This window comes from Baekduia sp., from assembly GCF_035996765.1.
GTDB lineage: Bacteria > Actinomycetota > Thermoleophilia > Solirubrobacterales > Solirubrobacteraceae > Baekduia.
The window spans coordinates 54597-110392 of the sequence record NZ_DASYJG010000066.1 but is presented as its reverse complement, the minus strand read 5'-3'; the positions used below and the strand labels follow the sequence as shown (position 1 = coordinate 110392).

Sequence of the window (55796 nt, the reverse complement as noted above, 5' to 3'; positions counted from 1 at the left end):
GTGATGGGTGTAGGCGAGGACCGTGCTGAGCAGACCGGCGGCGATGACGGTCAGCGTGAGGACGACCAGGCGGCCGCGATGGATGCCGAGCCGCAGCGCGAGCAGGCCGGCGAGCGGCAGCGTCGCGTAGAACGACACCTCGATCGCCAGCGTCCACATCGGTGGATCGAGGTGCTTGATCGTCTCCTCGAAGTGGTTCTGGGCGAAGAGCAGGAAGACCGGCAGCTGGGCGGGATCGATCTGCATCGGGTGATCGAGATGACGCAGCAGCAGGAACGACGCGGCGAGCGCGAGCCAGTAGCCGGGCAGGATGCGCGCGGCGCGGCGGATCACGTAGCGCGCGAGGCTCGGGCCCCGACGCGCACCGTCCAGCGCCGCGCCGACGAACGGCCGGAAGAGCAGGAAGCCCGAGAGCACGAAGAACAGCTGGACGCCAAGGCGCAGCTCACCGAGCGTGAAGTCAAGGAAGCCCTTCGGCGGGCGATGGCTGTCGCCGTAGCTGAACATCCACACGTGCAGGACCAGGACGCCGGTGGCGGCGAGCCCGCGCAGGCCGTCGAGCGCGTCGAGGCGACCGCGCGGGGCGCGGGCTGGTGGCGGCTCGGCCGTGGGCATGTGCAGACGGTCGGTCACGAAGCTGAGAGGCGGCGAAGAACGCTGCGGGCAGACGCCAAGCGTCGGTCGGGCTCCTGCGCCGCTGGTGGTACCCCTACCCAGCGGCGCCTCGGGTACACCCTAGCCGCCGGCCTAAAGGCCAGATACAGCGGCGTGTCGGACGCGCGCGGCGCCGCAGCGCGCGACTAGTGATATTGCCAGGCGATCCCTGCCGTATCGACGACACCATCGTTCGCGGTGGCGGTGACCGTCACCCCCGCGGTGACGTAGCCGTCCTTTTTTAGGGCGGTGTGCATCGCCTTTACGGCGGCGGCCGAGGCCTTCAGCGTTATCGTCGTACCCGTGATCGTCACGTCGAGCGAAAAGCTCTTGATCTGACCGCCGACGATGACACCGGCGTTAGCGACGGTGGTGGCCAAGGTGCAGGTGCGGCGGCAGGTCGCGGTGATGGCGCCGAGGCGGGCGCCGGGGCGCTTGGCGCGGTCCTTGGTCTTGACGTGGAGGCCGACGGGCGCGGGCGGCCGACCGGCCGCGGTCGGCGTCGTGGTCGCCGCGCAGCCGCGCGCGGGCGCGACGCCGGCGAAGCGCTCGATGCGGTTGTTGCCGCTGTCGGCGACCAGCAGGCCGCCATCACAGTCGAGCTCCAGGCCGCGTGGAACGGCGAGCTGCCCGGCCCCGGTGCCGGGCGTGCCGAGCGTCTGGGTGATCGTGCCGTCGGCAGCCAGCCGCAGCAGGCGGCCGTTGTTGGCGTCGGCGACCCAGACGCCGCCGTCGCTCGTGGCCGCCAGGCCGGCCGGGATGGATGGCTCGCCGCCTGCGGGCCGCGGAATCGGCCAGGTCGCCAGCAGCTTGCCGGTCGCGTCGTAATGCGCGACGGTGCCGTCGGCCGGGCGGGTCTGGTTGGGCGAGGTGCCCTCGGCGATCGCGAGCGTGCCGTCGATCAGCTCAGCAATGGCGGTCGTGCTGCGGCCGGGCTTTTGGCGGGTGCCGAGCCAGGTCGGCTTGGCGTCTGCGGTGTCGCCGATGCGGGCGAACTCGCCGGTGCCGGCCACGACCCACGCGGTGCCCGTCGGCCCCACGTCGAGGCCGGACGCCGCAGGACCGCGATCGACGAAGGTGAGCAGACCCGTGACCGTCTGGTCGGCGAAGGCGCGCACGGAGCCGTTGTCGGCCGCGAGCACCGAGCGGTCGGTAGCGAAGCCGATCCCCTGCGGCTGGGCCACGACGGCCGTCGAGTTCTGGAAGGACTTGCTCTGGGCCCAGGCGCCAGCGGCGTGGCCGGCGAGATCGAACCACGAGATTCGCCCGTTGCCGTCGGCGACCGCGACCTCGCCGAACGCGTTGGCGGCGACGTCCGCGGGCGCCGTGATGTGCGGTCGCGCGCGCCCGTTAATCCCGATGCTGCGGACAAAGCCGCCGGACTTGGTGAACTCCTGGACTCGATCGTTGCCGGCGTCGGCGACCAACACATGGCCATTGGGTTGGATCGCGAGCGCACGCGGGAAGACGAACTTGCCGTTGCCGTGGCCCTGTGAGCCCCAGGTGCGGACGCGGCGCAGGTGGCGGTCGAGCTGGACGATGCGATGGAGGTTGTTATCGGCGACATAGGCGCCCCCGTTGTCGCCGAAGGCGACGTCGTAGGGGAAGCGCAGGCGGACGCCCGTCTTGGCCGATGTCGCCTTGACGAAGCGCCCCGAGGTCGTCAGCTCGACGACGCGGTGGTCGGCGTCATCGGCCACAAGGATCCGCGAGCCCTTGACCGCGAGCCCCTGCGGCATCTTCAGCTTGCCCTTGCCGAGGATCTTGGGGTTCTTGCCGGAGAGCGTGAAACGCTGCACGCGGTTGTTGGAGGCATCGGCGACATAGACGTACTTGCCCGCGACCGCGATTCCGCCGCTGGCCGACGACGCGGCATAGCTCCCCGAGCTCGTGTGGAGCTTGCCGAGCCCGGGGCCGCGACCACCGAAGCAGCGGACGGAGGCACCGCCCGCATCGAAGACCTGCACCAACTGCTGGTTGGTGTCCAACACATAGCTGTTGCCTTTGGCGTCCACCGCGATCCCACCGATCGCCCCAAGCCGTCCGCAGCCCTGGCCGCTCAGGCCGAACGACGAGACGTACTTGCCGTCGTGAAAGCGCTGTACGCGGCCGCTGAAGTGGTCGCCAACCAACAAGTCGCCAGCGGGCGTGATCGCCAGCGCCTCCGGCAACCGCAATGCGCCGGGCTCATCGCCGAAGCTGATCGTCTGCACCGAGCCGGGCTCCTGCGCAGAGGCACCTCCCACCCCCAGCGCGAGGACGGCAGTCAGCGTTCCGGTCAGCAGTCGGCCAATCATGCGGCGCACCGTATCTGCAACGCCTATGTGCCACATCAGGGAGTTCCCTGGGCATAGGAACTGGGCGATAGCCAAGCTCTAATGGCTGCTCTAACGCTCGTCGCAAGAGTCGTTCGCGTAGAGCGTCCCGTCGTCATGCGACAAGCCGGACCTTGAGGCCGGTGGCGAGTGCGGCCGGGTCGCCGGTGCCGCCGAGGAGGCCGAGGATGGTGGCGACGTAGGTGATGGTCTCGGGGATCTGGGGGATGCAGCCGCAGGCGGCGACCGGTTGTGGTCCGGCGTTATAGGCGGCTAGCGCGAGTGGGACGGAGCCGAATTGGGCGAGGAGATCGTGCATGAGGTGGGCCTGGGCGAGGATCGCCGCTTCGCCGTCGAAGGGGTCGACGAGGTTGTAGGCCTTGGCGGTGCCGGGCATGAACTGTGCGATGCCCTGGGCGCCGGCGCTTGATTGGGCGAATGGGTTGAAGTGCGACTCCTGCCAGAGCTGGGCGGCGAGCAGAGCGGCGCCGACGTTCCAGTGCTGTGCCGCGCGGGAGATCGCCGGCGCCCAGCGCTCCGGAACGAAGGACGGCAGGCCGCTGCGGCCGTCGCCCGGACCGAAGCCGACGCTGCGGGTGCCGGCCGCTCGAACGAACCCGAAATGCCAGTCCTCCCACGAGTAGCGCTGGACGAAGCCGAAGCGCTTGGCGTTGGCCGCCAGCCAGGCGTATGCCGACGGAGGACCAAGGTCGAGCTCGGTGCCGAGGCGGTGCAGCGATTGGCTCGGCGGCGCAACCCACTTCGGATCGGGATGGGCGGCGAAGAGCGCGGCCTGCTCGGCGTTGGTGCGAAAGGCACTGGTGATGATCAGCGCGACGCCGTCCGCACGTGCCGCAGCGGTCATGCGATCGAAGGCGAGCGCGACGTCCGGGCGCATGCGCTTGCCTTGGCGCTGTGCGAGCGGGCCGCGGTACTCGCCGGACAGGTCGCCGCCGGACGACGGCAACGCGAACGGCGCCACCTCGGCGACCGCACGCCCCGCGCCGTCCACCTTGCGCCCCGCGACGGACACCGGGTCGGTGATGGTCACCGCGATCCGCGTCGGCGCCAGCGCGGCTGCGTCGGGAAACGCGATGGCGATGTGGTGCGCGCCGTTGCGCTGCGCGGTGGCCATCGCCGACCGGCGCGCCAGCGCGAGATAGGCCTCGCGCTCGAGATGGCGCGGGTTCGCCATGCCGTGATCCAACTGCGCGGGCTCGAAGAGCCGCGGCTGCGCGACACGCATCGTCTCGGCGCCCGCCAGCGCGGCAAGGTCGGCGGCACCGCGATGCTCCTGCTGGGCGCCCAGGCCAGCGGCGATCGCGCCGAGCAGCGCCGCCCCGGCGACGACCGCGAGCATCACGCCGAGCATGAGCATCAGCGCCTGCCCGCGTTCGTCGGCGGCGCCCGCAGCCGTACGCGAGCAGATGCGTGAGGCGCCGGTCCATGGGGTGCAGCCGCTCGCCGCAGACCATCCACGACGCCATGACTCAGTCATCGTCGCCTCGCAGAGCCGCTGCCGCGACCTTCCGCCAGGCTGGAGAGACCGGGAGGCCCGTCGCAGCGAGGAGGCGGCCGGTCGCCGCACCGGTCGTTGGCGGGCGAAGGAGGCCGGCACCACGCCCGAGCCGGGCAGCGGTGTCGATCGCCAGGCGCTCCAGCCCCTCAGCGGCGTCGGACGGCGGCACGACGATCAGGCGGTCGAGACCGGCCAGCAGCGGATCGAATGCTGGTGATCGCGCGCCGGCGATCACGAGGATGAACGGGATGTCGCCGGCGGCGGCCAGCGCGCGCTCGGTGGCGGCGCGAGCCTCGGTATCGGAGGCCGGAAGCGCCACGGTCACGACGCGGCCGCACGCCCCGGCAGCCAGACCACGCGCGCCAAGCCGCTGGGCGAGCTTGCGCGCGGCGCCGCCGGCGAGACCGGAGCGTGGTGGCTCGACGGACTCGGCGCCTGTCCACCGACAGACGACGGCGCAGGGAACGCGACGGGCAGCCGCCGCCGCGAGGCCCAACGCCGCGCCGACCGCCGACGCATCGCCTGGCGAGACCAGAACACCGAGCGTCGCTGGCAAGGTGCGCTCGGCAACTTGGCGCACGGGTCGTGCAGTGGGCGCCGCGTCGCCGAGCAGGAACAGATCGCGCAGCCGTCTCAGCACGATCGCGCTCACGACGCCTGCTCCGGCGCAGGCCCGGCGTCAGCCTTCGCGGTCGTCGACAGCAGGTTCGACAGCCCCGGCACGAGGCTCGGTGGCGACAGACGCACGCGCGCATGACGCCCGGACACGTGCACGGTGATGTGCGAATGTGTCCAGTCCGGCGCCGCCGAGCGGGCGGCAGCAGCGGGATCGCCACCTTGAAGCAACGCCATCGCTGCGGCGTCGGCGGCAGACGACGCCGAGACACGCGCCGCGCCGGCGGCGAGCAGCTCGGCTGCCGCTAGGACCACGACCACGAGGAGCGGCAGCGCGCCGACGATTTCGACGGTCGACTGTCCGTCGCACAGAGAAAGGAAGCGACGCGGAGGCCGCCCACTCGCGGCCGTGCGACAGCCCGACAGCTCGGCGCAGCGGCGGACGGGCCGGCACGTCCAACCGCTCACGACTGCGGCTCCATCCGGGCGCGCACCGTGACCGAGCCGAAGCGCAAGCCGGCAAACACTGACGGCACCTCCGCGCGGACGCGCACGCCGCCGGCCGGGCCGCCCACCAGCCGCGCCCCCGGCAAGACTTGCCGCGCCGCGCCACCCGCATCACCACCAACCGCAGACGCCCGCGCCCCGGCCCGCGCCGCCGCACCCGCCAGCCACCACGTCTGCCCCGCGACCACCGCCTGCCACGCAAGCAGCGCCACCAGGCCGAGCACCGGCAACACAGCCACCAGCTCGACGGTTGCCTGCCCGTCCTCCCCGCTCCCCGCGCGCAACTTCCACATGGCGGCCAGATTGCCGCCGCACCGGTGACGGCTCTACGCGGGAATGTGACGAATCAGCGAAGGCTCAGTAGCCGTACTCGCGGTAGTGCTTGAAGACCGCGTAGGCCGCGCCCAACGCGCCCGCGATCAGCACCACCAAGACCAGCGAGCCCAAACCCGTCTGGGTCAGCTTCACCCGACCCGCGAGGACCACGACGATCGCCGCGATCGACCCATAGGCCAGCGCCCGATGCTGATCGCCCAGCGAGAAGATCGCCACGCGGTTCTCGCGGTAGAAGCGCACGCCGAGCAACACGAACGTCACCGACAGCGCAATCCCGAGCAGCGCCCAGATCAGGCCGGCCGTCGCTCCCCCACCCGGGAGGAACGCGACAGCGGCGGCAACCGCCACCACGATCAGGACGTTACGAGCGGTCTTGTTCAAGGCCCCGCCAAGGGTACTACCGGCACCACCAGCACGCCGGGGCGGGCCCTGGCCGACGTCCGCGCGCTAAGAGCTCAGCGCGCGCAGCTCGGCGGCGAGGTCCATGTCGGCCTCGTCCCCCTGACGCAAGGTCGCCGGCGCCGGCCCATCGGCCGGCTCAGCCACCGCAGCCTCAGCCAGGCGCTCGGCCGGCTCGCTGCCGTCAACCGGCTCGGCCGCGAAGCGGTACCCGACGCCGAAGTGCGTGTGGATGTAGCGCCAGTCCGGCGACGCCTTCTCCAGCTTCTGGCGCAGCTTGCGCACGAAGACGTCCACGGAGCGGTCGCCGCGCGCCATCGCGTAGCCCCACACCCGCTGGTAGATCTCCTCGCGCTCCAGGACGCGGCCTTCAGATCCGGCAAGCAGCTCGATCAACTCGAACTCCCGACGGGTCAGATCGACCGAGCGCCGATCGACAAACGCCTGGAAGCGATCCGACCGGATCTCCAGGTCACCCGCGGCGACCGGACCGCGCTCGGCGCGCGCGTCAGACCGGCGGCGGCGACGCACGACGGCCTCGACGCGAGCGATGAGCTCCTCGGGGTGACACGGCTTGGTCAGCCAGTCGTCGGCGCCCAACCGCAGCCCGCGCACGCGCTGGGCCACGGTCGACTGGCCAGTGCAGACCACGACGCCAAGGCCCGGCAGCTCCGAGCAGACGCGATGCAGGTAGTCCCAGCCCGACGGGCCGAGAATCGCCAGGTCAACGACCAAGGCGCTCAGCCGCATGGCGACGATCGTCTCGACCGGCACCGCGGACGCCAAGGTCCGGTGCTCCCAACCGAGCCGCTCCAGACGCTTGTCCAGCACCTGGAGGAACCCCGAATCAGTGTCGATCACGGCGAGCCGCAAGGGCTGCGCCGACGTACCGCGTTCCGTGGTCATCTCGAAACGGCAGTCTACGCAGACTGCTCGACGTAAGACCCAGAAAACCCGTCGACGGTCACCACATCTTTACAACTGGAAATCCGCACAGAGCGGGTCAAATGCGCGGCACGGGGTGCGACGAGTCCGAAAACTCGCGAAACAGCCCCGTGACGACGAACGCCGTCTGCTCGCCGACGTCGACCGCGTTGTCGCCGATGCGCTCGATCGCCCGCGACACCATGACCATGTGCATGGCCCACTCGCGCGTGTCGGGATCGGTCCCGACGTCGATCGCCAGCTGGAAGATCTCGCGGTTGAGCAGGTTGATGCACTGGTCTTGACGCACCAGGTCCTCAGCCAGCGCAACGTCGCGCGTCGCGAACGCCGTCTTGGCCTGCGTGACCTCGGTCCGCGCCGCGCGCCCCATGCGCAGGATGCGCTCCAGGACCTCCTCGCGGACCGGCGGCTCATGGCCCGTCAGTGGGATCGTCTTGGCGATGTTCACGCACTGGTCGCCCATGCGCTCGATGTTCTTCATCACGTGCAACATGGCCGCGACGATCCGCAGGTCACCGGCCACCGGCGCCTGCAGCGCGAACAACGACAACAACCCTTGATGCACCTCGAGATACCGCCCGTCGATGAGGTCGTCGTTGCCGATGACCATCGCCGCCAGCTCGACGTCCTGGTGCTCAAGCGCCTCCATCACGCGATCGAGTTGCGTGACGACGAGGTCGAGGCCACCGAGGCCCTGCTCCTCGACGCGCCGCAGCTCCTCGGAGAAGTGGGCCCGCGTACGTTCGGCCATCAGCCGAACTTCCCGGTGACGTACTCCTCCGTACGGCTGTCGGAAGGGTTGGTGAAGACGTCGGAGGTCGGCGCGTGCTCGATCAGCTCGCCGGCGAGGAAGAACGCCGTCGTGTCGGCCACGCGCGCGGCCTGCTGCATGTTGTGCGTGACGATGACGATCGTGAAGCGTTGCTTGAGATCGGAGATCAGCTCCTCGATCTTCAGCGTGGCGATCGGGTCCAGCGCCGAGCACGGCTCGTCCATCAGGATCACCTGCGGCTCGACCGCGATCGTGCGTGCGATGCAGAGCCGCTGCTGCTGACCACCGCTCAAGCCGATGCCGGGCTGGTTCAAGCGATCCTTGACCTCTTCCCACAGCGAGGCGCCACGCAGCGACTGCTCCACGCGCTCCTTCAAGTCAATGCCCTTGATGCCGTTGAGCTTCAACCCCGCCGCCACGTTGTCGAAGATCGACATGGTGGGGAACGGGTTGGGCTTCTGGAAGACCATGCCGATCGCACGGCGCACCGCGACGACGTCGACCGACGAGCCGTAGATGTCGTCGCTGTCGAGCAGGACCGAGCCGGTCGCCCGCGCGCCCGGGATCTCCTCGTGCATGCGGTTGAGACAGCGCAACACGGTGGACTTGCCCGAGCCCGACGGCCCGATCATCGCCGTGACCTTGTTGGGGACGTAGTCGATGGACACGTCCTTGATCGCGTGGCCGCCGCCGTAGAAGGCGTCCAAGGCCGTCACCGAGATGCCGGGTGCGGCCTGCAGCACCTCGCGCTCGTCGGCCGCGCCGGCGCCCGAGACCGCGGAGCGGGTGGGCAGCGGAGCACGTGGAGCGGGTGCATTCGCATCGCCGGAGTTCGGGGTCGTGCGCGGATCGTCCGTCATGGTCTTGGTGTCCGGGTCGGTCACGAGAGTCGGCTCCTGCGCGAGGCGAGTCGCGCGACGAGTGTGGTGAGGAGGATGAGGGTCACGAGCGCGAGCGCGGAACCCCAGGCGCGTTGCACGAGGGCGTCGTTGGGCGACCCGACGTCCGTGTAGATCTGCACGGGCAGCGAGTTCATCCGCTCCCCGAGGTTGAAGGTGGTGCCGTTGACGATCGTCGCGGTGAAGAGCAGCGGTGCGGTCTCGCCGGCGGCGCGGGCGACGGCCAGCAGCGAGCCGGTGATCAGCCCCGGCAGCGCCGTCGGCAGCACGACGCGCATCGTCACGCGCCAGCGCGGGGTGCCCAGCGCCAGCGCCGCCTCGCGCAGGCCGTCGGGCACCAACAGCAGCACAACCTCGGCCGAGCGCGTCACGACCGGGAGCATCAGCAGCCCGAGGGCGACCGAGCCCTTCCAACCGGCAAACGAGCTTCCGCCCCAGCCACCGAGCACCAGCGTCACGTAAATGAAGAGGCCGAACACGATCGACGGCACGCCGGTCATCACGTCGACGAAGTAGCGGACCGTCGAGGCGAAGCGGCCGGCGCGACCGTACTCCACCAGGTAGAGCGCGACGCCCCAGCCGAACGGGATCGCGATCGCCGAGGCCAAGGCCACCATCTCGATCGTGCCCAGCAGCGCGCTCTTGACGCCGCCCTGGTCGCCAAGGAAGTTGCCGGTCGGGTCCTTGGTGAAGAAGTCGAACGACCACGCGCCGAGCCCCTTGCTCAGCAGGTAGTAGATGACGGCGACGAGCGGGATCAAGGCGATGAGGGTGCCGAGCGCGAGCACGCCGCGCATCACCTGATCGGTAGCACGGCGGCGCGGGGTCAGCTGGCCGAGCGCGGTCATGCGACACCACCAGGAACTGCCTTCACCTTGGTCCCCTTGTTTTCAGCCCTGCGGACGAGGCCGCGCGCCAACGCGTTGATGAGCAACGTGAGGATGAACAGCACCAGGCCCGCGGCGATCAGCGCGCCGGCGTGGACCTTGTCGTTGGCCGCCTCGCCGAACTCGTTGGCGATCACCGCGGCCAGCGTGTAGCCCTGGTCGAAGATCTGCTTGCCGATCGTGGGCGAGTTGCCGATGACCAGCGTCACCGCGATCGTCTCGCCGATCGCACGGCCGAGGCCGAGCATCGCGGCGCCGGTGATGCCCGAGCGCGAGTACGGCAGCACGGCCATCCTGATCATCTCCCAGCGCGTCGCGCCGAGCGCGAGCGACGCCTCCTTCAGGTCCGGCGGGACCGTGGAGATGACCTCGCGGGAGATCGCCGAGACGATCGGCAGGATCATGATCGCCAGGATCAGCCCGGCGATGAAGTAGTTGGGGCCCGCGACGTTGCCGCCGACGAACGGCAGGAAGGCGAACGTGTCGGAGAACCACTGCTCGGCCGGCCGGAGCTTGGGGATCAGCACGAAGATGCCCCACAGGCCGTAGACGACCGACGGGACCGCGGCGAGCAGCTCGACGAGGATCACGAGCGGGCCGCGCACGCGGCGCGGGGCGAGCTCGGTGATGTAGAGCGCGGTGGCGACCGCGACCGGCACGCCGATGACCAGCGCGATGGCGGCGGTGATGAGCGTCCCGACGACGAGCGGCCAGGCGCCGTAGATCGCCTTGGACGGGTTCCAGTCGTTGGTGAACAGGAACGAGAAGACGCCCTGGTGGCTGAGCGCCGGCTGCGCCTTGTTGATGAGGAAGACGAAGAAGAACGCGATCAGCGCCAGGATGAGCCCGGCGAGGCCGATCAGGATCGCGCGGAAGAGCGGGTCCGCGCGACGCGCCGACGGCGACCGCTCCAAGATGGAGCGGCCGCCGCGGCGGACGTCAGGTGACGTGGTGGCCATCAGCTCCCGATCGCAACGCCATTGCACTGCATCGCGTCGACCACGGCCTGGTCCTTGGCCTTCAGGGCATCGGGGATCGGGGCGTAGGACAGCTTCTTGATGGTGTCCTGGCCCGCACCGAGCAGGTAGGCGAAGAACGTCTTCAGGCCGGTGGCCTTGTTCTTGTCCATGCCGGCCTTGCACGGGTCGGCGTAGGTGATGGCGAACGTCTGGGAGACGATCGGGTAGGCGGCGGCATTGGCCGCGTCGATCGTCGAGACGCCGAGGTCAGCCGGGACGGTGAGACCCTCGGCGGCGGCCGAGGTCGACTCCAGCGTCGGGGCGATGTACTTGCCGCTCTTGTTCTTGACGTCGGCGAACGTGAAGCCGTTCTGCAGCGCGTAGGCCTGCTCGACGTAGCCGATCGCGCCGTCGGTCTGCTTGACCGCGGCGGCGACGCCGTCGTTGCCCTTGGCGCCGGTGCCGACCGGCCACTTGATGTCCTTGTCGACGCCCGGGCCGCTCTTCCACTCCGGCGAGTAGTTGGCCAGGAACTGCGTGAAGCCCTTGGTCGTGCCCGACGAGTCGGAGCGGTGGACGACCGTGATCTTCGTCGACGGGATCGTCAGCCCGGGGTTCTGCGCCTTGATCGCCGCGTCGTCCCAGGAGGTGATCTTGCCGAGGTAGATCTTGGCCAGCGTCGCGCCGTCGAGCTTGAGGCCCGACTTGACGCCGCTCAGGTTGTAGGAGGCCGTGATCGCGCCGAGCGCGAACGGGATCTGGATCGGATCGCCCTTCTTGATCGTCGCCTTGTCCTCGTCGGCCAGCGCGGGGTCCGAGCCGGCGAAGTCGACGGTGCCAGCAGCGAACTGCGAGACGCCGGCACCCGAGCCGACGCCCTGGTAGTTGATCGTCAGGCCCTTGCCCTTGAGGTCGGCGCCGACCTGCTGGTAGATGGGGGCCGCGAAGGTCGAGCCCGCGCCGTTGAGCGTGGCCGTGACCGAGGAGCCACCGCCCGCGGCGGAGGAGTTGGTCGCGGCGTCCGAGCTGTTGTCATCGCTGCCACAGGCGGCGACGCCACTGGCCAGGACACAGGCCGCGAGGGCGGCGAGGGGGATTCGGGGATTCACGTGCACTCCTTGATCTTGTTGTCGCGCGGCAGGCTGACGCGGCAACGACCACATCCTGTTATCGCGATGTGGTCGAGTTGTGAAAGACGTGTGAAGCCTCGGGAGAGAATCGATAGCCGAAGCCCACATGGGTGTGGATGAACGCCCACGCCGGAAGCGCGGTCTCGAGCTTCACGCGCAGCTTGTGCACGTAGACGTCGATCGAGCGATCGCCGTCTCGCAGCTCGCTCCCCCACACCAACGTGTACAGCTCGCCACGGGAGACGATCCTGCCGGCGCGTTGCACCAGGGCGACGAGGAGTCCGAACTCCCGGACCGACAACGTCAGGGCGCGACCGGCAGCGAGCACCAGCCCGTCGCCGGGGCGGATCTCCAACTCGCCCGCGTACAGCACGTCGCTTGTCTGCGCAGCCTCCATCCCGGGCAGACTCCCGCGCGACGCGACGCGTACCGTGACCGTCCGGTGAACCCCTTGTGAACGACCTGTGAAAGTCCGCGAGGCCGGGCCCGAACGGAGTTAAGGTCAGGTGGGGATGGCGCTGTTTCGATCGACTGACACCGGGGTCCTCGACCTGTTCGAGGAGTCCGGCCGCAACGTGCAGCGCGCGACGCTGCTGCTGCGCGACCTGATCGCCGAGTATCCCGAGCGCGCCGATCTGTCTCGCGACCTGCTCCTCAGCGAGCAGGAGGGCGACCGCATTACCCACGACATCATCCATCGCCTAAATCGGGCCCGCCCACCCCGGAATGGTCGACCGCCGATGGATCCGGCCGACGGCCATGTCCTGGCGACGACGCTGGACGACATCGTCGACTACGCCGAGCAGGCCGCCGACGAGTTGGCGCTCTACGCCGTCGAGGCGCCGATGGAGCAGGCGACGCTGATCGCCGACGTGCTCGTCGGGGCCGGCGAGCAGGTCGCCCAGGCGCTGCGCTGCCTGCGCTCGGGCGCCGAGCTCGCGCCCCACCTCGTAGAGATCCACCGGCTGGAGAACGAGGGCGACCGGCTGAGCCGCGACGCGGTCGCCTCGCTCTTTGCCAACGGCATCGACCCGATGGTCGTGATCCGCTGGAAGGACATCTTCGAGACGCTCGAGCAGAGCGTCGACGCGTGCGAGAAGGTCGCCCACGTGCTCGAGGGCATCTCGCTCAAGCGGCGCAACAAGCGCCGGTAGGAGAGACTGCGTCGCATGGCGCAGGAGATTGAACGCAAGCTCCTGGTGGATGAGCTGCCGGACGATCTCGACGCGTGGCGCGCGCGGCGCCTGGAGCAGGGCTACCTCGCGATCACCGACGAGGCTGAGATCCGGATCCGGCGCGCGGACGACAACGACGCTTGGCTAACCGTGAAGTCGGCGCCGAGCCTGTCGCGGGTGGAAGAGGAGCTGGTGCTGGACGCCGATGCGTTCGAGCGGCTCTGGCCGCTGACCGAGGGCCGACGCGTGGTCAAGGTCCGCCACACGCGCGAGGACGCGCCGGGTATGACCTTCGAGCTGGACGTCTACGAGGGCGCGCTCGCGGGGCTCGTGACGCTGGAGGTCGAGTTCGCGTCCGAAGAGGACGCGCGCGCCTGGACGCCCCCACCGTGGGCAGGCCGCGACGTCACCGGCGACAAGGCCTACGCCAACCAGACGCTCGCGGTCCACGGCGCGCCGCGGAGCGCGTCGAGGGACGACTGATGGTCGCTGGGCGACCATCAGTCGTCCCTCGATGGCCCCGGCAGGGTTACGACGAGAGGTCGTGTGGGACGGTGGTCTGGTCGCTCAGCGCGCGCGTGGGCGGCGGTGTGCTGACCGCCGGCTCTGCCGGCGGGACGACGACGGCGGCACCGACGAGCGTCGACTGCGCTTGGAGCATCAGCGGCTGGCCGCAGCGCCAGCAGTAGGCGGCGCCGCGGCTGTGCGGTGCGCCGCAGGCACGGCACTGGCCGCCGACGCCGTCCTTCGCATCGGCGACGAGGCGCTCGACCTCGCCCAGCTCGGCGTCGGCGTCCTGCAGCTCGGCGGCCTTGCGCACGAGGACGTCGAGGCGGAAGTGGTCGCGGATCGCCATCTCATAGGTCAACCCGCCGAGATCCCAGTGCAGGGTCGCGACCTTCTCGGCCAGCTCGTCGCGCCGGCGCAGCAGCTCGGCGTGGATGTCGGGTGTGGTGCTCATGTCGTCCTATCCGATGCTTTCCACGTCGCTGCCGCCGCCGGCGGGGGTGCTCTTGTCGACCGGCGGCGCCTTGCCGCCGGTGCCGAGGGTCTTGGGCAGCTTCTCCGACTTCTTGGAGTAGTCGCCGCCGGCGCTGCTGTCGAGCTTCTTGACCGTGTTGTTGGTGGCCTTCGAGCTGCTCGACGATGACGACGTGTCCTTCTTGGAGGACTTGGACTTGGTGATGTCCTTGGTCGTCGTCGTGACGCCGTCTGTCGTCTCGGTGGCGGCCGGAGCGGCGGTGCTCGCCACGGCAGCCGCAGGCGCCGGTGCGGCGCTGCCGACGCTGATGACCTGCGGCGTCGCGTTGGCAGATGAGTCGTTCTGGCCGAGGCCGCCGATCAGCACGCCGACGCCGAGCGCCAGCAGCAGGCAGGCCACGCCGGCCACCGCGGCGGCGTTCGTACTCATGCGGCCGAACCAGATACCCGGAGGCGGTGCGGCCGCCGGGCCGGTCGCGACGGCCGCGCCGGCGCCCTGCGGGACCTGCCGGGCCAAGATGTCCAAGAACGGCAGGCGCGCCTCGGCGCGGCGCGCCCCGCACTGCAGGCAGTAGCGCTGGTCGGCGGCCAGCGGTGAGCCGCAGGTGCGGCACGGCGCGTTGGGCTCGCCCAGCAGCGGGCGGTTGATGTCGGTCACTTCGTCCCTCCTGAGAGGACGGTCGGGGGTGCCGTGCAGGCAAGCTGCGCCTGTTTCGGATCGCCGATGAAGAACACGGTGAAGGTGGTGGGCTTCTTGGAGTCGGCAGCCGGCGCGAGGCGATCGACGACCGCGCGGCCGGCGGCCAGGACCTTGGCGCCGTCGCGCGCAACGCACGAGACGACCAGGCGCTTCTGCGCGATGGCGGACTCGTTGGCGACGATGCCCTTGGCGTAGTTGCCGTCCTCGTCGCGGCCGGCCTTGATGTTGGACAACACGATCTTCGGCAGCGCACCGGCACCCGCCTTGCCCTTGGCAGCGCCGATCTGGGCGGCGACCTTGCTCGCCTTCCCGGCCACCAAGATCTGATTGTTGACCCAGTCGGCCTCCTGGCCGGCGCCGAGCACCGGCAGCGAGGTCAGCGACGCGTCCAGGCCGGGCGTGTCGTTGGCGTACAGCTTCTTGCCCTTGGCGTCGGAGACCGTGATCGCCACGGGCAGCGCCACCTGCGTCGACCCGATGTTCTTGACCCGCACGACCGCGGCGACGCCGTTGGCGTCCTGCACGATCGTCGCGTCCTCCACCTTGATCGCGGCGTTGAGCTTGCCGATCGTCAGGCCCTTCTGGTTGGCGATGCCGTTGGTCGCCGTCTTGGCCTTCGCGGCGCTCTTCTCGGGCGTCGTCTCGACGCCGAGGCAGCCACCGAGGAATACGGACCCACCCACACCCGCGGCCAGGGCGACGAGACCGGGCTTCGGTCTCACCCGAACGCCCCGCGCACGTAATCGCGCGTGCGCTGCGCTTGCGGCGCGTCGAAGATCTGCTCAGGCGGGCCGTACTCGACCAGGTCGCCCAGGTACATGAACGCGACCTTGTCGCCGACGCGACGGGCCTGCTGCATGTTGTGGGTGACGATCACGATCGCGAGGTCGGTGCGCAGCTCGCCGATGAGCTGCTCGATGACCGACGTCGAGCGCGGGTCCAGCGCCGAGCACGGCTCGTCCATCAGCAGGACCTCGGGGCGCGTCGCAATCGCGCGGGCGATGCAGAGCCGCTGCTGCTGGCCGCCGGACAGGCGCAGCGCGGGTGCGTCGAGCTTGTCCTTGACCTCGTCCCACAGCCCTGCGCGCAGCAGCGCGTCCTGCACCAGCGGCTCGACGACCGACCGGCCCGGCCGCTTGCGCGACTGCTCGCGCAGCGCGTAGGCCACGTTGTCGAAGATCGACATCGGGAACGGGTTGGGCTGCTGGAAGACCATCGACACGCGGCGGCGCAGCGTCGTGACCTCGAGGTCGTCGACGTCGGCGCCGTCGAGCAGGATCGTGCCGGCGCGCGATGCCCCGGGCGTCAGCTCGGTGAGGCGGTTCAACGTCCGCAACAGCGTGGTCTTGCCGCAACCCGACGGGCCGATGAGCGCGAGTACTTCGCCGAGGCGGATCGACAGCGAGACCTGCTTGACGGCCTCGTTGTCGCCGTAGAACACCGACAACGCCTGGAGTGACATGCGCTCCGGCCCGGCCTCACCACGCTGGTGGCGCGCAGCGCCGCTGGTGGCGGCGTGGCCAGCGGCCGGCACGACGGCCGCGGGCGCGACGGTCGGCGGCGCATCCAGCATGATCTTGCGGATCGGCGGCGGCGGACCCGCCGCGTCGTCGGGCCGGGTGCTGGTGGGGGTCGACACGTCCGTGGTCTCCTGATCGGTGATCATCGTCCTGCTCCTAGGCGGGTGCCCTCAAGCCCGGTCTTCGCGCCGCGACTGGCGATGAGGTCGACGGCGAAGTTGAGCGCCACGACCAGCAGCAGCAGGACGAACGCCGCGGCATAGGCCTTCTCCGGCGCGTTGCCCTCGCCGGCCGGCGAGTTGTTGTACACGTAGCTGGTCAGCGTCGAGCCCGTGCCCTTGAGCACGTCGACGCCGGGGATCGCGCCCTCCTTCTCCAGGCGCAAGGTCGCGCCGAGCAGGATGACCACGATGGCCGTGTCACCGGCGATGCGGCCCATGCCGAGCGCCGCGCCGGTCGAGATGTTCGGGCGCACGGCCGGCAGGAGCACGCGACGGATCGTCGCGATCTTGGTCTTGCCCAGGCCGTAGGAGGCCTCGCGCACGTGGCGGGGGATCGACTGCAGGCCCTCGCGCGTGGCGCCGAAGACCATGGGCAGCGCGATCAGCGACATCATCGCGCCGGCCGTCAGGAACGAGCGGCCGAAGACCGCGCCGCCCTCGGCGGTGAACGACATCCAGCCGAACAGGCCGTGCTGGAAGAGCGCGAGGCCGAAGATCGCCAGCACGATGTCGGGCGTGCCGGCGACGACTTCGATGCCGGACTCCACCATCCGCGCGAGGCCGCTCGGGCGGCCGTACTCCACGACCCAGATCGCGGCGGCGACGGCGATCGGCGTGGCGATCGCGATGCCGATGATCGTCAGCAGGATCGTGCCGATGATCGGATCCAGGAAGCCGCCCGAGGCGGACTGATCGACCTCGCCGCTGGGCTGCGACCAGAGCAGGCTCGGCTTGAGGTACTGCACGCCGCGCACCGCCATGTACCCCATGATCAGCGCGGCGATGACGCACAGCGCCAGGCCGGCGGCCCAGCACATGACGTAGGCGATGCGGTCGCTCCAGCGCCAGGTGGCCATCGACTGCGCCTTGGGCCGCTTGCGCGGCCGGCCGCCGGCGCCGGAGCCCGACCCGCTCGTGCCGACGCCAAAGCCGCCGTGCGGCAGGTCGTCGAGCGTGCGGGGGTTGGTGACGGCCATCAGATGCGGACCCCGTGCTTCTTCATGGGCTGCTTGGCCAGGAAGCCGGCCAGCGAGAGGAAGAGGCTCGAGAAGAGCAACAACAAGGCGAAGGCGTACACCGTGGAGCGGACCGCGGGCGCCTGCAGCGACTCCGAGTCCTCCACGATCGTGGAGGCGAGCGGCCGCAACGGCTCCAGCAGGAAGAGGCGCGGGCCGTCGAACGGGTTCGGGGCAAAGCCCACCGAGCCCGAGACCATCGACAACATGATGGCCTCGCCCAGCGCACGGGCGCAGGCCAGCACCGCGGCGGCGATGATCGCCGGCCGCGCGGCACGGACGCTGACCGTCCACATCGCGCGCCAGCGGTTGACGCCGAGAGCGACGGCGCCCTCCTTCCACCCGCGCGGGACGGCGTAGAGCGCGTCGACGCAGATGGCGATCATGATCGGGACGATCATCACGGTGAGGATCACGACCGCGACCAGCAGGCTCGCGCCGCTGAGCTGGACGATGAACTCGACGGACTTCTTGTCGTGCGCCGAGATGATGTGGTTGCCCACGAAGGGCACCAACACGAGGATCCCGATCAGACCGTAGATCACCGACGGCACCGCGGCGAGCAGCCGGACGACCGGGACGATGATCGCGCGCAGCCGGTCGGGCGCGAACTCGACGATGAAGATGGAGGCCAGCAGCGCGAAGATCAGGCCGAAGAAGACGGCCAGGCCGGTCGTCAGGATCGTTCCCCAGACCAGCGGCCACGCGCGCAGGTGGTAATCGGCGGCGGGCGGCTTGGCACCGGCGTTGACCATCGTGCCAATCTGCTCATCGACGTTGCCGCCGGGAAACAGCCAGCGAAGGCCATTATGTTGGAACGTGGGCCACGCCTCGTTGGCGACGAAGATGACCATGAGGACGATGACCAGCAGCACGGCACAAGCCAGCGCGCCGAGCGTGAGCTCGGCGCGCTGGTCCGACCACGGCTGTCGCAGCCGTTGGAGCATTACTTCAGCGGCACCCAGTGCTTGCCGACGATCGCCTGGGCCTTGGCGTTGTTCTGCACCCAGGAGATGAAGGCCGAGACGACGCCAGTGGCGCGCCCGCGGGTGACCATCCAGAAGTTGCGGACGCCGCCGTACTCACCGGACTTGGCGTTGCGCAGGTTGCAGGCGACGCCGTTGTAGCCGGCAGCGTTGGTGCCGGCGACGAAGTCCAGCGACACGTAGCCGATGGCGTTCGGGTCAGACTGGACCGCCTGCTGGACGAGGCCGTTGGAGGCCTTGGCCGCGATCGACGAGGTCACCGTCTTGGTGCCCATGAAGATCTTCTGGAACGCATCCTGCGTACCGGAGGCAGCGGTGCGGCCGACGAGGTCGATCGTGCCTGTCGCGGTGGCGCCGGGGACCTGGCTCCAGTCGCGGATGTCGCCGGAGAAGATCGCCTGGATCGTGTCCTGCGACAGGTTCGCCAGCGGGTTCTTGGGGTTGGTGGCGAGGCAGATCGCGTCACGCGCGATCTTGTTGAAGAAGATGCCGCCCGGATCACTGGACTTGGGATCGCGGGACGAGTTGCCGATGGTCACACGACCGGCGGCGACGTCGGCCACGCCCACATCCGAGCCACCCTGGGCGAGCTTGAACTTCACCTTGCCGGGATGGGACTTCACGTAGGCCTTGGCCAGCAGCGTGGCAAGCGGGGCGACGGACGTCGAGCCGCTCATCGTGATCACGGGCGTGGCCTGAGCCGCGGCGGGGACGACGGCGGCGAGGACGCCGACCGATGCCGCGCATACGCCGAGTCGGCGGAGGCGGGTCGTCATGTTCGGGAAACTCCTTTTCGAGATGTGGCCCGCAGCCGGTCCGTGGCGGAAACAGAGGCCGGGCGAGGAATGCGGACGGCAGCCTGACCGGCCGTGACACAGGACGTGTGAAGCGCTGGTGCCTTTCTCGTGAACGACCTGTGAACGCCGGATCTGCCGGGTTGGCAGCGTCACAAGGCGTTCACATGGGGCCCGCGCGCGAGGGCGAGACTGGCGCCCTCGATGCCGTGCCGCACCTGTGGATCCCCCCTGGCCGCCGACCAGCGCTACTGCCTGGAGTGCGGCGAGCGCAACGGCGCGCCGCGGCTTGACTGGAAGACCATGGTCGTCGGCTCCGCCGCCGGTGCGCCGGTGGCCGACAGCGCGCGCACCGAGCATGATGATGGGGTCGGCCCAGGGCTGCCGACGCCGCGGATCGCCGCCGCGCTGGTGCTTGGCGTGCTGGCCTTCGGCGTGGTCGTCGGCCACGCCGCCGGGCCGGGTGCCACAACGGCTGACGCAGGCGGGCGGGCGAACGTGGCGATCCTCGCGGCGGCGCCGGTTCTGCCGGCCGCGATTCCCGCGCCCCCTCCGGCGGTGACCACGCCGCAGCCGCCCGCTGACGAAGGCGACAGCACGGCGCTCGATGACACCTCCTCGAGCGTCGATCCCGGGCTCGACGACACGTCGACCGACACGAGCGATGACACATCATCGAACGACAGCGGCACGACCGACAGCTCGTCGACCGATGACAGCTCGAACGGCAGCGGCGCGACCGACGACACCTCGACCACCGGCGACGGCACGACCGACAGCTCAACGACCACGCCCGCCCCCAAGCTCCCGCCCGTCAAGCACGTTTGGGTCGTCGCGCTCACCGGCCACTCCTACGACGAGACGTTCGGCGCGACGGCCGGCGCCGCTCCGTACCTCTCCACCGAGCTGCGAGCCAAGGGCACGCTCCTGTCCTGGTACCACGCGGCCGGTCACGATCCGTCGGCCAGCGGCGTCGCGCTGCTGGGCGGCCAGAAGGACGCGCTCGGCCCGTTCGACGACAAGACCACGACGCTCGCCGACCAGCTCACGGGCGCCGGACGGACGTGGAAGGCCTACATCGAGGGCGCGACCGCGGGCCTCAACCCCGGCGAAAACCCCTGCCTGCGGCCGCCCGAGCAGCAGCCGCGCAACCCGTTCCTGCGCTTCGCCTCGATCACCGGCGCCGCCGAGTGCGGCAGCTCGATCGCCGAGCTGGACCGCATCGGCCCCGATGCCGCCGACCCCGACTCGGCACCGGCGTTCTCCTACATCCTGCCCGGGCCGGCGCACGACGGCTCGACCTCGCTGGCCGACGCCGACGCGTGGCTGCAGGCGACGCTCCCGGCGATCCTCAACTCCAAGGCCTATGCCGACGGCGGCCTGGTCGTCGTGACCTTCGACGCCGGCGCCCCCACCGATGTCGAAGCCGGCGGCGGCCGCGTCGGCGCGCTGCTGCTCTCCCCGTATGTCACCGCAGATGGCACGATCGGCGCACCGTATGACCCGTTCTCGCTGCTGGCCTCCATCGAGGGACTCTTCGGGCTGGACCCGATCGGCTACGCCAAGGACACCAAGCTGAAGCCCTTCGGTCCCAAGGTCTACGGCGCCTGGTCGCCGGCTTCAGACGCCGGTTGAACGGTCGTCGTTCACCAATCGTTCACGCCCGCGCAACCTCGCGGTCACACCGCGGACACCGGTGGACCCGAGGATGGCGCGCACTACCTCGGTCGCTCTGATTTCCCGGGCTGACCGCCCAACCTGTACACGGAGGTCTTGAAGTTGAACGTCGCCGTCTCGCGCCTGCGGTCGCGACTGGGCATCACGCTGGTGGTGCTCGCCGCCACCATCGCCGCCGCCGTCGCGCTGAATCACTCGGCACCGACCTCGGTCGCTGACCAGAACCCCAACAACACGCTCTGCAAGGGGCACATCGACAAGGGCAAGGCGGACCCGGACGATCCTGACTCGGGCGTCGTGTCCTACACGTTCGCGTGCTCGCAGCCAATCACCGGATACTCCGTGATGCCCGACAAGGCGGCGACCGGCTTCGAGACCGAGGTCTTCGGCACCGATCCGGCCACCAAGGAGGTCCTGGCGACCGACGCGTTCTCCTGCGCCGGCGAGCAGCCGGGCTGGGGCGTCAACTGCACCGGCGCCGACGTCGGCAGCTGGCATCCGATCACGTCAACGTTCACGATCGACGGCGACGTCTGCACGGAGCCCCGCGTCGACCCGCTGCTGCTCGTGACGTTCGCAACCGTCACCGCCGGCAAGGCCGCGCAGTACATCGCCGGCCCGTTTGACCTCGGCCGGCCGCGTGGCTGCCCGAAGTCCTCGCGCAACGGCAAGACCCGCATCCCGGCCGACACGACCGAGTCGACCACGGGCGACGTCGCGCCGATCAGTTAGACGTTCCTCCGCCGGCGGTACCACCGAGCGCCGGTCCTGGGACGCAAGTCCTGGGCCGGCGCTCGTCGTTGGGGCATGCGTCGAGGGACGATGCAATCTCGCTGTACGAGATTCAATCGTCCCTCGACGCCGTTGGCTCAGTGGGAAGTGGCGCCTGCGAGCTGGTCGTAGGTGACCGCGCTGCGATGGCGCGCGCCACGCAGGACGCTCTCGACCGCGCCGACACAGCGGGTGTGGTCGAGGTCGGCCGGATGGAGATCGAGCCGCAGGAGGTCGCCCGACATGCGGGCGCCGAGGCGGACGACGGCCGGCGAGGTCCAGCGCTTGACGGCGCTGGAGGTGCCGAGCGTCAGCGCGGGCGCGCGGGTCGAGGTGCGGTCGGCACGGTGCAGGCGCCCGATGCCGGCCCACCAGTCGAAGGTCGTGGCCAGCGTCTCGCGCAGCGCGTTGGTGTAGGCGTAGCCGGGCGCGACGAAGCCGCGGGGCTGCACGCCGGCGAGCTTGAGCACGCGACGGCCGGCGAGGACGGCGCGGCGGGTCTCGTCACCGTCGAGGCCGACGAACTCGCCGCGTCGGCGGCCACGGCCGCTGCGCAGCTGGCGATGCTGGAAGCCGTGCTGGGCGACGGCGTCGCCGGCGCGCGAGCGCTCCTCGAGCCATTCAGCGAGATCGGGCCGGCGGTCGTGGAACGGATGCAGGTCGGGTGCCGGGATGACCAGCAGCGTGACGCGGTCGACGCCGAGGTCGTCGAGCCAGTCGCGGATCAGCGCGCAGCGCTCGAAGGTCGCGGGCTCGACGTCGTGCAGCGACACGGCGATGATCCCGGCGCCGCGTCGCACCATGGCTCAGCCCACCAGATCCCGCAGCGAGGCGGTCTCGGCGCGCAAGACGCGCTGCCAGCCGTAGCGCCAGCCGATCATCGCGGCCTCCTGGATGTCCGGCACCGACGCACGAGCCGCGGCGATCGCGCGGTCCAGGTCGTCGGAGTCGCCCGGGACGAAGCCGTGGCCGAGCGCGCCGATCGCGTGCAGCGCCGGAGCCGTCGAGCATGCGGCGACCGGCGTGCCGCAGGCCGCGGCCTCCAGCGCCACGAGCCCGAAGGTCTCGTGCTCGCCGGGCATCAGCACGCAGCGGGCGCCGGCGTAGCGGTGGGCGAGCCGGACGCGATCACGCGCGTGCGGCCGGAAGCTCACGCGCGCCGACAACCCCAACCTGCGGGCGCGTGTGCGCAGTGTCTCCTCCAGCGGGCCGCTGCCGACGAACCGCAACGGCCACCGATCCTCGCTGCGCGCGGCGGCCTCCAAGAGCTCCAGGACACCCTTCTCCCGCGACAGTCGACCGACATACAGCACATGCTCGCCGCGGCGCACGTCGGGCCGCGGGCGGAACGTCTCGTGGACGCCGAGGCGCAGCGGCATCGTGGCCAGCCGGCCGAAGTCGGCCATCGTGTCGACGTTGGACATCACCGCGTCCACATGGCGGCCCGAGCGCCGCAGCCAGCGGCGCAGCAGCGGCGCGTAGACGCGCGACGGGCCGGGCAGCGCCGCGGCCTCCAGGTTGCTCGTGCCGTGGTGCACGGCGACGGTGCGGGCGCCGATCTCGCGCGCGCAGGCCATGACATCGACCGGCCACCAGAACGGGTCGTGGAGCAGGACGACGTCGGGGCGCAGCGCCCGCAGCGTCTCCTTCAACGCGCCGGCGCCGAGCGGGACGCGATAGCCGTTGGCCGCGACGACGCGCAGCGACGGCAGCTCGTGGCGGCCGTGCTCGTGGCGCTCCTTGGCACCGGGGATGAGCACGTGGTGCTCGATCTCCCCCGTGCGGACCGCGTGCTCGGCCTTGGCATCGAGATAGGTCCGGATGCCGCCGGAGCGCTCGCCATAGAAGAGCGCGATGTCGGCAACCCGCAGCGGGACGACGGGCACGGCGCGCAGCCGGGCGCGCTTGGCCGGGTGGGCGGGGACGGTCTTCAGCAGCGCCAGCTCAGGCGGCACGGCCGGCCTCCGCGGCAGTGCGACCGGTCCCAGAGGCAGCGCCGGCGGGCGCGGTTTCGCCGCTCGCCTCGGCCACCCCATCGCCCAAGGCGCGGCGGTAACCGTCAGCCAGCCGCTCCAGCGCCCGCTCCCATGTCCGGTCGGCCACCGCGTGGCGCGCCGCGCCCGCCAGCCGCGCCCGCTCGTCCGGATCGGCGGCCAGCGCGACGACCGCGTCGGCCAGCGCCGTCGCGTCGGCGGAGCACAGCAGCCCCGTGGCGCCGTCGGCGACGATCGAGCACGGGCCGCCTTCGGCGACCGCGACGACCGGCAGGCCGGACGCCTGCGCCTCGAGCAGCACCTGCCCGAAGGTGTCCGTCCGGCTGGCGAAGAGGAAGAGGTCGGCGCTCGCGTAGGCGTCGGCCAGCGCGTCACCTTCCAACCACCCCAAGAACGTCGCGTGCTCGCCGAGACGGTCGCGCAGCACCTCCTCCTCGGGACCGCCGCCGGCCAGGACGAGGTGCAGGCGCGGGTCGCGCTCGCGCGCCTCCAGGAAGGCGTCGGCCAGCAGGTCGGCGCCCTTCTCCCGCGTCAGCCGCCCGGCGTAGAGCACGTTGATGCCGTCGCCGAACATGCCGGGCACGCGACGGTTCGGTGAGAAACGCGCGAGATCGACGCCGCGGTCCCAGCGCCCGACGCGGTCGGCGGGGATGCCCAGCGTGCCGAGCACCGTGTCGCTCGCGTCGCTCGGCGAGAGCACGACCGAGCACTGCGAGTAGAACATCGCCATCGCGCCCTGGGCGACGGCCTCGAGCGTGGGGTCGGCCGAGCGCAGCCCCGCGTAGGCGGCCAGCTCGGTGTGGTAGCTGCCGAGCACCGGCAGGTCCATGACCCGCGCGGTCAGCAGCGCAGCCACGCCGGCGGGCCCGGGCGTGCAGAGGTGGACGAGGTCGTAACGGCCCTCGGCCAGCGCCTCGACGATCGTCGGCAGCGACGGCACGCCGATCTTCAACCCTGCGTAGAACGGGATCTCGACCTCGGCGACCGCGCCCAGGCGACGGTCGGCGATCAGGTCGGTCGAGACGACCTCGACCTCGAAGCCCGGCACCCCGCGGTGGCGCAGCTCTTGCAGCGTGTGCGTCACGCCGTGCATCCCGCCGACGCCGTCGGCGACCAGCGCGACGCGGCGCGGCTCGTCTTCACGACCCGCGAGCTTGGACTTCTCCTTGCCCAGGAAGGCCGCGGCGGGCGCGTAGGGGATCGCCGCGACGCACGCGTCGAAGAGCTGCGTGGCGCCGGCGGCCAGGCCTGCCGCGCCGTGCGTGCCGACGCCCGCGACGATGTCGTCGACCGCACGAGCGAGCTTGCGCTCGTGCGCGCGCCGCGCCCGGCGGAAGAGGTCGCGGTGGCGAAACTCGTCGTCCTGCATCGCGGCCAGCAGGTCGGCCGAGTCCAAGTGCCCCAACTCGACCGCGTCGAGCCAGGCGCGCAGCAGCGCGCGGGCATCTTGAGGCGCGAGGTCGGCGCTCATCGCACCGCGGCGCGCGTCGCCCTCGCTCATGACCCGCTCGACCATCCGCAGGACGGTCGCCGGGTCCAGCCGGTCCTCGGCGCCACCGCGGTCCAGCGAGCGGACCGCCAGCGCCATCGCGGCGTGCGCCCACTTGGCCGCGCTGCCGTGGTCGCCGGCCGCGTGGGCGCGGCCCGCGCGGATGTGCGACAGGAACTCCTCAGGCGTTTCGGCGCGCGGCGTCTCGGTCCACGTACGGCCGATGTCGACCCCCGCGTGGTCATCCGAGCCACCGACGCCGGTGCCACCGTGCGTCTCGACGTAGACGAACGCCGGCAAGTTCAGCTCCTTGGCCCGCGCGCCGTTGCGCACCTCCCACGCGCCGAAGAGCTGCGCGAGCCGGCGGCGGTGGCGCGGCGTCAGCGGGGCCTCGACGGCGTAGAAGGGGTGCGCCAGCGCACAGGTGATGTCGTGCTCGTGCAGGTGCTCGGCGACCGACTCCACGCAGTTGCTGATGGCCTGCAGGTCGGCGAACTGCGCCGGCGTGATGCCAAGGCACAGCACATGGACCGCCTGCGGCTCCTCGCGAAACCAGCAGGTCAACTCCACCGAGATGAAGACGCGCGGGTCGTCGGCGATCTCCAGGACGCCGTCGATCGTGTCGTGATCGGTGATCGTCACGAAGTCCATGCCGCGCGCCAGCGCGAGCTCGAGGACCTCCTGGGGCGGCGTCGCGCATTCGGGCAATCCCAATGCGCGCTGGACGCCGAGCTTTGAGCGCTGCGATGCGGTCGAATGGCAATGCAGGTCGGCTCGCATGACCACAAGATTCGCCTGCTCACAGCGGCTTTCTGTGAACGCTCCGCCAAGATCATGTGACCGCGGCGTGAACCCGGTCAGCCGTCGGACAGCAAGACCTATGCCAATCCGGCAAGCAGCTAGGCGAGCGCGCCGGTGGCCACGCCGGCGACGGCGCGCACCCGCGCGACGAACCCGGGCAGCGCGTCGAGCGTGATCGCCTGGGGCCCGTCGCAGCGCGCGTTGCGCGGGTCCGGGTGGCACTCGACGATCAAGCCGTCGGCACCACAGGCGGCCGCGGCCAGCGCCAGCGGCTCGACCAGCGCGCGCCGGCCGGCGGCGTGCGACGGGTCGACGATCACCGGCAGGTGGGTGTGCTCCTTGAGCACGGTGACCGCGGCCAGGTCGAGGCAGGAGCGGGCGGGCGTCGCCTTGGCGTGGATCCCGCGCTCGCAGAGGATCACGCTCTGGTTGCCCTCAGTCAGGATGTACTCGGCGGCGAGCAGGAAGTCGTCGATCGAGGCGCCCATGCCGCGCTTGAGCAGCACCGGCAGGCCGGCGCGGCCGATCTCGGTGAGCAGCGGGAAGTGCTGCATGTTGCGTGCGCCGATCTGAATGCAGTCGGCGTACTGCACGACGGTCTCGACGTCGCGCAGGTCGGTGAGCTCGGTGACGATCGGCAGGCCGGTCTCGGCACGTGCGTCGGCGAGGATCTTCAGGCCCTCGAGGCCGAGCCCTTGGAAGGCATAGGGGCTGGTCCGCGGCTTGAAGGCGCCGCCACGCAGGAGGTCGGCGCCCGCGTCGGCGCAGGCGCGCGCGGCGGTCAGCGTCTGGTCGGCCGACTCGACCGCGCACGGGCCGAGAATGAGCCGGAAGGCGGCGTCCGGACCACCGAAGGCGACGCCCGCGACATCAACCGCATGGGCTTGGTCGCCGTGGCGATGCTTGTGGGCGAGCTTGTAGGGCGAGGAGACCGGGACGACGCGGTCGACGCCGGGGTCGGCATCGAGCTCGAGGCTGGTGATGTGGTCGCGGTCGGCGTCGATGACGCCGATGACCGTCTGCTCTGCCCCGATGACGCGTTGGGCCCCAGCGCCGGTCGCCAGAATCCGCTCGGTGACGGCGTCGATCTCGGCGGAGGTGGCGTCGGGATGGAAGATGACGAGCATGTGGCCCGCAACGGTGCCACATCGGCAGCGTCCGCGGCTACCCCATCCCAAGCCGCTCCGGCGGGATGCTTGCCTACCATCCCGTCCATGACGACGAGGGCGCAGTTCAACGCCGACGAGTGGGCCGTGGTCACGACCGCGCCCGTGCTCGCCGGAACGCTCGTGATCGCCGCTGACCGCGGCGGCTCCGTGCGCGAGTCCCTGGCGATGTCGCAGTCCTACGCGGCCGCCCGCTCACAAGAGCCGGGCGAGCTGCTCGCGGCGATCCTCGCGACGCCGCCGTCGATGACGCCCGCCAACGCGCCCAAGACGCCGGAGGATCTCCAGCAGGTCGTGCCGGCCGAGCTGCGGCGCGCGTTGCGGATCCTGGAGCGCGTGGCCACCGATGACGAGGTGGTGGCCTACAAGCGGTTCGTGTACGGGTTGGCCGAGGCCGTCGCCCGCGCCCACAAGGAGGGCGGCTTCCTCGGCATCGGCGGCAAGGAGATCAGCCCGCTCGAGCAGGCCGCGCTGGACCGCATCGCGGCGATCTTCGACGAGCCGGTGCCAGTGGAGGATTAGCGCGGGCGGGCGTCACTGGCGCTCAGTTCGCGGCGTTGGTTGTGGTGCGCTGCGTGGTTGTCGGCACCGAGGGCGAGAAGCGCTGGCGGTAGCGCAACTGTGGCTGGTGTGGCTTGGCCTCGCGGCAGCGCGCGTGGGCGATTCGATGCCGAACCACGGACCTGTCGAGATCCGGGTCGCTGCGGCCCCCACACGCGGGGCCCAGGCGACCCGCATCCACGATTCGGCCCCGAACTTCGGTCCGGGGCGTCTTGCAACCAACGCCCGAGCGGAATGCCAACGCAGCCTGAGCCGCGCTAGGCCGCGACCGGCACGCCCGGCGCCACCGCGCGTCGCAGCAGCGCGGCGGCGCCGGTGGCCAGCGCCGCCGGCGCCACACCGTGGGAGCGCTCCACCTCGAGCATGAGGGGTGCGTGGTGGTCGGCCAGCAGCGGGCCGAGGCGATCCCAGGGCAGGCAGCCCGCACCGGGCGGCAGGTGGAGATCGAGCTTGAGCGGGTCGACCCCGGGTGCCCCGAGGTCGTGGCGCCGAGCGCCAAGGTTGTCGTGCACGTGGAAGAGCACCACGTCGTCGAGCACCGCCCGGACGGCACGCTCGGCGCTCTCGCCGCGCAGGTTCGCGCTGAGGTGGGCGTGGCCGACGTCGAGCAGCATCCCCATCGCGGGCGAGGCGAGCCGGCGGACGAGGTCGCGCACCGCGAGCGGGTCGTGGCAGATCCGCGGCGGCGCTGGTGTCGGATAGACCGGGGCGAGGTTCTCGATGGCGATCGTCAGCCCGAGCGCTTCAGCTCGCGCGCTGAAGCGCTGCAGCGACTGCTCTTCGGCCGCGGCGCGCAGGCCGGCGGGGGCCGAGTCCCCCACCGGGAACGCCAGGCCGTGGTAGACGACGAGCTCCGCACCTGCCTCCGCCGCGTAGTCCATCAACCCGTCGAAGGCCCGGTCGTGCTCGAGGGTCCCGACGCTGAGATCGTCGGGACCGTGAAGGAGCAACCGCAAGCCGTGAGGCGCGAGAGCCGCGCGCAGCGCACGTGCGTGGCTGCGGCAGCGCTCCCGATCGGCGAGCATGGGGCGCGGCGGGGTGTGGACCTGCACCCACGAGAACCCCGACGACTCATAGGAGTCGAGGAGCGGGGCCGTGGGCCACTGATCGCGATGGACGTTGAGGCCGAGGCGGGTGCCGAGCTCGATCGTCACGACCATCATGGTGCCCTTGCTCCGGGACGGCCTTGTGACCGCTCAGTGATGCAACCGTGAACAGCCCGTGAACACGCGCTGTCCGAGTTAGAACCCGCGGAACCCGCTCTGGCGCGTGTCGTTGAGGTTGAGGACCAGCGACGGCGCGGGGATCTCGTGGGTCTCGGACGTCGGGACGACCGCGGTCCCGACCGCGAAGTACTCCAACACGTGCGAGCTCCACCCGTGGTTGCCCTCGACCAGCTGAACGCCGACGATGCCCTCGGCTTCGGCCGCCTCGGCCTCGGCCTGCATCCGCTCCATCGCCAGCTCACGGGCGTCGTAGAGCGCCTGGGTGAAGTTCGGCATCTCGACGTTGCGGCCCACGCGCTTCATCCAGCTGCCTAGCCCCTGGTGGGCCACGTGGTAGACGCAGGTGCCCATCACCATGCTGACCGGCCGGTAGCCCGCCGAGAGCAGGGTGTAGAAGTCCTGCCCGCTGAGGTCGCTGGTGAACGGGCGGCCGCTGGGCGCGCGGTGCAGCACTCCTTCGCGGTGGCGCACGGCGGTGCCGATCGCGACGAACTCCGCGAGGTCATTGCCCCACTCGCGGCGGCTCACGTCGAGGCGCACCGCGACGATCCCGTCGGCGCCGAGCTGCTCGGCCTCTTCCTCCATGCGCGTCATCGCCAGCTCGCGGGCGTGGTACATCGCCTGGGTCAGGACGTCCATCTCCTGGTTCTTGCTCCACGCGCCCGCCTGGAAGCCGATGTGGTAGATCGACGAGCCGACGACCAGGCCCAGCGGCTCGAAGCCCGCGGCCCGCACGAGCAGGAACTCGTTGACCGACAGGTCGCTGGTGAACAGGCTCTTGTCGCGCATCCGCGCCAGCCGCTCGCGGCCGGCCTCCGGGATGCCGGCGACGCTCGTGGGGTCGTACTCCTCCTGCTGCTGCTCGTCGTCGGCCATCGGTGAGGCTCCTTCTTCAGCTCAGGGGCAAGGCGATGAACTTCTCGGGCGGCGGAGGACCGTCCGCCTGCTCGATGATCGCGGTGCCGAGGATGTGCATGGTGATGATCAGGTCGCGGTAGGTCGTGTTGTTGACCTCGCGCTCGTAGTCGCGCATCGAGCGGTCGACGGTGACGCCGACCACTCCGTGCGCGTGCAGCTCGTGGGCGGTGCGGGTCAGCCGCTCCATCGCCAGCGCGCGGGCGTCGTAGACGCCTTGGCTGTAGTCCGGAAGCTCCTGGTTGCTCATCGAGGAGAACAGACCACCGGCGCGGCGCTGCTGGCTCCAGCCGGTCGCGACGTAGGCGACGGTCGATCCGCCGACGATGCCGGCCGGCCAGAACCCATGGCTGATGAGCTTGGCGACGTCCTGGCCCGAGAGGTTGCACAGCAGCGGCTCCGGGCCGAGGTCGTAGCGCTCCGAGCGCACGGCGGTGCCGATCGCGACGAACTCCACCAGATCGCTGGCCCAGTCGCGCAGGCTGCGCTTGAGCTGCACGCCGACGACCGCATCGGCGCCGGCCGCCACGGCCTCCTCGCGCAGGCGGCCGACCGCCAAGTGCCGCGCCGCGTTCCACGCCGCGGTCTGGCTCTCCAGCTCGAAGGTCTCGCCGTCACCTCCGGTACCGAACCATCCCGCCCGGTTGCGGCCCCACGGCATGCTCTGCCAGCCGACGTTGTAATAGGAGACGCCCATGACCTGCTTGAGCGGGCGCAGGCCGGCGTGCTGCACGGCAAGCCCCTCGGCGATGCCCAGCGTGGAGCTGAAGACTGGCGGGCGGGTCACCCCGACAGCAGCCCTTCGAGGGCGGTGCGAGCGCGCTCGCTGCGCGCCGCCTCGTCGACGAGATCGGCCGACAGGGCATCGATCCACGCGCCGACGTCGAGCTCCTCGCTCTTGAGCGCGATGCCGCGCACGACGGTGCGCCGGCGGCAGGCGACGCGCTTGCGGTCGCGCTGGGCCTCGTAGACGCGGTCGCCGAGCGCGATCGTCACCGCCTTGGGGTCGCCGCGGCCGAGCAGACCGCCACGCTCGATCTCAACCTGCTCGGGAAGCACCTGTGCCAGCTTGCCCACCAGCACGTCGAAGAACACGTCGACGTCGCGGGCGTCGGCATGCAGAGCGGATGCCACCAGATCGAACTCCCCAGCCATGATGGGGAGCCTACCTAGGCCTCGGTCTTCTCCAGGTGCTCTTCGAGCGCCGCATAGGCGTCCTCGACCGCGCGCTTGGCCGCCGTGTGGCGCGCCGTGCTCTTGGCCGATTCGTACTGCGACGCCCACGCCTCCGGCGCGGCGAGCTCCTCTTCCAGCGCGGCGAGCGCGGCCTCGGCGGTCTCGACCGCCGACTCGAGCTTGGCGGTCTGGCGAGTGGCGTTCTTGGAGACCTTGGGCGGCGGCGCAGCGTTCGTGGCGCCGTTGGCATGGCCATTGCCATGGCCGTTGACCACCACCTTGGGCTTGGCGACCTTCGGCGCCGCCGGCGCCTTGGCCGCGGCCGGCAGCGGGCCCATCGGATCCTCGCCCAGCGCACGGCGCTCGTCGCGGATCCGCGCGTACTCGACCCAGCCGCCAAGGTAGGTCCGCAGCCGCTGGTGCTCCAGCGCGACGGTCCGCGAGCCGACAGCTTCGAGCAGCGCGCGATCGTGGGTGACCAGCAGCAGCGCGCCCTCAAAGCCCTTCAGCGCATCTTCCAGCGCCTCGCGCGATTCCAAGTCCAGGTGGTTGGTCGGCTCGTCGAGGATCAGGACGTTGGCGCCCTGGCTCAGCAGCATCGCCAACGCGAGCCGCTTGCGCTCACCGCCGCTCAGGCCGTCCAGCGGCTTCTCGGCCTCCTCGCCGCTGAACAGGAAGCGGCCGAGCAGCGCGCGCGTCTGGCCCGGGTTCAGGCCCGTCCGCTTGCCCGCCGCCTCGGCGACGGTCCGCGCCGTGCCCAGCCCCTCCAGCTCGGAGTCGTGCTGGCTCAAGTACCCCACCTTGAGGTTGTGGCCGGTGCGCAGCTTGCCACCGTCCAGCGGCCGCTTGCCCGCCAGCGCCTCGATCAGCGTCGTCTTGCCGGTGCCGTTGGGCCCGACGAGCGAGACGTGCTCGCCGCGCTCCAGCCACAGCTGGGCGTCCTCGAGCAACAACTTGCGCTTGGGCTCATCGCCGATCGCCAGCTTGCCGTCCTCCAACTCGAAGATCACGCGCCCCGTGCGTTCGGGCTTGGCGAATTGGAAGCCGAGCTCCCGCGTGTCGCGCGGGTCGCGGGTGATCTTCTCGATCTTGTCCAAGGCCTTGACCCGCGACTGGGCCTGCTTGGCCTTGGACGCCTTCGCACGGAAGCGCTCGATGAAGCCCTCCATCCGCGCGATCTCGGCCTGCTGCTTCTCGATGGCCTTGCCCAGCGCCAGCTCACGCGCCGCCTGCTCCCTGCGCCAGGTGTGCCACGTGCCCTTGAAGAAGCGCGAGCGCCCGGCTTCTAACTCGAGCACCGCGGTGCCGACGGCCTCCAGGAACCAGCGGTCGTGGGCGACCAACACGATCGCGCAGTCCAGGGTGATCAGCGTCTGCTCCAGCCACTCCAGCGACTCGATGTCGAGGTGGTTGGTCGGCTCGTCCAACAACAGCAGATCGGCCTCGACGGCGAGCGCGCGTGCCAGTGACGCGCGCGTCAGCTGGCCGCCGGAGAAGGTGTCCAACTTGCGATCGAGCGCGTCGTCGGTGAAGCCCAGGCCGTGCAGGTAGTTGTTGCCGCGCTCGCGCCAGCCGTAACCGCCGGCGGCTTCGAAGCGCGCGTAGACGTCGGCGTAGCGGTTCATCACCGTCTCGTCGCCCTCGGCCATCGCGACCTCCAGCGTCAGCAGCTCCTCCTCGAGCGCCAGCTGCTCCTTGCAGGCCGACAGCACGTAGTCGCGCAGCGTGATGTCGCGGTCGCGCGACGGGCGCTGGTCGTGCAGGGCGACCCGGACGCCCTTCTGGAAGACGAGCTCGCCGCCGTCGATCCCGGTCTCGCCGGACAGCATCCGCAGCAGCGTCGTCTTGCCGGCGCCGTTGCGCCCGGCGATGGTCAGCCGGTCCCGGCGCTCCAGCTTGAACGAGACGCCCGCCATGAGCGGGACCCCGGCCATGTCCTTGGAGAGGTCGGATGCGATAGCGACGGCCACGCCCCCATGGTAGGTAGGCGCGGCTCAGCGACGCACGCCGCCGTACGGCAGCCCGCCACCGGTGCGCTGGAACTCGATGATCTCGCCGTTCTCGCGGGCCACGCGGCCGGCGGTGTCCTCGTAGTCACGGAAGAGCTGCTTGAGGTGGCGCAGGCCCTGCGGCGGATGAGCGGCGAGCTCACCGGCCAGCACGAGCGCCGCCGCCTCAGCTTCGCCAGCGGGCGCGCGACGGGCCAAGAGACCGAGCGCGTCGGCCTCGTCGTCACCGACCACGCGACCCGTGAAGATCAGCTCACGCGCTTTGGAGAGCCCGACCAGCGGCACGAGCCGCGCCGGCCCGACCGGCACGCCGAGCCGCGCGCCCGGGAAGACGAGCTTGAGGTTGTCGCCGCCGACGCGCAGGTCACAGCCGCAGGCCAGCTCGGCGCCCGCGCCAACGACGTTGCCGACGCAGACCGCGATCGTCGGCGCCGGAAACGCCTCGATCGCGCTGTAGAGCGCGGCAAAGAGCTCCATCCGAGCGACGCCACCGGCCGCATCGAGCTCCTCGGCAACGTCGGCGCCCGCGCACAGGGCACGCTCGTTCGTCGTCGAGATCACCAACGCCCGCAGCGTCTCGTCGGCGGCCAGTTCGGCCAGCGCCGCCCCCAGCTCCACCAGCAGCCCGGTGTCCATCGCGTTGCGGACCTCCGGGCGGTCCAGCCGCAGGACCTCGATGCCGTCGTCGAGCCGCTCGCGCGTAAGTGCACCCATGGCGCCGCATTCAATACGATGCCCTGGCGATGCGCCGCCTGACGACCACCCTGCTGCTGAACATCACGCTGCTGGCCCTCTTCGCGCCGTCGGCGCTGGCCCAGGCCTCGGGCGAGGGCTCCTACGGCGCCGTCAACGACAAGACGACGACGAACTCCGCGTTCATCATCATCGCCTTCTTCCCGCTCTTCGTGCTCCTGGTCTCGCTGCTGCAGTGGCGGCTGGAGAAGCGCAAGGACGCCAAGAAGGCCGCAGTGAAGTCCGCCGGCGGCGACGCCCGCTGGCGCGGCGGTTGGTAGAGCCCCTTCGCTAAGAGACCGCGTGCAGCGCCGGGCGCTGCGTGTCGCCTGCGGTTGCCGCGGCGGCTGCGGTCGCGATCGCTTGGGCGCGGGAGCGCACGCCGAGCTTGCGGTGGATGCGCTCGGAGTGCTTGGCCACGGTGCGCTCGCTGATGCCGAGGGTCTCGGCGACCTCCGCTGACGTGCTGCCGCGCGCGAGCTCCTGCAGGACGTCGGCCTCGCGGTCGCTCAGGCCAAGGTCGAGCAGCCCGCGGTGCGAGAGCACCTGACGGGCCTCGTCGAAGAACAAGACGTCGCCGGTGCCACGACCGCGCCCGCGGACGACCCTGGCCACGAGCCCCTGGCCGAGCACCAGCGCGTGGCCGGCCTCCGGATGGGCCACCCACTCGGCGATGACCGCCGGCAGGCGCGGATCGTCGCGGCGGCGGATCGCGATGCCGTCGACGCGCGCGAGCGCCGCGCGCCCCGCGTCAGTGGAGAAGGCGATCTGCCCGTCGGCGTCGAGCACGACGACGGCGGTGCGCGTGTCGTCGAGGCCGCCGCGCAGGCTCTCGATCAGCGTCACGCTGCGCTGGCGCAGCTCGGCGTTGCGGTAGGCCTGCACGAGGTGCGGGCGGGCGAGGTCGAGGACGTCGCGGTCGCGCTGGGTGAACTCCGGCCCGCCGCGCGAGATCGCGATCGCGATGACGAGGTGCTTGGGCGCGGGCAGGGCGAACGCGACCTGGTCGCGCAGCCCCATCGGCACGAAGACCTCGCGGTAGAGCTCCAGCGCCTCGAGGTCCCGCCGCGAGATCACGTCCGAGAAGCTGTAGGCGCGGCCGTCGCGGGTGCGGACGAAGCGCTGGTAGAGCGGGTTCTGCGCGGCGTAGCGAGCCCAGCTGGCCAGCTGCTCCTCGGGCGCGAGCGGATCGCAGATCGTCGCCACGGGCACGCCGCCGTCGACGAGCTCGTTGTAGGCGACGAAGTCCGCGGGCAGCAGGCGACGCAGCGCGGGCATCACGCCGGTGCGGAACTCGGTCAGGTCCTCGGCGTCGTTGGCCTCGCCGACGAGGTCCAGGACCGCGCGCACGTCGCGTTCGGAGAGACGACCCATGGTCAGCTTTGAAGGCTATTGCCACGATTGCGTTCACGACCTCGACCATCGGGGGGCCTTAGGGTCTGCGCCATGCCCGATCCCGTCCGTTACGAGCAGGTTGGCGCCGCGGCGGTCGTCACCATCGACCGCCCCGAGCGCCGCAACGCCGTCGATGGCCCGACCGCGGAGGCGCTGCACGCCGCCTACCAGCGCTTCGAGGCCGACGACGAGGCCCGCATCATGGTCCTCACCGGCGCCGGCGGCGTGGCCTTCTGCGCCGGCGCCGACCTCAAGGCGGTCGAGACCTACGCGTCACGACTGTCGCTCGCCGAGGGCCCGATGGGCTTCACGCGCCTGACGCCGAGCAAGCCGACGATCGCGGCGATCGAGGGCTACTGCCTGGCTGGCGGCCTGGAGCTCGCGCTGTGGTGCGACCTGCGGATCGCGACGCACGCGTCGTCCTTCGGCTGCCCGGAGCGCCGCTGGGGCGTTCCGCTGATCGACGGCGGCACGCAGCGGCTGCCGCGCATCGTCGGCCTCGGCCGTGCGCTGGACCTGATCCTGTCGGGCCGGATCATCGACGCCGACGAGGCGTCGGCGATCGGGCTGCTGACCGAGGTCGTGCCGGCAGGCGGCGCGCTGGAGCGTGCGCTGACGTGGGCCGAGGGCCTCGCGTCATTCCCGCAGGAGACGATGCTCGCCGACCGGCGTGCGGCGATCGAGGGCGTCGGTCTGCCGCTGGCCGAGGGCCTCTTGCTGGAGGCCGAGGCGGGCCCGACGGTCTTCGCCGACGCGGTGGCCGGCGCGGCGAGGTTCGCAGGCGGCGAAGGGCGCGGCGGCGCCGGCGCGGGCGTATAGGATCGGCTCGTCTGGGTCCAGGGAGCGAGGAGAGATCTGCATGGCGTATTTCGTGACCGGAGCGACGGGCTTCATCGGTCGACATCTTGTCGAGGAGCTGCTGCGCAATCGCACCGGCGACGTGTACGTCTTGGTCCGTGCGACCTCGCGCGACCGCTTGGACTCGCTGATCGCGTCATGGCCCGACGCGGATCGCGTCCACCCCGTGGTCGGCGATCTGGCCGAGCCCAACCTCGGCGTCGACGATGCGTGGATCGCCGAGCATCGCGGGAAGATCGACCACTTCTTCCATCTCGCCGCGATCTACGACATGACCGCCGACGAGGAGCGCAACGAGCGGCTGAACGTCGAAGGCACGCGCCACGCCGTTGATCTGGCCAACGCGCTGCAGGCCGGCATCCTGCATCACACCTCCTCGGTCGCCGCCGCCGGCGCGCACCGCGGCCTCTTCCGCGAGGACATGTTCGACGAGGGCCAGACGCTTCCGTCGGCCTACCACCGCACGAAGTTCGAGTCCGAGAAGATCGCCCGCGAGGACTCCACGGTCCCGTTCCGGGTCTACCGCCCGGCCGTCGTCGTCGGCCACTCGCAGTCCGGCGTGATGGACAAGGTCGACGGCCCCTACTACTTCTTCAAGGCCATCCAGAAGATCCGCGGCTGGCTGCCCGAGTGGGCGCCGCTGATCGGTCCGGAGCTTGGCTGGACCAACGTCGTTCCGGTCGACTACGTGGCGCGCGCGATGGACCACATCGCCCACGCCGACGGCCTCGACGGCCAGGCCTTCCACCTCGCCCACCCCAAGGGCCAGCGCTCCGGCGACGTCCTCAACACCTTCGCCCGCGCCGGCCACGCGCCGCACATGGCGATGCGCATCGACAAGAAGCTGATCGACATGCTGCCCAAGGGCACGCTGTCGATGGTGATGAAGCTGCCGGCGCTCAAGGGCGTGCGCGACTCGATCCTGCAGGATTTCGGCATCCCGCCCGAGGTCATCGAGCACGTCGGCTTCAACTGCCAGTTCGACACGCGCGACACCGAGCGCGCGCTGGCCGATTCGGACATCGCGGTCCCCGAGCTCGACAGCTACGCGACCAAGTTGTGGGACTACTGGGAGCGGGTCCTGGACCCGGACCTCTACAAGGACCGCTCCTTCGAGCATTCCGTCAACGGCAAGACGGTGGTCATCACCGGCGCCTCGTCGGGCATCGGCCTGTCGGCGGCGATGAAGGTCGCCAAGGCCGGCGGCATCCCGATCCTGGTGGCCCGCTCGATGGACAAGCTGGAGGCGGCGCGCGACGAGATCGAGGCCGCGGGCGGCACGGCGTATGCCTACAGCGCCGACCTCAGCGCGCTGGACTCGATCGACGAGCTGGTGGCGCGCATCCTGGCCGACCACGCGTCGGTCGACATGTTGGTGAATAACGCGGGGCGCTCGATCCGCCGCTCGATCGCGCTGAGCCACGATCGCTTCCACGACTTCGAGCGGACCGTCCAGCTCAACTACCTCGGCACGATCAAGCTGACGATGGGCCTGCTGCCGCACATGCGCGAGCGCCGCTCCGGCCACGTCGTCAACGTGTCGTCGATCGGCGTGCAGACCTCGCCGCCCAGGTTCAGCGCTTACGTGGCGTCGAAGGCCGCGTTGGATGCGTGGACCCGCGTGGCCTCCTCGGAGGTCATCGGCGACAACATCACCTTCACGACCATCCACATGCCCTTGGTCCGGACGCCGATGATCGCGCCGACCAAGATCTATGACTCGTTCCCGACGATCTCGCCCGACGAGGCCGGCGACATCATCTGCGAGGCGATCCGCTCCAAGCCCAAGCAGATCAACACGCGTCTGGGCACCTTCGGCGAGGTGCTCTACGCGGTCGCGCCGAAGGCCGTCGACCAGATCCTGCACATGGCCTACAAGGTCTTCCCGGACTCTGCCGCGTCCAAGGGCGAGAGCAACCCGGACGAGAAGGCGTCGGTCGAGCAGATCGCGATGGCCAACATCATGCGGGGCGTTCACTGGTAGCACGCCAGATGGCGATCATCGCCTGCGAATGGGCGATGCCGACATCCAGGGCGCGCAGCTGGCCGGGTGGGATCACGGCGAGGACGTCGGCGCGTAGCGTCCGGTACTCGGCGAGCTTGGCCTCGAGCACGGCGATCTGGTGCTCGGAGACGACGGCCGGGTCGGCGCCGAAGAAGAGCTTGAGGACGCCGGAGTCGCGCAGTTCGGGCAACTCGTCGGGCGCGGTGCCGCGCCACTCCTCCAGGGCGGCGCGGCCGCGGTCGGTGATCGCGTAGAAGCGCCGGCGGCGGCCGGTCTCCTCGCGGCGCTCAGTGGCGAAGCCGCCGGCCGCGAGGCGCTCGGGCTCGCGGTAGACCTGGGCGTGCGGCGTGGACCAGAAGTTGTCGACGCTGACGGCCATCATCTGCTTGAGGTCGTACGGCGTGGCCTCCGCGGGCGCGGCCGCCTCGAGAAGGCCGAGCACGATGTAGGAGGTCGGCGTCAGCTTCGGGTCTTGCAATGGTCTCTTTCGGACGGTACGGTTCGGATTATGAGCATCGTATCTGGCACGAGGACCGCCACCGCCGAGAGCATGGCGGAAGCCGACGACGCGACTCGGCGGCGCGACCATCGACTCGGCTTCGCCGACCAGACCGAGGAGGTGCGCGTCGATGCGCTGCCCGTCTCGGGCGACGTTCCGACCTGGTTGCGCGGCGGCCTCGTGCGGGTCACACCGGCCCAGATGGACTTCGACCAGCGCTCGGTCTCGCACTGGTTTGACGGCATGGCGATGCTCAACCGCTTCGGCTTCGCCGGCGACGGCTCGGTCTCGTATGCCAGCCGCTTCCTGGACACCGACGCGCGCAAGGCCGCGCTGGCCTCCGGCGGCGCGGCGATCTCGGGCTTTGCCACCGACCCTTGCCGCTCGCTCTTTCAGCGCGTGCAGTCCCTCTTCTCCCCCGAGCTGACCGACAACGCCAACGTCAACCTCACGCGCCTCGGCGACGAGTACATCGCGATGACCGAGACGCCGATCCCGGTGCGCTTTGACCCCGAGACGCTGGCGACGCTCGGGCATGACGAGGGCGCCGCGCGCTTCGGGCAGATCACGACGGCCCACCCTCATCATGATCCTGAGCGTGGTGAGCTCGTCAACTTCGCCGCCCAGTTGGGCGCCAAGAGCGAGTACCGGATCTACGCGCGGAGCTCGTCGACCGAAGGTCGCACGCTGGCGACGATGGGCGTGCGCGAGCCGTCCTACATGCACTCGTTCGCGATCACGCCGCGCTATGCGCTGCTGATCGAGAACCCGCTGGTGGTCAACCCGCTGCGGCTCGCGTTGAGTGGGAAGGCGTTCATCCACAACTACCGCTGGAAGCCGGAGCTTGGCGTGCGGATTCACGCCTTTGACCGTGAGACGGGTGTGTTGCACCGCTCTTGGGTCGCCGATCCGTTCTTCGTCTTCCACACCATCAACGCGTTCGAGGATGGCGAGGACATCGTCATCGATCTCTGTGCCCATGAGGACGCGTCGATCATCGAACTGCTGGAGCTCGAGAAGCTGCGCGCCGGGTCGGGGCATGCGGTGCTCGGCGCCCGGCCGCTGCGCTTGACGCTTGCGGCGGGCAGCGGCGTGGCGAGTACGCGGGAGTTGGCGGATGTGGATCTCGAGCTGCCAAGGATCGCGTACCGGACGCGCAATGGCTTGCCGTACCGCTATGTGTATGGCGGGAGCGCAGGTGAGGCGGCGTTCTTGAAGCGGTTGGTCAAGATCGACGTGGAGGACGGGTCCCATGTGGTCTGGGACGAGCCGAACGCGTGGGCGGGCGAGCCGGTCTTCGTGCCGCGGCCGGATGGTGACGCGGAGGACGACGGCGTGGTGTTGTCGGTGGTGATGGACGCCGAGGCGGGGTCGTCGTTCCTGCTGATGTTGGATGCGCAGACGTTCGAGGAGATCGCCCGCGCCGAGGCGCCCCACCGCGTGCCGTTCGGGTTTCACGGGCAGTTCTTCGGCTCCTAGACGGGCGCGGGCGCGGGTGGCGCCCAGCGCGGGTGCGGCCGCCGCGCGCACCGTGGTCCGTCGGCACCGAGGGAGTGAGCGTAAGCGGTGGCCCGCGACGCCATTCGTCGTCCGCCGGCGCCCGGACAGAGGATCCGGGGCGTCTAATGGTGAACTATTCACCATGAGACGCCCCGGATCTCCGCGGGCGGGATCATCCGAGATTCGGGGCGGATTGGGCGCCATATCGACGTCGAAAACGACCCGGACCGGCCTCAGAGAGATCCGGGGCGTCTGTCCCTCGCATGTGAGGGGGTAGACGACCCGGATCGCCCGCCCAGGCGCCGGCGGACGATCCCGGGCGTCCCGCACGGCAACCGCCTTCACTCCTTCGCCGCCAACGGACCACGCCGCGCAGAGCGACCGACGCCCGAGCTGAGCGCCAACCACGCCGCGCACGAAACCAAGACTCAGACGTCCGCCATCTCCGACACCTGCTCGGCCTGCGCCAAGAAATCCTCCGCCTTGGCCGTCATCCGCACCAACCCATAGGCATCAAGAACAGCGCGCGGCAGCTCGACCGCCCCCGCCGCCCGCAGCCGACGCATCAACTCCGCCACCTCGCGCAACGGCACCTCGTCCAGCGCACGCTGCCCCAGCTCGCGCACACGCACCTCAGCGGTCCCCGCCGGGCGCAGCACCTCCGAGCCCTCTTCCATCTCGATCGCTCCCGCCGCCTTCAGCCGGAACGTCGCACCCGACAGCGGCGCGCGCGCGATCGAGGTCAGTGCCTTGCCGCCGCTGGCCTTCACATACAGCCGATAAGCGCGCTCGGCCAAAATCGGCCCCTCGGCGTCCACGATCTCCAGCAACACCGGGCCGATCGCCTCGCGCCCCGCGTTGCGCGGGTCGGGCACCGACCGTGACGGCCAGGCCGTGTAGGGCTCCAGGTCGACGTGGACCACGCCCTTGCGCGCCGCGCCGCCCGCCGCCACGGGGAACAGCCCTGACACGTGGCGCGCGATCCGCTCGCCGCGCGTCCAGATCGCCCCGTAGGCGCGGTGCTCCTCGTCGCCCTGCTCGATCACCGCCTGGTAGCTGACGAGGTCCTCGGTGTCGGCGACCTGCAGCAGCTCCTTGAAATGCGGGCGCGCGGCGAGGTAGGCGCCGTAGTGCTCACGCAGCGCGTCCTTGCCGCGCACGACGCGGTCAAAACGCAACAGGACCGCATCCTCGTGGTACTGGCCGAGCAGCCCCTCCAGATCGCCGGCCTCGATCAGGCGCACGTGACGGTCAAACAGCTCGCGAGGTGTGGTGGTCATCGGTCCTAGAGACGGAAAACAGGGACGAGCCGCTGCTCATGCTCGGCATCGATGCGCGCGACGACCTCAAGATGCTCGGCCAGCGGCGTGCCGCGCAGCTTGGTGCCCAGGCCCTCGTCGACCTGGTAGATCCCGGCGCTGTTGGACATCTCGATCTCGATCCGCACCGCCTTCTCGCGGCCGGGCAGGATCTTCACCGACTCGATCGCCTTGGACGACACCGAGTGGATGTTGGGCAGCAGCTTGTCAGCGCGCGAGCGGCCCTTGGCCATGTCGAGCGCGTCGGCGACGCGGACGATCGCACCCTCGATCGTGAACGGCGCGCCCTTGGAGCGGTGGCTGATGATCGCGTGCGAGGCCTCGGCGACGATGATCGTCCGCGTCGGCTCGTCGTAGATCGGCTCCAGCAGCTTGGGCAGCTTGTCGGCGGTGAGGAAGAGCGAGAACTGCTCGTGGTCGGCGCGGTGGATCGACATGCCCACGCAGTGAAAGAGCGCGGCGGCGGCGATCACGACCTCGGCGTCGCGCTCGGTCAGACCGTGGTCGGCGACGACCGACGGGACGACGCCGCGACGGAACAGCAGGCGCGCGAGGCGCAGCCCGATGTTGGTGACGATCTGGATGTGGACCCACGAGTGGTCCGACATCTCCAGGCGCTCGGCGTTGATCGCCGCGGCGTGCCACCAGGCCTTGAGCTGGACGTCGGCGTTGACGGCGTCGATCAGGCGGTCGAGCTTGCGGTTGCCGCGGGCGGGCACACGGATGTTCGCGGCGGCGACGCGCTGCTCGAGGCTCAGGGGCGTCTCTACGGCGCTCTGGGGCGTCTCCTCGCCGCTCACCTGCCGGACCCTACCGCGGCGCGGACCTTGGCCACGACCGCGGCGGTGGAGTCGCCGCGGTCCACGCGGATGCGCGGCAGCGCGTAAGGGTCTGCCCCCGGCCGCGCCGCGCCCGGCAGCTCGGTCGTCGCGGCGCGGTAGCCGGCGGCCTGGACCGCGGCCGCGACCGTCGCGTTGTAGCGCCCAGCCGGGTAGCAGAAGGCGTTGACCGGGACGCCAAAGCGCTGATGGATCGCGGTGCGCGAGCCGGCGACCTCACGGCGCAGCGCAGCGGCGTCGAGCGTCGTGAGATCCGGATGGGTCAGCGAGTGGGCGTCGACCTCCCAGCCGTAGCTGATCATCGTCTTGACACGACTCGTGGTCAGCCCGCCGGGCGTGTCGAGGTTGTGCAGCGCGAGGTTGAGGACGCCCGGCCAGCCGTACGCGTGCAGGATCGTGCTGGCCTCCTTGCCCTGGCTCAGATAGCCGTCGTCGAAGCTCAGGACGATCGGATGCGGCGGCAGCGTGTCCTTGCCGCCCCAGCCGTCGAGGACCGCGTCGAGCGTGACGGCGTTGAAGCCGGCCTTCGCGAGCGCGGCAACCTGCGCCTTCAGCGCTGCGGGTGCGACCCAGAGGCCGGCGTACTTCGCATCCGGCGGCGCGGGCGCGATGACGTGGTACATCAGGATCGGCACCGGGGCGCGCGAGTGGCCGAGGCGCAGGAGCTGGGGCTCGGAGACGCCGTTGCCGCCGCTGGGCACCGGGCCGTTGAAGGCCTGCTGGGCCGACGCCGTCGTGCCGGTCGCCGGCCGCGAGGACGAGGACCCGCAGCCGCAGGCCACGACGACGACCAGCACCATCAACAACACGAGGAGCGCGCAGCGCGACACTCCGCAGAACCTAGTTCAGGACGTGCTCGCCGGGTCGCGCTCTGCGGCCCGCGCGGTGTGGCCGAGCATCAGCTCGCGCTGCAGGTCACGGGGTTCCGGCCCGCCCACCCCGCTGTGCTCGTCGCGCGTGCGACGGACCCACTCACCATCGGATTGCAGCTCCCACGCATGCGTGTCGTCGGCGAACGCCCGCTCCAGCGTGTCGAGCAGGTCGTCGCGCAGGATTGGGTCCTCCACCGGCGAGACGAGCTCGACGCGCGTGTCGAGGTTGCGCGGCATCAGGTCGGCTGAGCCGATGAAGACGAGGTGCTCGTCGCCACGCTGGAAGGTGTAGACCCGTGAGTGCTCCAGGAAGCGGCCCACGATCGACACCACGCGGATGTTCTCGCTGACGCCCTCAACGCCCGGCACCAGGCAGCAGATGCCACGGAGGTTGAGCTCCACCGGCACACCGGCCTGCGAGGCGCGATAGAGCGCCTTGATGCAGGTCCGGTCGACCAAGGAGTTCATCTTCATCTGGATGCGCGCGGGCTCGCCCGCCTTGTGCGCCTCGATTGTCTGCTCGATCTCTGCCACGATGCCGTCGCGCAGGTGGTCGGGCGCGATGAGCGCCTTGCGGTAGCGCCGCGGCCGCGCGTAGCCCGTCAGGAAGTTGAACATGTCGGCGACGTCGGAGCCGAGACGCTCGTCGGTCGTGAACAGCCCGAAGTCGGTGTAGAGCCGCGCCGTCTTGGGGTGGTAGTTGCCGGTCCCGATGTGCAGGTAGTGGCGTACGCCGTCACCCTCGCGACGGACGACGAGGATGCACTTGGCGTGCGTCTTGAGCGCGGGATGGCCGTAGACGACGTGGACGCCCGTCTCCTCCAGCTTGCGCGCCCACTCGATGTTGGCCCGCTCGTCGAAGCGCGCCTTGAGCTCCACCAGGCAGACCGCCTGCTTGCCGCGCTCGGTCGCGCGGATCAGCGCGGGGATGAGCGGCGTGTCGTCGGAGGTGCGGTAGATCGTGAGCTTGATCGCCAGGACGTCGGGGTCGTTGGCGGCCTGCTCGACGAAGCGCCCCACCGAGGTCGAGAACGAGTCGTAGGGGTGGTGGACGAGGATGTCGCCCGTGCGCATCGCGGCGAAGATGTCGACCTTGGCGTGATGCTCCTCGGGCCGCAGACGCGGCTGGGTGACCGACTGCCACGGCGGATCGCGCAGGTCGTCGAAGCCCTTGAGTCCCACGATCTGCCACAGGTCGGTGAGGTCGAGCAGGTCGTGGACCTCGTAGACCTGGCGGTCCTCGACCTCCAGGGCGTCGGTCAACGCGTCGCGCAGGGCGTCGGCCATGCCCGCGCCGATCTCGACGCGGACGACCTCGCCGAAGCGGCGGCGGCGCAGCTCGTCCTCGACGGCCGTGAGCAGATCATCGGCCTCGTCGGAGATCTCGAAGTCGGCGTCACGCGTCACGCGGAAGACGCCGTGCTCGATGACCTCCATCCCGGGGAACAGCGCCTCGAGGTTGGCCGCGATGAGCTCCTCCATCGGCACGAACGCCGTCGGCTCGTCCTCCAGCGCGACGAAGCGCGGGAGCATCTCCTTGGGGACCTTGACGCGCGCGAAGGTGACCTGCCCGGAGACCGGGTCGCGCACGAGCACCGCGAGGCTCAGCGAGAGGTTCGAGATGTAGGGGAACGGCCGACCGAGGCCGACGGCCAGCGGCGTGAGCACCGGGAAGATCTGGCGGCGGAAGCGATGGTCGAGCGCGCGGCGCGCGTCGGTGGAGACGTCGTCGATCCCGACCAGCCGGATGTCGTGCTCGGCCAGCGACGGGCGCAGATCATGCGAGAGCGTCCGGCACTGACGCTCTGAAAGTGACAGGACCTTCTCGCGGATCGCGTCGATCGTCTCCGACGGCGTGCGGCCGTCGAGCTTGGGCGCCGTGATGCCCGCGTCGACCTGATCATGCAGGCCGGCGACGCGGATCATGAAGAACTCGTCGAGGTTGGACCCGAAGATCGCGGCGAACTTGCAGCGCTCCAACAGCGGCTGGCCCGCGTCCTCGGCAAGCTGCAGGACGCGGTCGTCGAAGTCGACCCACGACAGCTCGCGGTTGATGTACAACTCGGGCGCGTCGAGGTCTGACGGCTGCGGCGCCGGCTGGGGCACAGCTTCGACGGCGCGGATGGACTCTTGCGTGAGCTGCGGATCTGGGGTCATGCGGGGCGCCCTCGACGGTAGGCGGTCAGCCGACGGCGTGCCGTTACCGTCGTGTGAACGCGATGTGATCGTCTCGGACCTAGGTGTACTCCACCTGGGCCAACAGGTCGAGGACCACGCCTTCGCGCAGGCCGCCACAGCCGACGTGCAACGGGCATTGCGCGGCGCGCGCCACCTCGGCGAGCAGAAGCAGACCGGCGGGCAGCAGGCGGACGCGCTCGACGTGCAGCCCGAGGTCGAAGGCGGCACGGTCCGCGGGGCTCGCGACGGTGCGCGCGAGGGCGTCGTCGAAGGCGGCGGCGGTGAGCTGGGCGCCGCAGAGGCGCCGCAGCGAGGTCGCGCTGCCACCGACCGCCCAGGCGACGTCGGCCGCCGGACAGTCCGCGGCGGCGATCGCCGCGGCGGCCTCGGCGCGTGCGGCGTCGAGCTCGGCGGCGGTCGGCGGATCGCCGTGCAGATGCGCCTCGGCCAGGGCGCTGGAGCCGATCGGCAGCGAGGCCCACCAGGTCGGCGTGCCGCCGGGCGCGCCCCAGGCCAGCTCCGTCGAGCCGCCACCGACGTCGGCCACCAGGACGCTGGCAACGCCGTCGGCGGCCAGCGAGGCGGTCGCGCCCGAGAAGGCCAGCCGCGCCTCCTCCTCCCCACTGAGGATTTCGACCGGAACGCCAGCAGCGGCACTGAGGCGGGTGATGAGCGCATCGCGGTCGGGTGCGTCGCGCAGCGCGGCGGTGGCGACGACGCGCAGCGCCGCGATGCCGGCGGCGCGCGCGGCCTGGGCCTGCTCGGCCACGGCGTCGGCGATCGCCTGGGCCTTCTGCGGCGGGATGCCGTGGCGCCGGTCGGCGGTCGTCAACCGCACGAAGGTGCGGTAGGAGGCGACCTCCAGGACCGCGCCCGGACGCTTCGGGTCGGGCTCGGCGACGAGCAGCCGGGTGGTGTTGGAGCCGATGTCGATGCAGGCTGCCCGCGGCAAGGTCAGAGAGCTTTGCACGTCCCGCAAGGCGCGAATGACCCCGCCTGGGTGACCGGCACGTCGCCTCGCGCTGCAGCGCCCACTGCTTGAATGCAGGGGTGGCCGCTCTCGCTCCCGCGATCCTCGTGCGCGATCTGCGCAAGTCCTACGGTCAATTCGAGGCGGTGCGGGGCATCGACTTCGAGGTCGCGCCCGGCGAGGTCTTCGGCTTGCTGGGCCCCAACGGCGCCGGGAAGACGACGACGGTCGAAATCCTCGAGGGTTATCGCCAGCGCAGCGGCGGCATCGTCTCGGTCCTCGGCCAGGACCCTGAGCGACGGCCGCGCGAGCTGCGCAAGCGCATCGGGATCGTTCTGCAGTCGACGGGCATGTACCGCCACATCACGGTCCGGGAGGCGCTGGCGCATTGGGCGCGCTTCTACCCGCATCCGCGCGATGTCGACGAGGTGCTGGCGCTGGCCGGCTTGCAGGAGAAGGCCGATGGGCTCGCCCGCACGCTCTCCGGCGGCCAGATGCGCCGCTTGGATTTCGGGCTCGCGCTGGTCGGCGACCCGGAGCTGATCTTCCTCGACGAGCCGACCACGGGCTTTGACCCGGCGGCGCGGCGCGCGGCGTGGGACGTCGTGCGCTCGCTTCAGGAGCTCGGCAAGACCGTCCTGCTGACCACGCACTACCTCGACGAGGCCCAGGCGCTCTGCGATCGCGTGGCGATCATCAAGGAGGGGCGGATCGTCGCCTCCGGACCGCCGGCCGAGCTCGGCGCGTCCTCGTCGACCTACACGGTCGCGTGGCGCTCGGCCGAGACCGGCGCGATGGAGTCGCGCGAGACCGAGGATCCAACGGCGCTGCTGCATCAGCTGACGAGCGCGGCGCTGGCACGGGGCGGTCAGCTGCAGGATCTCTCGGTCGCTCGTCCGTCGCTGGAAGACGTCTACCTCGAGCTGACCGCCGAGCCACCGAGCGAGAGCGCCGGCGACAGCGACAGCGCGACGGAGGCCGCCGCGAATGTCTGACGCGCTCGTGCTCGCGTACCACCAGTACCGCCTCGAGCGCCGGATGTTCTGGCGCAACCCGAGCGCCGCGTTCTTCAACTTCCTGCTGCCGCTGCTCTTCCTCGCGCTCTTCGGCGCGATCTTCAGCGGCAACCAAGATGACCTGAACGTCCTGATCCCTGGCATTGCCGGCATGTCGATCATGGCGACGACGTTCTCGTCGTTGACCATGAACCTGACGTTCCTGCGCGAGCAGGGCGTGTTGAAGCGCATGCGCGGCACGCCGCTGCCCGAGGGCTCCTATCTGCTCGGCGTCTTCGGCAACGCGGTGGCCAACGCGATCATCCAATTGGCCTTGGTCATCGTGGCGGGCAAGCTGCTGTTCGGGACGGGCTGGCCGAAGGAGTGGATCGAGTTGGTGGTCTACGTCGGCGCCGGCGTCGTCTGCCTCGCCGCGCTCGGCGTCGCGTGGTCGCACGTCATCCCCAACTACGACGCGGCCGCGGCCTACTCCAACATCATCTTCTTGCCGGTGATCTTCATCAGCGGCGTGTTCTATGACGTCAACAACGCACCGCAGTTCCTGCTGCATCTCGCTCAGGTGCTGCCGCTGGTGCACATCATCGACGGGCTGTCGGGGGCACTGGTGAGTGGACGGTCGCTGAGCGACAACCTGTCGGGACTGTGCGTCATCTGCATTTGGACGCTTGTGGGACTGTTTTTTGCGGTGCGTGGGTTCTCGTGGGAGTCGCGACGGGACGACTGAGGCGGCGCGTGGCGTCGTTGGTGTGCAGTGCAGTCGCTGTCGTGGTGTGCCGCGCGGTCTGTTGGCACCGAGGGCGAGAAGCGCCTGCGGCGGCGCAGCCGTGGCAGGCGTGGCTCGGCCTCGTGGCGACACGGGTGGGGGGTTCGCGGCCGAATCGCCCGCCTCGGGTCCGGGTCGTTTTGGGCGCCACATAGGGGGTCCGAAACGACCCGGATGCACGATGCGGGCAGCGCACTGAGGGGTGGGCCTGTTCGCAGACGTATGCCGGCCGCAAAGAGGCCCACCCGCTCGCGAAGCGCCGTCCGCAAGGGACGTGGGCCTGTTCGCAGACGTATGCCGGCCGCCAACAGGCCCACCCTCCCCCCGGGCGTCGGCGGACGACCCCGGGCCTCACGAAACGCCGGCTCCGCTCGCTCTCCTCGGTGCCGACAGTCCCCGCTGCGCACCACGACCACGCCCGCACTGAACACCACAGGCGCCCGCGCACCGGCCTACGGCGCGAACCGCTCCCACCCCAGCGCGATCGTCAGCGTCACCGTCGCGGCCACCAGCAGCGCCACGAGCTGCGGCAGCCCGCCCAGCCCGTAATGCACCACCACACTCACCGGTAGCGTGCCGAGCAGGACGGCCAGCACCGGGAAGGCCACGACCCACGCCACGATGACCGCCCCGCTCATCCCGGTCTGATCTCCGTAGGTCACCGAGAGCAGGCTCGGCGGCAGCTGCCCGCCGCGGCGGCTGCTCAAAGCGGCGCAGAGCGTGACCGCGGGCGTGGCCGCGACGACGAGCAGCGCAGCACCGCCGCCATGTGGCGGCAGCGCACCGGCGACCGCGCACGCCACCGCCGCGACCACCGCGCCGACAACCACGACCATCACCGGGACAATCGCGTGCTGGCTCAACACGTGGCCCATCCGCGCCCGCAACAGCACCCGCACCCGCCCCGGCTGATCGGTCTCGGCGCGCAGCGGCTCCAGCAGCCGCGACGCTCCCACGTACACCGCCAGCGCGCCGCCGGCGACCGCCGCCGGATGCTCACCGTTGATCAGGCACACCGCCGTCCCACCGGCGGCGAGCACGAGTGCTTCACCGAGACGCTGCGGCGTGGCCAGCAGCGCGACCGCGTCACGCCAGGCGACGGCGAGCCGCGGCGACCGCGGGGGCTTCAGCCGCGCCCCGCGCCCAGCGGTCGGCCCCGCGTTGACGCTGCTGAGGCTGCGTCGCACGTAGCGCGCGTTCATGGAGTACAACGCCGCAACCGCGCCACCACGCGCCTCGGCGCGCAACATGTGGCGCTCGGTCGAGCAGCGGCCACGGCGCCCCAGCGCCAGCAGGACCACACCAGCAGCCGCCAGCGCCACCAACGCCAGTGCGGCCGGCCACCCATCAGCGTCCGGCGCGAGCGGCTGGACCGCCCAGCCCCACGGCCCGCACCACAGCGCGATGTGACGCCCGGCGCTCCCCGACGAGCTGACGACGACCAGCGCGGCAGCCGCGACGAAGACCGGCCAGCCCGCCCGCCGCGTCGCACGATCCCAGCGCGCCGAGCCCGCGACCAGCGACGCACCGGCAACCCCAAGGAGCCCGAGCAGCGCGATCCCGACGATGAACGCGCCCGCGCGTTCCGCATCCACCCCGCGGTGGTGGCCCGCGACCCCGACCACAACGATCGCCGCCACGACCGCCGCAATGCCCGCTCCCGCAACCAGCCCGCGCACGAGCCGGCCGAGCACGAGCTCGCCGCGCCGCAGCGGAGCGCCGAGCAGCTGCGCGACATCAGCGATCGAGAAGACCACCGGCCCCTGCACGGCACCCCAACGCACCAGCGCCAGCAGCCCAACCAGCGCGAGCGACGGCCCCCAGGTCGCGACCGTGCGCGGCGTCGCGACCTCGGCCAGCGCCTCGCTCGCCGTGCCGTAGACGAACGGCCCGCCGATCGCCAGCGTGATGAAGACGTAGTAGACGGGCTCCAACCGCTTCAACAAGCTCGGCGGCGCCTGCACCGTGCGCCAGAAGGCGCGGATCTCGCGGACGGGCGTGCGCGCCGTGCCCGACGGCGCCGGCGACGGCGTCGGCGCCACTGCCGCAGCGCTAGGCATGCTCGGGCAACCAGCCACGCTGCGCCGCGCGGGCCCGGACCTCACGCCACGGCCCGCGGTCGAGCACCTCACCCTCGCCCAACACGATCGCGCGGTCGGCGACATCGTCGGCAAAGGCCATCTGGTGGGTGGTCAGCAGGATCGCCGTGCCGGCCGCCTTCGCCTCCACCAGCAGCTCGGCCAGCAGCCGCTGCGACGGCGGATCGAGGCCGACCACCGGCTCGTCGAGCACGAGCAGCTGCGCCGGGCGGATCAACGCGCAGGCCAGCCCGGTCTTCTGCTTGAGGCCGCGCGAGAGCTCGGTCGGCAGGAAGTCGGCGCGGTGGTCGAGGCCGAGACGCACGAGCAGCGCGTCGATCCGCGCATCGAGACCGTCGTCGGCGACGCCGTGGGCCAAGGCGACGAGCGCGAGATGCTGGCGGACCGTGAGGTCGTCGTAGAGCAGTGGTGCGTCGGGCACGAGCGCCAGCGCGGCCCGGGCCGCCTCGGCGTCAGGCTCGGTGTGCGGGTCGTGGCCGCAGATGCGCACGCTTCCGTCGCTGGGCTCCAGCAAGCCGGCGATCGTGCGGACCGCCGTCGACTTCCCGCTGCCGTTGGCGCCGATCAGCGCCACGCACGTGCCGCGCTTGAGATCGAGGTCGAGGCTGGCGAGCCCGACGAGCCGGCCGTAACGGCGCGTCAGGCCGCGGACGTGCAGAGGAAGGTCGTCGGACACGCGCGCAGTCTGACGATCGACCGCCCGCGGGGCGGGCGGGACAGCGTCAGCCTTCGGACGCCACGCCGACGATCCACGGCGCGGGCGGTTGGCCGATCGCCGCGATCGGGACGTCGTGCAGCGGCCCGGCCTCCCATTCCGGCGCCAGCAGCCCGTAGACGTGGACGTCGAGCTGGCGGTCGCCGTGGCGATGCCAGCCGCGCAGCGTCCCCTCGCGCGTGAAGCCGACGCGCTCGAGCGCCGCGGCGCTGCGCGCGTTCTCCGGGTTGGAATAAGCGCCGACGCGCTCCAGCCCGCAGATCGCGAACGCCAGGTGGGCGATCAGCGCCTTGGACTCCGCGTTGGCGCCAGTGCCCCAGTGCGCGCGCCCGAGCCACGTGCCGACCATCGCGCGGCGGTCTCGGGTGCTCAGCTCGCCCAGGCCGGTCACGCCGATCGGCCCGTGCTCGCGATCGTGGATGACGAAGTCCAGCTGCGCGCCGGCGTCGCGCTTGGCCTCCTGCTCGGCGATCCACGCCAGCGGCTCCTCGACGCTCGCGTACGGCCCCCACGAGAACCATCGGGTGACCTCCGGATCGCTCGCCAATGTGAGCAGTGCCGGGGCGTCGTTGGGGTCGGGCAGGCGGAGGGTCAGGTGCGGTCCACGAAGCTCCATCGGCACGGCATCATGGCGAGATGCTCGCGATCCTGTACGACGTCCACGGCAATCGGCCCGCGCTGGAGGCCGTCCTAGACGATGCGCGTGACGCCGGCGCCGACCGCTTCCTGCTCGGCGGCGACTACGCGGCGTTCGGCGCGTGGCCGGTGGAATGTGTGGAGTTGCTGCGCGCCTTGGGCGACCGCGCGACGTGGATCCGCGGCAACTGGGAGCGCTGGCAGGCCGACCCCAGCGCGCTGCCCGACAGCCCGGTCACCCAGGGCGCCGCGCGCTGGGTCTGCGACCAGTTGGGCGACGAGCTCGTCGCCGAACTGGCCGCGCTGCCGGCGCAGGCGATCATCGGCGACACGCTCTTCGTGCACGGCTCGCCGCTCTCCGACATCGAGACCTTCGGGCCCGAGCCCGACCCCGAGGGCGACGACCAGGCGCTGGCCGGCGTGCTCCAGCAGCGCGTCGTCTTCGGCCACAGCCACCTGCAGTTCTCGCGCCGGACGCCGGGCGGTGTGGAGCTCGTCAACCCGGGCAGCGTCGGCGAGCCGTGGGACGGCGACGTCCGGGCCGCCTACGCGGTGCTCGACGACGACAACACCGGCACGCTCCGCCGCGTGGCCTACGACGTCGAGGCCGCGGCGACGGCCGTCGAGCGCCTCGGCGATCCGCGTGCCATCACCACCGCGCAGCGGCTCCGGACCGCCCGCTTCTAAGCGAAGGCCTGCTGGCGCGGCGTGCCAGGCGCCGCGGGCGCATCGGGCAGCAGCGTGTGGAACATGCTGCCCTGGCCGGGCGTCGACTCGACGTAGATGCGCCCACCATGGCGCTCGGCGATGCGGCGGCAAATCGCCAGCCCGATGCCGGTTCCCGCGTAGGCATCGCGGCCGTGCAGGCGCGTGAACATCGCGAAGATCCGCTCCTGATCGGCCTCGTCGATCCCGATGCCGTCGTCGGCGACGGTCAGGACACACGCGCCCGTCGTCCGCCGCGCGCTGACGCAGACGGTCGGCGACCGGCCGGGCGGATGGAACTTCGCCGCGTTGCCGATCAGGTTCTGCAGCAGTTGGGCGAGCTGCGTCGGCTCGGCCTCCAGCGTCGGGAGCTCGCCGACCTCGACCGTCGCGCCCGTCTCGGCGATCGCCGGCCCGAGCACCGCCAAGACGTCATCGACCAGCGCGTGCAGGTCGACCTGCTCGCGGCGCGGCTCCTCGTTGGCGACGCGCGAGTAGGTCAGCAGATCGTCGATCAGGTGGCGCATGCGCACCGCGCCGTCGCTGGCCAGGCGCAGGTACTCACGCCCCTTCTCGTCGAGATCCTCGGCGCTGCGGCGCTCCAGGAGCCCGAGGAAGCTCGCGACCATGCGCAGCGGTTCTGAGAGATCGTGCGAAGCGGTGTAGGCGAAGTCCTGCAGCTCGGCGTTGGTGCCCTGCAGGCGGTCGGCCCGCTGGGCCAGCTCGTGCTCCATCGCCAGGCGCTCGCTGACATCGCGGCCGACGATGTAGAACGCCTCGTCGCCCGGTCCGCCGCTCCAGGCCATCCAACGAACCGACCCGTCGACGCACACCATCCGGCAGACGTACTCGGCGATCGTCTCGCCCTGGGCGAGGCGCCCGATCTGCAGCTCGGTCTCGGAGCGGTCCTCGGGATGGACGATGTCCAGATACGGCTTCGTCTCCATCACCGCACGCGGCCAGCCGAGCTGCTGCTCCCAGGCGTCGTTGAAGTGCTTGAGCAGGCCGTCGAAGCCCGCTGCGGCCAGCAGGTCGGGCGACATCGCGAACAGGCGCGTCAGATGCTCCGTCGCGGCCGGATCGAAGGCCGACGTTCCGATTGCCGTATCCAGGCGGTTCATGTCCAGCTCCTCCGCGGCGCATCCTCTCACAGCGCGCGCCGCGCGACGAGGGGCGATCGCGATCCGCCACGTGGCATGCTGAAGGCCATGGACGATGCCGAGGATCCCATCGACCTCGTCGCCTCCGTCGGCCCGCTGGACGCGGTCGTCGAGACGCTGCGCGACATGCTCCACCGCTCCGGCGCCTTACGCCTGGCGGTGGTCGTCGACATGCCCGACGGACCGGCAGCGCTGGTCGACGTCGGGCGGCTCGCGCCGGTCGAGGTCCGGATCGCCGAGCGCACGATGCATCTCCCCCACGCCATCGAGCTCGAGGCCGAGTCGCTGGCCGGTGAGATCCACCTGCGCCAACTGCCGCCGTTCGAGGTCGAGCCCGAGACCGGCCAGGTGACCGGGACGCTCGGCGGGCTCGACATGCTCGCCGACGCGATGCGCGCGCTCGCCGAGTTGCTCGGCGGCCGCAGCGTCGCGATCGCCGTGTACCAGACGGTCACGCCGAAGGTCGACCTCACGGTGACCGCGCGCCACGGCGAGTCGGTGCTTGTGACGCTCGGTGAGCATGAGTGGGAGCTGCCCGAGCGCTAACGCTCAGCGCAGCTGCGCGGAGCTTAGCCCGAGCAGCTGGCGCGCGATGATCAGCAACTGGATCTGCTGGGTGCCCTCGAAGATGTCGAGGATCTTCGCGTCGCGCGCCCACTTCTCCAGCAGCAGCTCTTCGCCGTAGCCGAGCGTGCTCGCCAGGGCGACGCAGCGCAGCGCGACGTCCACGCAGGTCCTGCCGGCCTTGGCCTTGGCCATCGACGCCTGCAGCGAGTTCGGCTTGCCGTTGTCGGCCATCCACGCGGCCTGCAACGTCAGCAAGTAGGCGGCCTCGTAGTCGGCGTCCATCGCCAGGTAGTCGGCAGCCGCGGCGGTCTGCCGGCTGGCCGGGACGTCCCAGTCGACCTCGACGCCCGCCTCGGCCAGCAGCTCCCGCGTCGTCTCCAGGCAGGCGCGCGTGAGGCCCACGGCCATCGCCGCAACGAGCGGCCGCGTGTTGTCGAAGGTCTGCATCGCGCCCGCGAAGCCGTTGGTGACCTCGATGCCGGGCGGGCCGAGCAGGTTCTCCTTGGGCACGCGGCAGTCCTGGAGCGTGAAGGCCGCGGTGTCCGACGCGCGGATGCCGAGCTTGTGCTCGAGGCGGTCGAGCTTGAGCCCCGGGTTGGAGCGCTCGACCACGAATGATTTGATCGCCGGCCGCCCGAGAGAGCGATCAAGCGTCGCCCAGACGACGATGAGGTCGGCGCGCTCACCAGCGGTCACGTAGATCTTCTCGCCGTTGAGCACGTAGTCGTCGCCGTCGAGGACCGCGGTCGTCCGGATCGAGGCGCTGTCGCTGCCTGCTTCCGGCTCGGTGATCGCCATCGCCGCCCACTGACCGGCGAAGCGCTCGAGCTGCTCGTCGTCGGCGACCGACGCGATGGCCGAGTTGCCCAGGCCCTGGCGCGGGACCGAGAGCAGCAGGCCGACGTCGCCGCGGCAGAGCTCCATGATCGACAGCGCGGTCGACAGGTTCGACCCGTTGCGATTGTCTTGCGAACCGTCGTCATTGGCCGAACGCCGCACGCCGGCCGCGCCCGCCCCGCCCATATCGCTGCCGTCGTTCATCCCGTCGATGAGCGCGGCGAGCATGTCGAGCTCGACCGGCCGCGCGTGCTCCTCGCGATCGTACTTGCGCGAGATCGGCCGGAAGACCTCATCGGCCACCTGCCGCGCCTGGGCGACGAGCGGGCCGAACTTGCGGGGGACTTCGAGGTTGATCATTAGACGACCAGAACGCCTTCCATGAGGCCGGTGGCCCGCAGATCGCGGTACCAGCGTTCGACGGGATGCTCGGCGATGTAGCCGGCGCCACCGAGCAGCTGCACGCCTTCGGAGCCGATCTGCATGGCCTGCTGGCCGGCCAGTGAGCGGGCCAGCGCGGCCTCACGCGAGAAGTCGGCCTCGGCGTCGGCGCGTGCTGCCGCGCGCAGCGTGACGAGCCGCAGGCCCTCCAGCTCGACGGCGATGTCGGCGACCGAGAAGGCCACCGCCTGGCGGTAGCTGACGGGCTCGCCGAACGCGATGCGCTCGTTGACGTAGGGGATGACGTAGTCCAGGACCGCTCGGCCCACGCCGGCGGCGATCGCCGCCCAGGCCAACCGCGAGCGCGCGATGCACTCGGCGTACACCTTGGGGTCGGCGGCGCCGAGCAGCGCGCCTGGGCCAACCGCGACGTCCTCCAACTTCACGCGCCCGAGCGCGGCCCCGCGCAGGCCCATCGCCGGGTCGGCCTTGACGTGCACGCCACCGGCGGCGGGCTCGACCAGGAAGAGCGCGGGGCCACCGCCCTCGACCCGCGCTGCGACGATCAGCAGCTCGGCCTCCTCGGCGCGAGGGACGAGCGTCTTGAGGCCGGAGAGCACATAGCCGCCGCCGGC

At 70.9% G+C, this 55796-nt stretch carries 57 protein-coding genes (2 of these 57 cut by a window edge); 13 read left to right on the top strand and 44 right to left on the bottom strand.

Translation table 11 applies throughout. The features are described 5' to 3' along the window. The 14 genes from VGO10_RS15065 to VGO10_RS15000 form a co-directional block, all read right to left on the bottom strand. Positions 1 to 615: the beginning of an acyltransferase gene (locus tag VGO10_RS15065; protein ID WP_327469757.1), read on the bottom strand. Its footprint begins 618 nt before the window's first position; 615 of the gene's 1233 nt are visible here — the first part of the coding sequence; it begins with the start codon at positions 613 to 615; its stop codon lies beyond the left edge, outside the window. A gap of 185 nt (positions 616 to 800) precedes the next feature. Then, positions 801 to 2951, bottom strand: a complete 2151-nt coding sequence (locus VGO10_RS15060; protein WP_327469755.1) for an NHL repeat-containing protein — start codon at positions 2949 to 2951, stop codon at positions 801 to 803. Between the two features lie 133 nt (positions 2952 to 3084). Continuing rightward, positions 3085 to 4467 (bottom strand): transglycosylase SLT domain-containing protein, encoded by a 1383-nt coding sequence (locus VGO10_RS15055; RefSeq protein WP_327469753.1) that lies wholly within the window; start codon positions 4465 to 4467, stop codon positions 3085 to 3087. After that, complete coding sequence (locus VGO10_RS15050) at positions 4460 to 5140, bottom strand: hypothetical protein (RefSeq protein WP_327469751.1); 681 nt, start codon at positions 5138 to 5140, stop codon at positions 4460 to 4462. The genes VGO10_RS15055 and VGO10_RS15050 overlap by 8 nt, the downstream gene beginning before the upstream one ends. Then, complete coding sequence (locus VGO10_RS15045; protein WP_327469749.1) at positions 5137 to 5571, bottom strand: hypothetical protein; 435 nt, start codon at positions 5569 to 5571, stop codon at positions 5137 to 5139. The genes VGO10_RS15050 and VGO10_RS15045 overlap by 4 nt, the downstream gene beginning before the upstream one ends. Then, entirely contained in the window at positions 5568 to 5903 is a 336-nt protein-coding gene (locus tag VGO10_RS15040) for a hypothetical protein (RefSeq protein WP_327469747.1), read from the bottom strand. Before VGO10_RS15040 ends, VGO10_RS15045 begins: the two co-directional genes overlap by 4 nt. Positions 5904 to 5967: 64 nt before the next feature. Then, on the bottom strand, positions 5968 to 6327 hold the full coding sequence (locus VGO10_RS15035) for a hypothetical protein (RefSeq protein WP_327469745.1): 360 nt from the start codon (positions 6325 to 6327) through the stop codon (positions 5968 to 5970). A 66-nt stretch (positions 6328 to 6393) separates the two neighbouring features. Continuing rightward, entirely contained in the window at positions 6394 to 7251 is an 858-nt protein-coding gene (locus VGO10_RS15030; protein WP_327469743.1) for a response regulator transcription factor, read from the bottom strand. Between the two features lie 97 nt (positions 7252 to 7348). Further along, on the bottom strand, positions 7349 to 8041 hold the full coding sequence (gene phoU / locus VGO10_RS15025) for a phosphate signaling complex protein PhoU (protein WP_327469741.1): 693 nt from the start codon (positions 8039 to 8041) through the stop codon (positions 7349 to 7351). Then, positions 8041 to 8946: a phosphate ABC transporter ATP-binding protein PstB gene (pstB, locus tag VGO10_RS15020; RefSeq protein ID WP_327469739.1), complete on the bottom strand. Its 906-nt coding sequence runs from the start codon at positions 8944 to 8946 to the stop codon at positions 8041 to 8043. The genes phoU and pstB (VGO10_RS15020) overlap by 1 nt, the downstream gene beginning before the upstream one ends. Beyond that, positions 8943 to 9758, bottom strand: coding sequence for a phosphate ABC transporter permease PstA (gene pstA, locus VGO10_RS15015; RefSeq protein ID WP_327469737.1), 816 nt, complete (start codon positions 9756 to 9758; stop codon positions 8943 to 8945). The genes pstB (VGO10_RS15020) and pstA overlap by 4 nt, the downstream gene beginning before the upstream one ends. A 47-nt stretch (positions 9759 to 9805) precedes the next feature. After that, positions 9806 to 10807 carry a phosphate ABC transporter permease subunit PstC gene (gene pstC, locus VGO10_RS15010; RefSeq protein ID WP_327469735.1) on the bottom strand — a complete coding sequence of 334 codons (1002 nt, stop codon included), beginning with the start codon at positions 10805 to 10807 and terminating at the stop codon, positions 9806 to 9808. Beyond that, positions 10807 to 11916, bottom strand: coding sequence for a phosphate ABC transporter substrate-binding protein PstS (pstS, locus tag VGO10_RS15005; RefSeq protein WP_327469733.1), 1110 nt, complete (start codon positions 11914 to 11916; stop codon positions 10807 to 10809). The genes pstC (VGO10_RS15010) and pstS overlap by 1 nt, the downstream gene beginning before the upstream one ends. 58 nt (positions 11917 to 11974) lie before the next feature. After that, positions 11975 to 12334, bottom strand: coding sequence for a response regulator transcription factor (locus VGO10_RS15000; RefSeq protein ID WP_327469731.1), 360 nt, complete (start codon positions 12332 to 12334; stop codon positions 11975 to 11977). 115 nt (positions 12335 to 12449) lie between these two features. On the opposite strand from VGO10_RS15000, the gene VGO10_RS14995 reads away from it, so the two are divergent. Next, entirely contained in the window at positions 12450 to 13091 is a 642-nt protein-coding gene (locus VGO10_RS14995; protein WP_327469729.1) for a DUF47 domain-containing protein, read from the top strand. Between the two features lie 15 nt (positions 13092 to 13106). Continuing rightward, entirely contained in the window at positions 13107 to 13595 is a 489-nt protein-coding gene (locus tag VGO10_RS14990) for a CYTH domain-containing protein (protein WP_327469726.1), read from the top strand. 46 nt (positions 13596 to 13641) lie between these two features. Here VGO10_RS14990 and VGO10_RS14985 read toward each other — a convergent pair whose 3' ends face one another. The 7 genes from VGO10_RS14985 to VGO10_RS14955 are packed head-to-tail and all read right to left on the bottom strand — an operon-like array spanning position 13642 to position 19312. Then, entirely contained in the window at positions 13642 to 14073 is a 432-nt protein-coding gene (locus VGO10_RS14985; RefSeq protein ID WP_327469724.1) for a hypothetical protein, read from the bottom strand. Between the two features lie 6 nt (positions 14074 to 14079). Continuing rightward, a complete protein-coding gene (locus VGO10_RS14980; protein ID WP_327469722.1) occupies positions 14080 to 14751 on the bottom strand; it encodes a hypothetical protein in 672 nt (223 codons plus the stop codon). Next, positions 14748 to 15515 (bottom strand): hypothetical protein, encoded by a 768-nt coding sequence (locus tag VGO10_RS14975; RefSeq protein ID WP_327469720.1) that lies wholly within the window; start codon positions 15513 to 15515, stop codon positions 14748 to 14750. The genes VGO10_RS14980 and VGO10_RS14975 overlap by 4 nt, the downstream gene beginning before the upstream one ends. Next, on the bottom strand, positions 15512 to 16459 hold the full coding sequence (gene pstB, locus VGO10_RS14970) for a phosphate ABC transporter ATP-binding protein PstB (RefSeq protein ID WP_327469718.1): 948 nt from the start codon (positions 16457 to 16459) through the stop codon (positions 15512 to 15514). The genes VGO10_RS14975 and pstB (VGO10_RS14970) overlap by 4 nt, the downstream gene beginning before the upstream one ends. After that, entirely contained in the window at positions 16456 to 17511 is a 1056-nt protein-coding gene (locus VGO10_RS14965; RefSeq protein ID WP_327469716.1) for an ABC transporter permease subunit, read from the bottom strand. The genes pstB (VGO10_RS14970) and VGO10_RS14965 overlap by 4 nt, the downstream gene beginning before the upstream one ends. After that, a complete protein-coding gene (pstC, locus tag VGO10_RS14960; RefSeq protein ID WP_327469714.1) occupies positions 17511 to 18497 on the bottom strand; it encodes a phosphate ABC transporter permease subunit PstC in 987 nt (328 codons plus the stop codon). The genes VGO10_RS14965 and pstC (VGO10_RS14960) overlap by 1 nt, the downstream gene beginning before the upstream one ends. Beyond that, positions 18497 to 19312, bottom strand: a complete 816-nt coding sequence (locus VGO10_RS14955; protein WP_327469712.1) for a phosphate ABC transporter substrate-binding protein — start codon at positions 19310 to 19312, stop codon at positions 18497 to 18499. Before VGO10_RS14955 ends, pstC (VGO10_RS14960) begins: the two co-directional genes overlap by 1 nt. Before the next feature lie 222 nt (positions 19313 to 19534). On the opposite strand from VGO10_RS14955, the gene VGO10_RS14950 reads away from it, so the two are divergent. Both VGO10_RS14950 and VGO10_RS14945 read left to right on the top strand, forming a co-directional pair. Continuing rightward, positions 19535 to 20965, top strand: coding sequence for an alkaline phosphatase family protein (locus VGO10_RS14950; RefSeq protein WP_327469710.1), 1431 nt, complete (start codon positions 19535 to 19537; stop codon positions 20963 to 20965). Between the two features lie 138 nt (positions 20966 to 21103). Then, positions 21104 to 21739 carry a hypothetical protein gene (locus VGO10_RS14945; protein ID WP_327469709.1) on the top strand — a complete coding sequence of 212 codons (636 nt, stop codon included), beginning with the start codon at positions 21104 to 21106 and terminating at the stop codon, positions 21737 to 21739. A gap of 137 nt (positions 21740 to 21876) precedes the next feature. Here the strand turns inward: VGO10_RS14945 and VGO10_RS14940 are convergent, their stop codons facing one another. The 4 genes from VGO10_RS14940 to aroF form a co-directional block, all read right to left on the bottom strand. Then, complete coding sequence (locus VGO10_RS14940; RefSeq protein ID WP_327469707.1) at positions 21877 to 22581, bottom strand: DUF2334 domain-containing protein; 705 nt, start codon at positions 22579 to 22581, stop codon at positions 21877 to 21879. A gap of 3 nt (positions 22582 to 22584) precedes the next feature. Continuing rightward, entirely contained in the window at positions 22585 to 23733 is a 1149-nt protein-coding gene (locus tag VGO10_RS14935; RefSeq protein WP_327469706.1) for a glycosyltransferase, read from the bottom strand. Then, entirely contained in the window at positions 23723 to 26041 is a 2319-nt protein-coding gene (locus VGO10_RS14930) for a glycosyltransferase (RefSeq protein ID WP_327469705.1), read from the bottom strand. The genes VGO10_RS14935 and VGO10_RS14930 overlap by 11 nt, the downstream gene beginning before the upstream one ends. Before the next feature lie 119 nt (positions 26042 to 26160). After that, the gene (gene aroF, locus VGO10_RS14925) at positions 26161 to 27189 is read right to left on the bottom strand and encodes a 3-deoxy-7-phosphoheptulonate synthase (protein ID WP_327469704.1); all 1029 of its coding nucleotides are present in this window, start codon (positions 27187 to 27189) and stop codon (positions 26161 to 26163) included. 87 nt (positions 27190 to 27276) lie between these two features. Between aroF and VGO10_RS14920 the strand changes: the two genes are divergently transcribed. Further along, positions 27277 to 27750 carry a hypothetical protein gene (locus VGO10_RS14920; RefSeq protein ID WP_327469702.1) on the top strand — a complete coding sequence of 158 codons (474 nt, stop codon included), beginning with the start codon at positions 27277 to 27279 and terminating at the stop codon, positions 27748 to 27750. 296 nt (positions 27751 to 28046) lie between these two features. On the opposite strand, the gene VGO10_RS14915 is transcribed toward VGO10_RS14920, so the two are convergent. The 6 genes from VGO10_RS14915 to VGO10_RS14890 all read right to left on the bottom strand — a co-directional run bounded on the left by VGO10_RS14915 (position 28047) and on the right by VGO10_RS14890 (position 33829). Further along, positions 28047 to 28952, bottom strand: coding sequence for a sugar phosphate isomerase/epimerase (locus VGO10_RS14915; protein WP_327469700.1), 906 nt, complete (start codon positions 28950 to 28952; stop codon positions 28047 to 28049). Between the two features lie 78 nt (positions 28953 to 29030). Next, positions 29031 to 29891: a heavy metal-binding domain-containing protein gene (locus VGO10_RS14910; RefSeq protein WP_327469698.1), complete on the bottom strand. Its 861-nt coding sequence runs from the start codon at positions 29889 to 29891 to the stop codon at positions 29031 to 29033. Positions 29892 to 29907: 16 nt separating this feature from the next. Beyond that, positions 29908 to 30717 carry a heavy metal-binding domain-containing protein gene (locus tag VGO10_RS14905; RefSeq protein WP_327469696.1) on the bottom strand — a complete coding sequence of 270 codons (810 nt, stop codon included), beginning with the start codon at positions 30715 to 30717 and terminating at the stop codon, positions 29908 to 29910. Beyond that, positions 30714 to 31085 (bottom strand): hypothetical protein, encoded by a 372-nt coding sequence (locus tag VGO10_RS14900; RefSeq protein WP_327469694.1) that lies wholly within the window; start codon positions 31083 to 31085, stop codon positions 30714 to 30716. Before VGO10_RS14900 ends, VGO10_RS14905 begins: the two co-directional genes overlap by 4 nt. A 14-nt stretch (positions 31086 to 31099) precedes the next feature. After that, positions 31100 to 33076, bottom strand: a complete 1977-nt coding sequence (locus VGO10_RS14895; protein ID WP_327469692.1) for an ABC-F family ATP-binding cassette domain-containing protein — start codon at positions 33074 to 33076, stop codon at positions 31100 to 31102. Between the two features lie 24 nt (positions 33077 to 33100). Then, entirely contained in the window at positions 33101 to 33829 is a 729-nt protein-coding gene (locus VGO10_RS14890) for an enoyl-CoA hydratase/isomerase family protein (RefSeq protein WP_327469690.1), read from the bottom strand. Positions 33830 to 33858: 29 nt separating this feature from the next. Here VGO10_RS14890 and VGO10_RS14885 point away from each other — a divergent pair, with 29 nt between their 5' ends. Continuing rightward, positions 33859 to 34128: a hypothetical protein gene (locus VGO10_RS14885; protein ID WP_327469688.1), complete on the top strand. Its 270-nt coding sequence runs from the start codon at positions 33859 to 33861 to the stop codon at positions 34126 to 34128. 10 nt (positions 34129 to 34138) lie between these two features. Here the strand turns inward: VGO10_RS14885 and VGO10_RS14880 are convergent, their stop codons facing one another. Then, complete coding sequence (locus VGO10_RS14880; protein WP_327469686.1) at positions 34139 to 35221, bottom strand: helix-turn-helix transcriptional regulator; 1083 nt, start codon at positions 35219 to 35221, stop codon at positions 34139 to 34141. 72 nt (positions 35222 to 35293) lie between these two features. Between VGO10_RS14880 and VGO10_RS14875 the strand changes: the two genes are divergently transcribed. Both VGO10_RS14875 and VGO10_RS14870 read left to right on the top strand, forming a co-directional pair. Continuing rightward, a complete protein-coding gene (locus tag VGO10_RS14875; RefSeq protein WP_327469684.1) occupies positions 35294 to 36061 on the top strand; it encodes a crotonase/enoyl-CoA hydratase family protein in 768 nt (255 codons plus the stop codon). A gap of 40 nt (positions 36062 to 36101) precedes the next feature. Beyond that, the gene (locus VGO10_RS14870; RefSeq protein ID WP_327469682.1) at positions 36102 to 38084 is read left to right on the top strand and encodes an SDR family oxidoreductase; all 1983 of its coding nucleotides are present in this window, start codon (positions 36102 to 36104) and stop codon (positions 38082 to 38084) included. On the opposite strand, the gene VGO10_RS14865 is transcribed toward VGO10_RS14870, so the two are convergent. Next, a complete protein-coding gene (locus tag VGO10_RS14865) occupies positions 38062 to 38583 on the bottom strand; it encodes a PadR family transcriptional regulator (RefSeq protein ID WP_327469680.1) in 522 nt (173 codons plus the stop codon). The two genes, VGO10_RS14870 and VGO10_RS14865, sit on opposite strands and share 23 nt — an antisense overlap. 30 nt (positions 38584 to 38613) lie before the next feature. Between VGO10_RS14865 and VGO10_RS14860 the strand changes: the two genes are divergently transcribed. Beyond that, on the top strand, positions 38614 to 40083 hold the full coding sequence (locus tag VGO10_RS14860; RefSeq protein WP_327469678.1) for a carotenoid oxygenase family protein: 1470 nt from the start codon (positions 38614 to 38616) through the stop codon (positions 40081 to 40083). A gap of 449 nt (positions 40084 to 40532) precedes the next feature. On the opposite strand, the gene VGO10_RS14855 is transcribed toward VGO10_RS14860, so the two are convergent. The 5 genes from VGO10_RS14855 to VGO10_RS14835 form a co-directional block, all read right to left on the bottom strand. After that, on the bottom strand, positions 40533 to 41384 hold the full coding sequence (locus tag VGO10_RS14855; RefSeq protein WP_327469676.1) for a nuclear transport factor 2 family protein: 852 nt from the start codon (positions 41382 to 41384) through the stop codon (positions 40533 to 40535). Positions 41385 to 41389: 5 nt separating this feature from the next. Next, positions 41390 to 42223: a phosphohydrolase gene (locus VGO10_RS14850; protein ID WP_327469674.1), complete on the bottom strand. Its 834-nt coding sequence runs from the start codon at positions 42221 to 42223 to the stop codon at positions 41390 to 41392. Beyond that, the gene (locus VGO10_RS14845; protein WP_327469672.1) at positions 42220 to 43092 is read right to left on the bottom strand and encodes a polysaccharide deacetylase family protein; all 873 of its coding nucleotides are present in this window, start codon (positions 43090 to 43092) and stop codon (positions 42220 to 42222) included. The genes VGO10_RS14850 and VGO10_RS14845 overlap by 4 nt, the downstream gene beginning before the upstream one ends. Before the next feature lie 15 nt (positions 43093 to 43107). Next, on the bottom strand, positions 43108 to 45291 hold the full coding sequence (gene ppk1 / locus VGO10_RS14840) for a polyphosphate kinase 1 (protein ID WP_327469670.1): 2184 nt from the start codon (positions 45289 to 45291) through the stop codon (positions 43108 to 43110). Positions 45292 to 45370: 79 nt separating this feature from the next. Further along, entirely contained in the window at positions 45371 to 46282 is a 912-nt protein-coding gene (locus VGO10_RS14835; protein ID WP_327469667.1) for a hypothetical protein, read from the bottom strand. Positions 46283 to 46362: 80 nt separating this feature from the next. On the opposite strand from VGO10_RS14835, the gene VGO10_RS14830 reads away from it, so the two are divergent. Next, positions 46363 to 47277: an ABC transporter ATP-binding protein gene (locus tag VGO10_RS14830; RefSeq protein WP_327469665.1), complete on the top strand. Its 915-nt coding sequence runs from the start codon at positions 46363 to 46365 to the stop codon at positions 47275 to 47277. Next, positions 47270 to 48022: an ABC transporter permease gene (locus VGO10_RS14825; protein WP_327469663.1), complete on the top strand. Its 753-nt coding sequence runs from the start codon at positions 47270 to 47272 to the stop codon at positions 48020 to 48022. The genes VGO10_RS14830 and VGO10_RS14825 overlap by 8 nt, the downstream gene beginning before the upstream one ends. Before the next feature lie 491 nt (positions 48023 to 48513). Here VGO10_RS14825 and VGO10_RS14820 read toward each other — a convergent pair whose 3' ends face one another. From VGO10_RS14820 to VGO10_RS14810, 3 genes are read right to left on the bottom strand one after another with little or no spacing between them, the layout of a single operon-like run. Continuing rightward, on the bottom strand, positions 48514 to 50103 hold the full coding sequence (locus VGO10_RS14820; protein ID WP_327469660.1) for a hypothetical protein: 1590 nt from the start codon (positions 50101 to 50103) through the stop codon (positions 48514 to 48516). 10 nt (positions 50104 to 50113) lie between these two features. Further along, positions 50114 to 50836: an ABC transporter ATP-binding protein gene (locus VGO10_RS14815; RefSeq protein WP_327469658.1), complete on the bottom strand. Its 723-nt coding sequence runs from the start codon at positions 50834 to 50836 to the stop codon at positions 50114 to 50116. 46 nt (positions 50837 to 50882) lie between these two features. Next, a complete protein-coding gene (locus VGO10_RS14810) occupies positions 50883 to 51491 on the bottom strand; it encodes a GNAT family protein (protein ID WP_327469656.1) in 609 nt (202 codons plus the stop codon). 20 nt (positions 51492 to 51511) lie between these two features. Here VGO10_RS14810 and VGO10_RS14805 point away from each other — a divergent pair, with 20 nt between their 5' ends. After that, complete coding sequence (locus VGO10_RS14805) at positions 51512 to 52198, top strand: metallophosphoesterase family protein (protein ID WP_327469654.1); 687 nt, start codon at positions 51512 to 51514, stop codon at positions 52196 to 52198. Here VGO10_RS14805 and VGO10_RS14800 read toward each other — a convergent pair. After that, complete coding sequence (locus VGO10_RS14800) at positions 52195 to 53337, bottom strand: sensor histidine kinase (RefSeq protein ID WP_327469652.1); 1143 nt, start codon at positions 53335 to 53337, stop codon at positions 52195 to 52197. The two genes, VGO10_RS14805 and VGO10_RS14800, sit on opposite strands and share 4 nt — an antisense overlap. A gap of 87 nt (positions 53338 to 53424) precedes the next feature. Here VGO10_RS14800 and VGO10_RS14795 point away from each other — a divergent pair, with 87 nt between their 5' ends. Next, a complete protein-coding gene (locus tag VGO10_RS14795) occupies positions 53425 to 53922 on the top strand; it encodes a hypothetical protein (RefSeq protein ID WP_327469650.1) in 498 nt (165 codons plus the stop codon). 3 nt (positions 53923 to 53925) lie between these two features. On the opposite strand, the gene VGO10_RS14790 is transcribed toward VGO10_RS14795, so the two are convergent. Together VGO10_RS14790 and VGO10_RS14785 are read right to left on the bottom strand one after the other, a co-directional pair. Then, the gene (locus VGO10_RS14790) at positions 53926 to 55140 is read right to left on the bottom strand and encodes an acyl-CoA dehydrogenase family protein (RefSeq protein WP_327469648.1); all 1215 of its coding nucleotides are present in this window, start codon (positions 55138 to 55140) and stop codon (positions 53926 to 53928) included. Next, positions 55140 to 55796, bottom strand: partial view of an acyl-CoA dehydrogenase family protein gene (locus VGO10_RS14785; RefSeq protein ID WP_349258947.1) — the 3' portion only. The gene runs 639 nt beyond the window's last position; 657 of the gene's 1296 nt are visible here — the last part of the coding sequence; its start codon lies off the right edge, out of view; it ends in the stop codon at positions 55140 to 55142. The genes VGO10_RS14790 and VGO10_RS14785 overlap by 1 nt, the downstream gene beginning before the upstream one ends.

Coding starts and splice junctions, on each gene's coding strand:
- VGO10_RS15060 (WP_327469755.1), bottom strand. CDS start 2,951: ATGATTGGCCGACTGCTGACCGGAACGCTGACTGCCGTCCTCGCGCTG.
- VGO10_RS15055 (WP_327469753.1), bottom strand. CDS start 4,467: ATGACTGAGTCATGGCGTCGTGGATGGTCTGCGGCGAGCGGCTGCACC.
- VGO10_RS15040 (WP_327469747.1), bottom strand. CDS start 5,903: ATGTGGAAGTTGCGCGCGGGGAGCGGGGAGGACGGGCAGGCAACCGTC.
- VGO10_RS15030 (WP_327469743.1), bottom strand. CDS start 7,251: ATGACCACGGAACGCGGTACGTCGGCGCAGCCCTTGCGGCTCGCCGTG.
- phoU (WP_327469741.1), bottom strand. CDS start 8,041: ATGGCCGAACGTACGCGGGCCCACTTCTCCGAGGAGCTGCGGCGCGTC.
- pstA (WP_327469737.1), bottom strand. CDS start 9,758: ATGCGCGGCGTGCTCGCGCTCGGCACCCTCATCGCCTTGATCCCGCTC.
- pstC (WP_327469735.1), bottom strand. CDS start 10,807: ATGGCCACCACGTCACCTGACGTCCGCCGCGGCGGCCGCTCCATCTTG.
- VGO10_RS15000 (WP_327469731.1), bottom strand. CDS start 12,334: ATGGAGGCTGCGCAGACAAGCGACGTGCTGTACGCGGGCGAGTTGGAG.
- VGO10_RS14995 (WP_327469729.1), top strand. CDS start 12,450: ATGGCGCTGTTTCGATCGACTGACACCGGGGTCCTCGACCTGTTCGAG.
- VGO10_RS14990 (WP_327469726.1), top strand. CDS start 13,107: ATGGCGCAGGAGATTGAACGCAAGCTCCTGGTGGATGAGCTGCCGGAC.
- VGO10_RS14985 (WP_327469724.1), bottom strand. CDS start 14,073: ATGAGCACCACACCCGACATCCACGCCGAGCTGCTGCGCCGGCGCGAC.
- pstB (WP_327469718.1), bottom strand. CDS start 16,459: ATGATCACCGATCAGGAGACCACGGACGTGTCGACCCCCACCAGCACC.
- VGO10_RS14965 (WP_327469716.1), bottom strand. CDS start 17,511: ATGGCCGTCACCAACCCCCGCACGCTCGACGACCTGCCGCACGGCGGC.
- pstC (WP_327469714.1), bottom strand. CDS start 18,497: ATGCTCCAACGGCTGCGACAGCCGTGGTCGGACCAGCGCGCCGAGCTC.
- VGO10_RS14955 (WP_327469712.1), bottom strand. CDS start 19,312: ATGACGACCCGCCTCCGCCGACTCGGCGTATGCGCGGCATCGGTCGGC.
- VGO10_RS14950 (WP_327469710.1), top strand. CDS start 19,535: ATGCCGTGCCGCACCTGTGGATCCCCCCTGGCCGCCGACCAGCGCTAC.
- VGO10_RS14940 (WP_327469707.1), bottom strand. CDS start 22,581: ATGGTGCGACGCGGCGCCGGGATCATCGCCGTGTCGCTGCACGACGTC.
- VGO10_RS14930 (WP_327469705.1), bottom strand. CDS start 26,041: ATGCGAGCCGACCTGCATTGCCATTCGACCGCATCGCAGCGCTCAAAG.
- aroF (WP_327469704.1), bottom strand. CDS start 27,189: ATGCTCGTCATCTTCCATCCCGACGCCACCTCCGCCGAGATCGACGCC.
- VGO10_RS14920 (WP_327469702.1), top strand. CDS start 27,277: ATGACGACGAGGGCGCAGTTCAACGCCGACGAGTGGGCCGTGGTCACG.
- VGO10_RS14915 (WP_327469700.1), bottom strand. CDS start 28,952: ATGATGGTCGTGACGATCGAGCTCGGCACCCGCCTCGGCCTCAACGTC.
- VGO10_RS14910 (WP_327469698.1), bottom strand. CDS start 29,891: ATGGCCGACGACGAGCAGCAGCAGGAGGAGTACGACCCCACGAGCGTC.
- VGO10_RS14900 (WP_327469694.1), bottom strand. CDS start 31,085: ATGGCTGGGGAGTTCGATCTGGTGGCATCCGCTCTGCATGCCGACGCC.
- VGO10_RS14890 (WP_327469690.1), bottom strand. CDS start 33,829: ATGGGTGCACTTACGCGCGAGCGGCTCGACGACGGCATCGAGGTCCTG.
- VGO10_RS14885 (WP_327469688.1), top strand. CDS start 33,859: ATGCGCCGCCTGACGACCACCCTGCTGCTGAACATCACGCTGCTGGCC.
- VGO10_RS14880 (WP_327469686.1), bottom strand. CDS start 35,221: ATGGGTCGTCTCTCCGAACGCGACGTGCGCGCGGTCCTGGACCTCGTC.
- VGO10_RS14875 (WP_327469684.1), top strand. CDS start 35,294: ATGCCCGATCCCGTCCGTTACGAGCAGGTTGGCGCCGCGGCGGTCGTC.
- VGO10_RS14870 (WP_327469682.1), top strand. CDS start 36,102: ATGGCGTATTTCGTGACCGGAGCGACGGGCTTCATCGGTCGACATCTT.
- VGO10_RS14860 (WP_327469678.1), top strand. CDS start 38,614: ATGAGCATCGTATCTGGCACGAGGACCGCCACCGCCGAGAGCATGGCG.
- VGO10_RS14855 (WP_327469676.1), bottom strand. CDS start 41,384: ATGACCACCACACCTCGCGAGCTGTTTGACCGTCACGTGCGCCTGATC.
- ppk1 (WP_327469670.1), bottom strand. CDS start 45,291: ATGACCCCAGATCCGCAGCTCACGCAAGAGTCCATCCGCGCCGTCGAA.
- VGO10_RS14825 (WP_327469663.1), top strand. CDS start 47,270: ATGTCTGACGCGCTCGTGCTCGCGTACCACCAGTACCGCCTCGAGCGC.
- VGO10_RS14810 (WP_327469656.1), bottom strand. CDS start 51,491: ATGGAGCTTCGTGGACCGCACCTGACCCTCCGCCTGCCCGACCCCAAC.
- VGO10_RS14805 (WP_327469654.1), top strand. CDS start 51,512: ATGCTCGCGATCCTGTACGACGTCCACGGCAATCGGCCCGCGCTGGAG.
- VGO10_RS14800 (WP_327469652.1), bottom strand. CDS start 53,337: ATGAACCGCCTGGATACGGCAATCGGAACGTCGGCCTTCGATCCGGCC.
- VGO10_RS14795 (WP_327469650.1), top strand. CDS start 53,425: ATGGACGATGCCGAGGATCCCATCGACCTCGTCGCCTCCGTCGGCCCG.
- VGO10_RS14790 (WP_327469648.1), bottom strand. CDS start 55,140: ATGATCAACCTCGAAGTCCCCCGCAAGTTCGGCCCGCTCGTCGCCCAG.